This is a genomic window from Streptomyces sp. S.PNR 29 (genome assembly GCF_030386795.1).
Classification (GTDB): domain Bacteria; phylum Actinomycetota; class Actinomycetes; order Streptomycetales; family Streptomycetaceae; genus Streptomyces.
This window is the reverse complement of record NZ_JANUQM010000013.1, coordinates 1-57,671: the sequence shown is the minus strand read 5'-3', so window position 1 is coordinate 57,671 and position 57,671 is coordinate 1. Positions and strand designations below refer to the sequence as shown.

53 protein-coding genes, 2 tRNA genes and 1 pseudogene (1 of these 56 running past the window's edge) are annotated in these 57,671 nt (G+C 68.5%); 30 read left to right on the top strand and 26 right to left on the bottom strand.

Annotated elements, in window-relative coordinates; translation table 11 throughout:
• Together NW895_RS30530 and NW895_RS30525 are read left to right on the top strand one after the other, a co-directional pair.
• Positions 1-677: the 3' portion of an MFS transporter gene (locus tag NW895_RS30530; RefSeq protein WP_289939629.1), read on the top strand. 586 nt of this gene lie to the left of the window's left edge; only the last 677 of its 1,263 coding nucleotides appear in the window; the start codon falls outside the window, past its left edge; its stop codon occupies positions 675-677.
• A 149-nt stretch (positions 678-826) separates the two neighbouring features.
• Entirely contained in the window at positions 827-1,369 is a 543-nt protein-coding gene (locus NW895_RS30525) for a hypothetical protein (RefSeq protein WP_289939628.1), read from the top strand.
• A 99-nt stretch (positions 1,370-1,468) separates the two neighbouring features.
• Here the strand turns inward: NW895_RS30525 and NW895_RS30520 are convergent, their stop codons facing one another.
• Positions 1,469-2,938 (bottom strand): CCA tRNA nucleotidyltransferase, encoded by a 1,470-nt coding sequence (locus tag NW895_RS30520; protein WP_289939627.1) that lies wholly within the window; start codon positions 2,936-2,938, stop codon positions 1,469-1,471.
• A gap of 272 nt (positions 2,939-3,210) precedes the next feature.
• Between NW895_RS30520 and NW895_RS30515 the strand changes: the two genes are divergently transcribed.
• From NW895_RS30515 to NW895_RS30505, 3 genes are all read left to right on the top strand, one after another.
• Complete coding sequence (locus NW895_RS30515) at positions 3,211-5,595, top strand: DUF6049 family protein (protein ID WP_289939626.1); 2,385 nt, start codon at positions 3,211-3,213, stop codon at positions 5,593-5,595.
• A 44-nt stretch (positions 5,596-5,639) separates the two neighbouring features.
• Positions 5,640-7,865, top strand: a complete 2,226-nt coding sequence (gene murJ / locus NW895_RS30510) for a murein biosynthesis integral membrane protein MurJ (RefSeq protein WP_289939625.1) — start codon at positions 5,640-5,642, stop codon at positions 7,863-7,865.
• A gap of 139 nt (positions 7,866-8,004) precedes the next feature.
• Positions 8,005-9,699, top strand: a complete 1,695-nt coding sequence (locus NW895_RS30505) for a protein kinase family protein (protein ID WP_289939624.1) — start codon at positions 8,005-8,007, stop codon at positions 9,697-9,699.
• Positions 9,700-9,767: 68 nt separating this feature from the next.
• Here NW895_RS30505 and NW895_RS30500 read toward each other — a convergent pair whose 3' ends face one another.
• Positions 9,768-10,118 carry a hypothetical protein gene (locus tag NW895_RS30500; RefSeq protein ID WP_289939623.1) on the bottom strand — a complete coding sequence of 117 codons (351 nt, stop codon included), beginning with the start codon at positions 10,116-10,118 and terminating at the stop codon, positions 9,768-9,770.
• 201 nt (positions 10,119-10,319) lie between these two features.
• On the opposite strand from NW895_RS30500, the gene sigM reads away from it, so the two are divergent.
• From sigM to trxA, 4 genes are all read left to right on the top strand, one after another.
• A complete protein-coding gene (sigM, locus tag NW895_RS30495) occupies positions 10,320-11,030 on the top strand; it encodes an RNA polymerase sigma factor SigM (RefSeq protein ID WP_289939907.1) in 711 nt (236 codons plus the stop codon).
• Positions 11,027-12,013 (top strand): hypothetical protein, encoded by a 987-nt coding sequence (locus NW895_RS30490; RefSeq protein ID WP_289939622.1) that lies wholly within the window; start codon positions 11,027-11,029, stop codon positions 12,011-12,013. Before sigM ends, NW895_RS30490 begins: the two co-directional genes overlap by 4 nt.
• Positions 12,014-12,184: 171 nt before the next feature.
• Positions 12,185-13,156, top strand: coding sequence for a thioredoxin-disulfide reductase (gene trxB, locus NW895_RS30485; protein WP_289939621.1), 972 nt, complete (start codon positions 12,185-12,187; stop codon positions 13,154-13,156).
• A gap of 41 nt (positions 13,157-13,197) precedes the next feature.
• The gene (gene trxA, locus NW895_RS30480; RefSeq protein ID WP_003991504.1) at positions 13,198-13,530 is read left to right on the top strand and encodes a thioredoxin; all 333 of its coding nucleotides are present in this window, start codon (positions 13,198-13,200) and stop codon (positions 13,528-13,530) included.
• A 57-nt stretch (positions 13,531-13,587) separates the two neighbouring features.
• On the opposite strand, the gene NW895_RS30475 is transcribed toward trxA, so the two are convergent.
• From NW895_RS30475 to rpmH, 9 genes are all read right to left on the bottom strand, one after another.
• Complete coding sequence (locus NW895_RS30475; protein ID WP_289939619.1) at positions 13,588-14,205, bottom strand: GNAT family N-acetyltransferase; 618 nt, start codon at positions 14,203-14,205, stop codon at positions 13,588-13,590.
• A gap of 327 nt (positions 14,206-14,532) precedes the next feature.
• Positions 14,533-15,633 carry a ParB/RepB/Spo0J family partition protein gene (locus NW895_RS30470; RefSeq protein ID WP_289939617.1) on the bottom strand — a complete coding sequence of 367 codons (1,101 nt, stop codon included), beginning with the start codon at positions 15,631-15,633 and terminating at the stop codon, positions 14,533-14,535.
• On the bottom strand, positions 15,630-16,703 hold the full coding sequence (locus tag NW895_RS30465) for a ParA family protein (RefSeq protein ID WP_289939905.1): 1,074 nt from the start codon (positions 16,701-16,703) through the stop codon (positions 15,630-15,632). The genes NW895_RS30470 and NW895_RS30465 overlap by 4 nt, the downstream gene beginning before the upstream one ends.
• Positions 16,704-17,004: 301 nt before the next feature.
• Entirely contained in the window at positions 17,005-17,721 is a 717-nt protein-coding gene (rsmG, locus tag NW895_RS30460) for a 16S rRNA (guanine(527)-N(7))-methyltransferase RsmG (RefSeq protein ID WP_289939615.1), read from the bottom strand.
• Positions 17,722-17,847: 126 nt separating this feature from the next.
• On the bottom strand, positions 17,848-18,360 hold the full coding sequence (locus tag NW895_RS30455) for a R3H domain-containing nucleic acid-binding protein (protein WP_289939614.1): 513 nt from the start codon (positions 18,358-18,360) through the stop codon (positions 17,848-17,850).
• Between the two features lie 15 nt (positions 18,361-18,375).
• Positions 18,376-19,644, bottom strand: coding sequence for a membrane protein insertase YidC (gene yidC, locus NW895_RS30450; protein WP_289939613.1), 1,269 nt, complete (start codon positions 19,642-19,644; stop codon positions 18,376-18,378).
• A gap of 3 nt (positions 19,645-19,647) precedes the next feature.
• Entirely contained in the window at positions 19,648-20,001 is a 354-nt protein-coding gene (gene yidD, locus NW895_RS30445; RefSeq protein WP_289939610.1) for a membrane protein insertion efficiency factor YidD, read from the bottom strand.
• Positions 19,998-20,369: a ribonuclease P protein component gene (gene rnpA / locus NW895_RS30440; protein ID WP_190199250.1), complete on the bottom strand. Its 372-nt coding sequence runs from the start codon at positions 20,367-20,369 to the stop codon at positions 19,998-20,000. The genes yidD and rnpA overlap by 4 nt, the downstream gene beginning before the upstream one ends.
• A gap of 21 nt (positions 20,370-20,390) precedes the next feature.
• Complete coding sequence (gene rpmH, locus NW895_RS30435; RefSeq protein ID WP_003956500.1) at positions 20,391-20,528, bottom strand: 50S ribosomal protein L34; 138 nt, start codon at positions 20,526-20,528, stop codon at positions 20,391-20,393.
• Positions 20,529-20,928: 400 nt separating this feature from the next.
• Between rpmH and dnaA the strand changes: the two genes are divergently transcribed.
• The 9 genes from dnaA (at position 20,929) to NW895_RS30390 (ending at position 33,929) form a co-directional block, all read left to right on the top strand.
• Positions 20,929-22,860 carry a chromosomal replication initiator protein DnaA gene (gene dnaA, locus NW895_RS30430; RefSeq protein ID WP_289939604.1) on the top strand — a complete coding sequence of 644 codons (1,932 nt, stop codon included), beginning with the start codon at positions 20,929-20,931 and terminating at the stop codon, positions 22,858-22,860.
• A 1,080-nt stretch (positions 22,861-23,940) separates the two neighbouring features.
• The gene (dnaN, locus tag NW895_RS30425; RefSeq protein WP_289939603.1) at positions 23,941-25,071 is read left to right on the top strand and encodes a DNA polymerase III subunit beta; all 1,131 of its coding nucleotides are present in this window, start codon (positions 23,941-23,943) and stop codon (positions 25,069-25,071) included.
• Between the two features lie 177 nt (positions 25,072-25,248).
• Positions 25,249-26,124, top strand: a complete 876-nt coding sequence (gene gnd / locus NW895_RS30420) for a phosphogluconate dehydrogenase (NAD(+)-dependent, decarboxylating) (protein WP_289939602.1) — start codon at positions 25,249-25,251, stop codon at positions 26,122-26,124.
• Between the two features lie 67 nt (positions 26,125-26,191).
• On the top strand, positions 26,192-27,313 hold the full coding sequence (gene recF, locus NW895_RS30415) for a DNA replication/repair protein RecF (protein ID WP_289939601.1): 1,122 nt from the start codon (positions 26,192-26,194) through the stop codon (positions 27,311-27,313).
• Positions 27,310-27,837, top strand: a complete 528-nt coding sequence (locus NW895_RS30410; protein ID WP_289939600.1) for a DciA family protein — start codon at positions 27,310-27,312, stop codon at positions 27,835-27,837. The genes recF and NW895_RS30410 overlap by 4 nt, the downstream gene beginning before the upstream one ends.
• Before the next feature lie 454 nt (positions 27,838-28,291).
• On the top strand, positions 28,292-30,352 hold the full coding sequence (gene gyrB / locus NW895_RS30405; RefSeq protein WP_289939599.1) for a DNA topoisomerase (ATP-hydrolyzing) subunit B: 2,061 nt from the start codon (positions 28,292-28,294) through the stop codon (positions 30,350-30,352).
• A gap of 42 nt (positions 30,353-30,394) precedes the next feature.
• On the top strand, positions 30,395-32,989 hold the full coding sequence (gyrA, locus tag NW895_RS30400) for a DNA gyrase subunit A (protein WP_289939597.1): 2,595 nt from the start codon (positions 30,395-30,397) through the stop codon (positions 32,987-32,989).
• 18 nt (positions 32,990-33,007) lie between these two features.
• On the top strand, positions 33,008-33,763 hold the full coding sequence (locus tag NW895_RS30395) for a DUF3566 domain-containing protein (RefSeq protein ID WP_289939596.1): 756 nt from the start codon (positions 33,008-33,010) through the stop codon (positions 33,761-33,763).
• 89 nt (positions 33,764-33,852) lie between these two features.
• Positions 33,853-33,929: transfer RNA gene (locus tag NW895_RS30390), tRNA-Ile, on the top strand.
• A gap of 73 nt (positions 33,930-34,002) precedes the next feature.
• Here the strand turns inward: NW895_RS30390 and NW895_RS30385 are convergent.
• Together NW895_RS30385 and NW895_RS41300 are read right to left on the bottom strand one after the other, a co-directional pair.
• A complete protein-coding gene (locus NW895_RS30385; RefSeq protein ID WP_289939595.1) occupies positions 34,003-34,137 on the bottom strand; it encodes a hypothetical protein in 135 nt (44 codons plus the stop codon).
• Positions 34,138-34,202: 65 nt separating this feature from the next.
• Positions 34,203-34,508 carry a helix-turn-helix domain-containing protein gene (locus tag NW895_RS41300; protein ID WP_354670128.1) on the bottom strand — a complete coding sequence of 102 codons (306 nt, stop codon included), beginning with the start codon at positions 34,506-34,508 and terminating at the stop codon, positions 34,203-34,205.
• A gap of 685 nt (positions 34,509-35,193) precedes the next feature.
• Here NW895_RS41300 and NW895_RS30380 point away from each other — a divergent pair.
• Positions 35,194-35,544, top strand: coding sequence for a hypothetical protein (locus tag NW895_RS30380; RefSeq protein WP_289939594.1), 351 nt, complete (start codon positions 35,194-35,196; stop codon positions 35,542-35,544).
• 285 nt (positions 35,545-35,829) lie between these two features.
• On the opposite strand, the gene NW895_RS30375 is transcribed toward NW895_RS30380, so the two are convergent.
• Together NW895_RS30375 and NW895_RS30370 are read right to left on the bottom strand one after the other, a co-directional pair.
• Positions 35,830-35,982 carry a hypothetical protein gene (locus NW895_RS30375; protein WP_289939593.1) on the bottom strand — a complete coding sequence of 51 codons (153 nt, stop codon included), beginning with the start codon at positions 35,980-35,982 and terminating at the stop codon, positions 35,830-35,832.
• A 147-nt stretch (positions 35,983-36,129) separates the two neighbouring features.
• Positions 36,130-36,462, bottom strand: a complete 333-nt coding sequence (locus NW895_RS30370; RefSeq protein ID WP_289939591.1) for a DUF6344 domain-containing protein — start codon at positions 36,460-36,462, stop codon at positions 36,130-36,132.
• Between the two features lie 337 nt (positions 36,463-36,799).
• On the opposite strand from NW895_RS30370, the gene NW895_RS30365 reads away from it, so the two are divergent.
• Together NW895_RS30365 and NW895_RS30360 are read left to right on the top strand one after the other, a co-directional pair.
• A complete protein-coding gene (locus NW895_RS30365; protein WP_003999697.1) occupies positions 36,800-36,928 on the top strand; it encodes a DLW-39 family protein in 129 nt (42 codons plus the stop codon).
• A gap of 221 nt (positions 36,929-37,149) precedes the next feature.
• Complete coding sequence (locus tag NW895_RS30360) at positions 37,150-38,475, top strand: hypothetical protein (protein WP_289939589.1); 1,326 nt, start codon at positions 37,150-37,152, stop codon at positions 38,473-38,475.
• Positions 38,476-38,527: 52 nt separating this feature from the next.
• Here NW895_RS30360 and NW895_RS30355 read toward each other — a convergent pair whose 3' ends face one another.
• Positions 38,528-40,135 carry a serine/threonine-protein kinase gene (locus tag NW895_RS30355; protein WP_289939588.1) on the bottom strand — a complete coding sequence of 536 codons (1,608 nt, stop codon included), beginning with the start codon at positions 40,133-40,135 and terminating at the stop codon, positions 38,528-38,530.
• 167 nt (positions 40,136-40,302) lie between these two features.
• A complete protein-coding gene (locus NW895_RS30350) occupies positions 40,303-40,851 on the bottom strand; it encodes a DNA-binding protein (RefSeq protein ID WP_289939586.1) in 549 nt (182 codons plus the stop codon).
• A gap of 183 nt (positions 40,852-41,034) precedes the next feature.
• Between NW895_RS30350 and NW895_RS30345 the strand changes: the two genes are divergently transcribed.
• A tRNA-Ala gene (locus NW895_RS30345) sits at positions 41,035-41,107 on the top strand.
• 188 nt (positions 41,108-41,295) lie between these two features.
• Here the strand turns inward: NW895_RS30345 and NW895_RS30340 are convergent.
• On the bottom strand, positions 41,296-42,003 hold the full coding sequence (locus NW895_RS30340; RefSeq protein ID WP_289939585.1) for a DUF5324 family protein: 708 nt from the start codon (positions 42,001-42,003) through the stop codon (positions 41,296-41,298).
• Between the two features lie 383 nt (positions 42,004-42,386).
• Here NW895_RS30340 and NW895_RS30335 point away from each other — a divergent pair, with 383 nt between their 5' ends.
• Both NW895_RS30335 and NW895_RS30330 read left to right on the top strand, forming a co-directional pair.
• Positions 42,387-42,920, top strand: a complete 534-nt coding sequence (locus NW895_RS30335) for a peptidylprolyl isomerase (protein WP_289939584.1) — start codon at positions 42,387-42,389, stop codon at positions 42,918-42,920.
• A 131-nt stretch (positions 42,921-43,051) separates the two neighbouring features.
• Positions 43,052-43,945: a rhomboid family intramembrane serine protease gene (locus NW895_RS30330; protein ID WP_289939583.1), complete on the top strand. Its 894-nt coding sequence runs from the start codon at positions 43,052-43,054 to the stop codon at positions 43,943-43,945.
• 259 nt (positions 43,946-44,204) lie between these two features.
• Here the strand turns inward: NW895_RS30330 and crgA are convergent, their stop codons facing one another.
• On the bottom strand, positions 44,205-44,459 hold the full coding sequence (crgA, locus tag NW895_RS30325) for a cell division protein CrgA (protein WP_289939581.1): 255 nt from the start codon (positions 44,457-44,459) through the stop codon (positions 44,205-44,207).
• A gap of 151 nt (positions 44,460-44,610) precedes the next feature.
• Between crgA and NW895_RS30320 the strand changes: the two genes are divergently transcribed.
• The 6 genes and pseudogenes from NW895_RS30320 to NW895_RS30295 all read left to right on the top strand — a co-directional run bounded on the left by NW895_RS30320 (position 44,611) and on the right by NW895_RS30295 (position 48,821).
• Positions 44,611-45,390, top strand: coding sequence for a DUF881 domain-containing protein (locus NW895_RS30320; protein WP_289939579.1), 780 nt, complete (start codon positions 44,611-44,613; stop codon positions 45,388-45,390).
• 26 nt (positions 45,391-45,416) lie between these two features.
• Positions 45,417-46,085, top strand: coding sequence for a class E sortase (locus tag NW895_RS30315; RefSeq protein WP_289939578.1), 669 nt, complete (start codon positions 45,417-45,419; stop codon positions 46,083-46,085).
• 4 nt (positions 46,086-46,089) lie between these two features.
• Positions 46,090-46,309 (top strand): annotated as a pseudogene (locus NW895_RS30310) (hypothetical protein).
• Positions 46,306-46,944, top strand: a complete 639-nt coding sequence (locus NW895_RS30305; RefSeq protein WP_289939577.1) for an aminodeoxychorismate/anthranilate synthase component II — start codon at positions 46,306-46,308, stop codon at positions 46,942-46,944. The pseudogene NW895_RS30310 and the gene NW895_RS30305 overlap by 4 nt, the downstream one beginning before the upstream one ends.
• Positions 46,941-48,056 carry a class E sortase gene (locus NW895_RS30300; RefSeq protein ID WP_289939576.1) on the top strand — a complete coding sequence of 372 codons (1,116 nt, stop codon included), beginning with the start codon at positions 46,941-46,943 and terminating at the stop codon, positions 48,054-48,056. The genes NW895_RS30305 and NW895_RS30300 overlap by 4 nt, the downstream gene beginning before the upstream one ends.
• Positions 48,057-48,068: 12 nt before the next feature.
• Positions 48,069-48,821: a class E sortase gene (locus NW895_RS30295; RefSeq protein WP_289939575.1), complete on the top strand. Its 753-nt coding sequence runs from the start codon at positions 48,069-48,071 to the stop codon at positions 48,819-48,821.
• Here the strand turns inward: NW895_RS30295 and NW895_RS30290 are convergent.
• The 7 genes from NW895_RS30290 to NW895_RS30260 form a co-directional block, all read right to left on the bottom strand.
• Positions 48,813-49,778: a restriction endonuclease gene (locus NW895_RS30290; RefSeq protein ID WP_289939573.1), complete on the bottom strand. Its 966-nt coding sequence runs from the start codon at positions 49,776-49,778 to the stop codon at positions 48,813-48,815. The two genes, NW895_RS30295 and NW895_RS30290, sit on opposite strands and share 9 nt — an antisense overlap.
• A 203-nt stretch (positions 49,779-49,981) precedes the next feature.
• Positions 49,982-51,979, bottom strand: coding sequence for a Stk1 family PASTA domain-containing Ser/Thr kinase (gene pknB / locus NW895_RS30285; RefSeq protein ID WP_289939571.1), 1,998 nt, complete (start codon positions 51,977-51,979; stop codon positions 49,982-49,984).
• Between the two features lie 187 nt (positions 51,980-52,166).
• Positions 52,167-53,636 carry a penicillin-binding protein 2 gene (locus NW895_RS30280; RefSeq protein ID WP_289939569.1) on the bottom strand — a complete coding sequence of 490 codons (1,470 nt, stop codon included), beginning with the start codon at positions 53,634-53,636 and terminating at the stop codon, positions 52,167-52,169.
• Positions 53,633-55,069, bottom strand: a complete 1,437-nt coding sequence (locus tag NW895_RS30275) for an FtsW/RodA/SpoVE family cell cycle protein (RefSeq protein WP_289939567.1) — start codon at positions 55,067-55,069, stop codon at positions 53,633-53,635. The genes NW895_RS30280 and NW895_RS30275 overlap by 4 nt, the downstream gene beginning before the upstream one ends.
• Positions 55,070-55,096: 27 nt before the next feature.
• The gene (locus tag NW895_RS30270) at positions 55,097-56,635 is read right to left on the bottom strand and encodes a Stp1/IreP family PP2C-type Ser/Thr phosphatase (protein WP_289939566.1); all 1,539 of its coding nucleotides are present in this window, start codon (positions 56,633-56,635) and stop codon (positions 55,097-55,099) included.
• Between the two features lie 120 nt (positions 56,636-56,755).
• Positions 56,756-57,265, bottom strand: coding sequence for an FHA domain-containing protein (locus NW895_RS30265; protein ID WP_289939565.1), 510 nt, complete (start codon positions 57,263-57,265; stop codon positions 56,756-56,758).
• 10 nt (positions 57,266-57,275) lie between these two features.
• Positions 57,276-57,671: FHA domain-containing protein (locus NW895_RS30260; RefSeq protein ID WP_289939564.1), on the bottom strand; the 396-nt coding region annotated here is incomplete at its 5' end.

Sequence of the window (57,671 nt, the reverse complement as noted above, 5' to 3'; positions counted from 1 at the left end):
GCATGGCGGCGGACCTGCTGGGACCCGACCGCGCGCGCACGCAGCCGGGGCTGGGCACAGCGCTCAGCAGCACGGCCCGCGACCTGGCCGCAGCGGTACGTCACCTGGCGGCGCCGCCGCGCCGGGAGGCGGCCTGGGCGCTGGCCGCCATGTCGCTGATGCGGTTCTGCTACGGCGCCCTGCTGGTCATGCTGCTGATGCTGTGCCGGTACTCCCTGACCTCGGACACGGACGAGGGTCTCGCCCTGCTGGGGCTTGCGCTGGGGGCTTCCGGTGCCGGTTTCTTCGCGGCGGCGGTCGTGACCCCGTGGGCGGCGGGACGTCTGGGCCCCGGCCGCTGGATCGTCGTGTGCGCCGCGGCAGCCGCGGTGCTGGAGCCGGCCCTCGGCCTTCCGTTCGCCACCGTTCCCCTGCTGGTCGCGGCGTTCGTCCTGGGGCTGACGACCCAGGGCTCGAAGATCGCGACGGACACGGTCGTGCAGGCGTCGGTCGACGACGCCTTCCGTGGCCGGATCTTCTCCGTCTACGACGTGCTGTTCAATGTCGCCTTCGTCGGAGCTGCCGCCGTGGCCGCCCTGATGCTGCCGCCGGACGGCCGCTCGATACCGCTGGTGGTCACGATCGCCGTTATCTACGGAGGAGTAGCGGCCGCTATGGCCCGGTTTGAGCACCAGTAAGTGTCACATCAATGACACAGAGCCATCCTGGGCTACTGAGTTGTCAGTGGGGACCGATAACTTACGTGCGTCTTATATCGCGCCATGTTCGCGTCATTTCTGCGTGCCGTGGTCGCGTCACGCATCTATGTTTCTAGGGGGACCCCCAAGTGACGACTCCGCCGCCCCAGGGCCAGAACCCGTTTGCCCAGGGCCAGCAGCCCTACGGCCAGGCCCCGGGCGCCCCGGGTGCCCCGGGTCAGGCTCCGTACCCGCCCCAGGACGGCTTCCCGCAGCAGCCCGGCCAGCCCGGCTTCCCCCAGCAGGGCGCCGCTCCGTACGCTCCGGTCCCGCCGCAGCCGACCGGCCGCAAGCTGAGCTTCAAGACGATCAAGAACATCGTCATCGCGGTGGCCGTCGTCGGCATCGCCATCGGCGGCTTCATAGCAAGCCGGGACGACGCGAACACGGCAGCGGTCGGTGACTGCATGCACCGCGGCAGCACCAACGACAACGACCCGGACCTTGAGGTCGTCGACTGCAAGGACACGAAGGCCCAGTACGTGGTGCTGGCCAAGATCGAAGGCTCGTACCTCACGGAGACCATGGCCTCCAGCAAGTGCGAGGCCGAGGCCAAGGACTTCCAGTACACGTACACCGAGAGCGGTGACAGCAAGGACTTCCTGCTCTGCCTGAAGGACTACAAGAAGTAAGGCACACACGCAGAGGGGCGATGTTTCACGTGAAACATCGCCCCTCTGCGTTCCCGGCGGAGGTCATGTTTCACGTGAAACATGACCTCCGCCGGCGCCTCAGCCCTCCTGCGCGGCCCACCACTCCTTGAGGGCCGTCACCGCCGCGTCATGTTCCATGGGCCCGTTCTCCAGACGGACCTCCAGCATGTACTGGTAGGCGCGACCGACCACCGGACCCGGTCGGACGCCGAGAATCTCCATGATCTGGTTGCCGTCGAGGTCCGGGCGGATCGCGTCCAGCTCCTCCTGCTCCTGCAGCTTCGCGATGCGCTCCTCAAGACCGTCGTACGCACGCGACAGCGCGGCCGCCTTGCGCTTGTTGCGCGTGGTGCAGTCCGAGCGGGTCAGCTTGTGCAGACGGTCGAGCAGTGGCCCGGCGTCCCGGACATAGCGGCGGACCGCGGAGTCCGTCCACTCACCGGTGCCGTAGCCATGGAAGCGCAGATGGAGCTCGACCAGGCGCGAGACATCCTTCACCAGGTCGTTGGAGTACTTGAGCGCGGTCATGCGCTTCTTCGTCATCTTCGCCCCGACCACTTCGTGGTGGTGGAACGAAACCCGGCCGTCCTTCTCGAAGCGGCGCGTGCGCGGCTTGCCGATGTCGTGCAACAGCGCGGCCAGGCGGAGGGTCAGGTCGGGGCCCTCGTGCTCCAGCGCCATCGCCTGCTCCAGGACGATCAGCGTGTGCTCGTACACATCCTTGTGCCGGTGGTGCTCGTCACTCTCCAGCCGCAGGGCCGGCAGTTCGGGCAGGACATGGTCGGCGAGGCCGGTGTCGACGAGCAAGGTCAGTCCCTTGCGCGGGTGCGCGGAGAGGATCAGCTTGTTCAGCTCGTCCCGCACCCGCTCCGCCGAGACGATCTCGATGCGCCCGGCCATCTCCTTCATGGCCGTGACGACCTCGGGGGCCACCTCGAAGTCGAGCTGTGCCGCGAAGCGCGCGGCCCGCATCATCCGCAGCGGATCGTCCGAGAAGGACTCCTCGGGCGTCCCCGGGGTGCGCAGCACGCGCGCCGCGAGGTCGTCTAGCCCGCCGTGCGGGTCGATGAACTCCTTCTCCGGGAGCGCGACAGCCATCGCGTTCACGGTGAAGTCACGCCGGACGAGGTCCTCCTCGATGGAGTCGCCGTACGACACCTCGGGCTTGCGTGAGGTGCGGTCGTAGGCCTCCGACCGATAAGTGGTCACCTCGATCTGAAAGCGCCGATCAGCGTCTCCGACGCGGGCATCCTTCTGGGCGCCCACCGTGCCGAAGGCGATCCCGACCTCCCAGACGGCGTCCGCCCACGGCCGCACGATCTTGAGGACGTCCTGAGGGCGGGCGTCGGTCGTGAAGTCCAGGTCATTGCCGAGCCGGCCGAGCAACGCATCCCGGACCGAACCGCCGACCAGGGCGAGCGTGAACCCGGCCTCCCGGAAGCGGCGGGCGAGGTCGTCGGCGACAGGGGCGACCCGCAGCAGTTCACTCACCGCGCGGTGCTGCGCCTGGCTCAGGGCACTGGGGTTGTCTTCGTTGGCGTTCGGCACAACAGAAGAGGGTACGTGGCCCGGGCGTCCGCGAGCTCCCCCATTGACCTCGCGCAGACAGCTCAGTCAATACGTGCACAAGGGCAGCCCTTGAGACGTACGTCGGTGCTCCCCTTTATACGGGTACATAGAGGGCAGCCCGGCGTCGTCTCCCGATCTTGTGGAGCAGACCGCGGCACTTCCCCTCAGCGGGCATCGTTACCATGCGTGGACGCACATTCCGACGACCACTTTCCGACGACCACTGACGACGACGAGGGACGGGCGAGCGCGTGGCCGAGGCGGCAGACTTCCAGGGGACCAGTGCCTCACCTGCCCGCCGGTGGCTACGGCGCACCGCAGCACTGCTCGCGGGAGCGCCGCTGCTGGCCGCCCTGGTCCAGGTGCCCACCGGTTCCGCACACGCCGACGCTCAGGCCTCCACGCAGGCCGACGCCGGTTCGGGCCCGGTGTCCGTCGCCGTCGACTCGCTCAGCCCCAGTGCCCCGACGGACGGGGACACACTGACCGTGTCGGGCACGGTGACGAACAATGGCAAGCAGGCGGTCACCGACGCCCACGTCGGGCTGCGCGTGGGCCCACAGGTGACCACCCGCTCGCGCATCGACTCCGTCGCCCAGGACAGTGACGACGTCCGGACCCCCGCCGGCCCGGAGGTCGGCGGCAAGTACGTCGAGAAGTTCGCCAAGCTCACTCCGGGCGTCGCCGAGCCCTTCACCATCTCCGTGCCGGTCGACCAGCTGGACCTCGGGCGGGACGGCGTCTACCAGCTCGCCGTCTCGCTCTCCGGCCAGACCTCCGCGCAGCCATGGGAACAGATCCTCGGTATCCAGCGGACGTTCCTGCCCTGGCAGCCCGGCGAGGCCGGTACCAAGACCAGGACGACGTACCTGTGGCCGCTCGTCTCCACCGTCCACATGACGGCCGAGACGGGAGCGAACGACCAGCAGACGCCGGTCTTCCTCAACGACGACCTGGCCGAGGAGATCTCCCCGGGCGGCCGCCTCGACCAGATGGTGTCACTGGGCAAGGACCTCGACGTCACCTGGGTCATCGACCCGGGTCTGCTGGCCGCCGTCGACGCGATGACGCGCAGCTACAAGGTCCGCAGCGGGAGCAGCACCACCTCCGGCACGCACCAGGCGCTCGCCAAGCAGTGGCTCGCCGAGCTGCAGCAGGCCGTGGCGGGCAAGGAGGTCGTCGCCCTCCCGTTCGCCGACCCGGACCTGGCCTCACTCGCTCACAACGGCACGAACGTCACCGGCTCACTGAGCCAGCTCAAGACCGCCACCGACGTCGTCGCCAACACCGTGGAGCCGATCCTCCACGTGAGGCCGGTCACCGACTTCGCCTGGCCCGTGGACGGCGCGATCGACCCGTCCATCGTGAAGGTCGCCACGTCCGCGGGCGCCGACAAGGTCATCGCCCGCAGCGACAGCCTGCAGGAGACCGGCGGCCTGCCGTACACGCCCTCCGCACCCCGCCCCATCGGCGGTGGCACGACGGCGGTCGTCGCGGACGCCAGGCTGTCCACGGCGTTCGAAGGCGACCTGACGAAGGCCTCCGCGTCCACGCTCGCGACGCAGCGGTTCCTCGCCCAGAGCCTGACGCTCGGCCTCCAGACCGGCAAGCAGCGCAGCATCGTCGTCGCCCCGCAGCGCATGCCGTCCGCCAGCCAGGCACAGGCGATGGCGCAAGCGGTGACGGCCCTGCAGAGCGGGACCTGGTCACAGGCCCAGGACCTCACGGCGGCCGCCGCGGCCAAGCCGGACCCGGCCGCCACCACGAAGGTGCCGTCGGCCTCCTCGTACCCGTCCTCGCTGCGCAAGCAGGAGCTGCCCCGGTCGGCGTTCCAGCAGATCGCGAGGACGCAGGACAAGCTCGACAACTTCAAGGTGATCCTGGCCGACCAGTCCCGGGTGGTGACCCCCTTCGGGCGGGCCATGAACCGCGAGATGTCCACGTCGTGGCGCGGCCGGGCCATGGAGGCGAGCAGCTTCCGCAGCGGGGTGGAGTCCTACCTCGACGACCTGACCGATCAGGTGAAGCTGATCGACAAGTCGGAGACCAAGCTCTCCGGCCGCAGCGCCACCATCCCCGTGACCGTGCAGAACAACCTGGTGCAGCCCGTCGACCACCTGGTGCTGCGACTCAGCTCGACCAACCCGACCCGCCTCAAGATCGGCGACTCCGCCTACGAGGAACAGCGCGTCTCGGTCTCCGGCGGCCACAGCCAGTCCGTGAAGTTCACCACGTCGGCCAACGCCAACGGCCGCGCTACGGTGGTCGCCCAGCTGTACACCGAGGACGGCCAGAAGTACGGCGAGGCCGTCACCTTCGACGTGAAGGTCACCGAGATCACGGCCACGGTGATGCTGGTCATCGGCGGCGGCGTCCTGCTGCTCGTCCTCGCCGGCTTCCGGATGTACACGCAACGCAAGCGTGCGGCCGCCCGTGAGGCGGACGAGGACGGTCCCGACGAGGCCGACGGCCCCGACGACGGCACGGAGAACCAGGAGGGCTCCGAAGACCGTCCCAAGGGGGAGTCCGAGGCCGCGTCGGGGGCAGACGCCCCGGAGCAGCCGAGTGACCCGGCACCGGACACCGCAGCGGAAAACGCCGACCCGTCCGGCACGGGTGAGAGAGTGGACCGTTGAGGATGTCGTGGCCGGTGGGCCCGGGACGATGAGGTGGGGTAACCATGAACGCGCCGTACGACGGTGACCGCGGCCAGGCCGCGGGCAGCTCGGGCTACCCCGAGGGCCCGCCGCCCGAGCACGGCCAGGTGCCGCCGCAGCCGCCCGCGGACATGTACCTCCAGGACGCCTACGCCCAGGATCCGTACCGGGCGCAGGACCTCTCCGCGCAGGATCCCGTCGCCGAGGCGCTCTACGACCGCGCCGCGCACCCCCCGCCGCCGCCCGGCACCTACCAGCCGCAGCAACCCCTGTACGCCCAGCCGCCGCAGTCGCCCCACGCCCCGGACCCGCACGTATGGGCCCAGCCCCCGGCGCCCGAGCCTGAGGGCCCGACGCAGTACCTGCCGTACGGCGACGACCCCCGGACGACCCAGTTCGTGGGCGTGGACGACCTGGTCACCCAGGCCGGCGAGGAGCGCCACGAGCCGGACGCCTTCGCCCATCTGTTCAGAGACCAGCAGCAGAGCAGCGGCCACCCCGCGTACGAGGCCTCGCCCTCGGTCCCCGGCCCCTCCCCGGCCCCCGGCCACGGGCAGGGACAGCAAGGCCCCGCCGCCGAGGGCCCCACGCCCGCTCCGGCCCCGGCCCCGAAGAAGAGCGGCAAGGCCGGTGGCCTGCTGAAGTCCAGCGCCGTGATGGCGGCGGGCACGATGGTCTCCCGCCTCACCGGCTTCATCCGGTCAGCGCTGATCGTCTCGGCACTGGGCGTCGGCCTCCTCGGCGACACCTTCCAGGTCGCCTACCAGCTGCCCACGATGATCTACATCCTCACCGTCGGCGGCGGACTCAACTCCGTCTTCGTGCCGCAGCTGGTCCGCGCCATGAAGGAGGACGAGGACGGCGGTGAGGCCTACGCCAACCGCCTGCTGACCCTGGTGATGGTGGCCCTGGCCGCCCTCACCGCGCTCGCGTGGTTCGGCGCGCCGCTTCTGGTCCGCGCGCTGTCGAACCCCGTCGCCAGCGACCCTGCGGCCAACGAGGTCGCCATCACCTTCACCCGCTACTTCCTGCCCTCGATCTTCTTCATGGGCATCCACGTGGTGATGGGTCAGATCCTCAACGCTCGCGGCCGTTTCGGCGCGATGATGTGGACCCCGGTCCTGAACAACATCGTCATCATCGTGACGCTGGGGATGTTCATCTGGGTCTACGGCACGTCGGCGGACTCCGGCATGCAGGTCACGAACATCCCGCCGGCGGGCCAGCGGCTCCTCGGCGTCGGTGTCCTGCTCGGCCTGGTCGTCCAAGCTCTGGCGATGATCCCCTACCTGCGCGAGACCGGGTTCCGGCTGCGGCTGCGCTTCGACTGGAAGGGGCACGGCCTCGGCAAGGCCGCCAAGCTCGCCAAGTGGACGATCCTGTTCGTCCTGGCCAACCAGGCGGGCGCCCTCGTGGTCACCCAGCTGTCCACCGCCGCCGGCATCGACTCCGACGTCGAGGGCACGGGCTTCGCCGCCTACGCCAACGCCCAGCTCATCTGGGGACTGCCGCAGGCCATCATCACGGTCTCCCTGATGGCCGCGCTGCTGCCGCGTATCTCCCGCTCGGCGGCCGAGGACGACGCCGGAGCCGTCCGCGACGACATCTCGCAGGGCCTGCGCACCACCGCCGTCGCGATCGTGCCCATCGCCTTCGGCTTCGTCTCGCTCGGCATCCCGATGTGCACGCTCATCTTCGGTTCCTCGGGCACCAGCGAAGCCACCAACATGGGCTACATGCTGATGGCCTTCGGCCTCGGTCTGATCCCGTACTCCGTGCAGTACGTCGTCCTGCGCGCCTTCTACGCCTACGAGGACACCCGCACGCCCTTCTACAACACGGTCATCGTGGCCGCGGTCAACGCGGGCGCCTCGGGGCTCTGCTACCTCCTGATCCCGTCCCGCTGGGCCGTGGTCGGCATGGCCGCCTCCTACGGCCTGGCCTACGCGATCGGCGTCGGCGTCGCCTGGCGCCGGCTGCGCAAGCGGCTGAGCGGGGACCTGGACGGCGCCCGCGTGCTGCGGACGTACGCCCGGCTGGCCATCGCCTCGGTCCCGGCCGCCCTGCTCAGCGGCGCGGCCTGCTACGGGATCGGTCACACGCTCGGCCAGGGAGTCCTGGGCTCCTTCGCCGCGCTGCTGGCGGGCGGGGCCGTCCTGCTCGCGATCTTCTTCGTCGCCGCCCGTCGCATGCGCATCGAGGAACTCAACTCGCTGGTCGGCATGGTCCGCGGGCGCCTGGGACGCTGAGACGGGGGGTAGGCGCACAACCATCGTCCGCCACCGCGTGTCGTGCATAGCGGCGGACTGTGGGCACAATTGGTTTCGGCGTCGGACGGCGCGCACAGGTGTCGGCCGGCGCGCAACGGATGGGGAGGCAGGAACGACGGTGGCGGAACGGAGCACAGCTGCCGTCGACGTGGCAGACAACAGCGGCGAGGAGTCGCTGACCGCACAGGCGGACCAGTCCACGGCCGACGGGGTGGCCAAGAACCGGGAGCGGGACACGGACAGCGACGAGGCACAGGGGAGCGCCGGGACGGAGGGTTCCGGGAAGGCCTCAACTCCCGAACTGCACAGCGGCCACAAACTCGCCAGACGCTACCGCCTCGAAGAGTGCGTCACCCGTCTGGACGGATTCAGCAGTTGGCGAGCCGTGGACGAGAAGCTCCGGCGCGCCGTCGGCGTCCACATCCTGCCCGCAGACCACGCCCGGGCCCGCTCCGTGCTGGCTGCGGCCCGCTCCTCCGCGCTGCTCGGCGACCCCCGCTTCGTCCAGGTGCTGGACGCCGTCGACGAGAACGACCTCGTCTACGTCGTCCACGAGTGGCTCCCCGACGCCACCGAACTGACCACGCTCCTCGCCTCCGGCCCGCTGGAGCCGTACGACGCCTACCAGATGGTCAGCCAGATCTCCTCCGCCATGGCGGCCGCCCACCGCGAGGGCCTCGCGCATCTGCGCCTGAACCCCAACGCCGTCCTGCGCACCTCCACGGGCCAGTGGCGCATCCGCGGCCTCGCTGTGAACGCCGCGCTGCGCGGCATCAGCTCCGACACTCCGCAGCGCACGGACACCGAGGCCATCGGCGCTCTGCTGTACGCGGCGCTCACGCAGCGCTGGCCGTACGAGAGCGACGCCTACGGCCTGTCCGGCCTGCCGAAGGACGTCGGCCTGATCGCGCCCGACCAGGTGCGCGCCGGCGTCCACCGCGGACTGTCGGAGCTGGCCATGCGGGCCCTCGTCAACGACGGCGCCACCGCCTCCCGCCACGAGTCCCCCTGCACCACGCCGGAGGAGCTGGTGAAGGCGATCGGCGAGATGCCCCGCATCCGCCCGCCGGAGCCGGCGTTCACCGCACCGCCCGAGTACCAGCGCACGACGTACCAGCAGGGCACGTACGGCCGCCCGGCGCCGCGCCCTGGCGCCACCCAGCCGGTGCCGGCCCCTCCGCCCCCGCTGCAGAGCCGCACCGGCAAGGCACTGAAGTGGGCCGTGTCGGCGCTGCTGATCGCCGCGCTGGGTCTGGGCAGCTGGCAGCTCGCGGACGCGCTCATGGAGCAGGGCGGCAAGGCCGAGGATCCGAACCCGACGCAGACGACGGACGGGAGCAACAAGCCCCCGAAGAAGCCGGCGTCCGGCAAGCCGATCGCCATCAGCAGTGCCCGCGACTTCGATCCCTTCGGCGACCAGTCCGAAAAGCCGTCCGCCATAGGGAAGGTCTACGACAACAGCACAGCCACGTATTGGCAGACGGATTACTACCTGAGCGCGGACTTCGGCCGCCTGAAGCAGGGCGTCGGCATCATCCTCGACCTCGGCAAGGTTCAGCAGGTCGGGGAGGTGACCGTCAGCTTCATGGGGGACACCTCGGTCGAACTCCGCAGCGCGAGCGCGGACGCGAATTCGGAGCCGACGTCCTTCGACGCCTACAGCAAGGTTGCCGAAGGTTCTGGGACGACCGTGAACCTCAAACCCGGCAAGTCCCTGAAAACGCGGTACGTCCTGGTGTGGCTGACCGAGCTCCCGTTGCAGAACGACGGAAAATGGCGCGGCCGAGTGGCGGACATCAAAGTAGTCAGCTGAGCAAGCGATGAGGGTGGGACTCCTTACCGAAAGGAGTCCCACCCTCATCTTCGTGCATGTACGCCTGATCAGGCTGTTGTGCATCCTGTGTTGCCGGAGCCGTCCTTGATTACTCCGTCCTTGTAAAGCGACACGTCAAGACAGACAGCCCGACCTTCGGCCAGATCGAAGTCGTAATTCTCGCACTTGCCTTTTCCGCCTGCTTTGCCCTTGCCGAGCAGCGCACCGCTCACGCGGTCCGTAAGGAAAAAGTTCACACCGTAGCCATCGGCACGCGTATCACAAACAGCGACCGTTTCCCCGTTGGATGTGAAAGTACCGTAGCCGGCCGCGGTCGGATTGGTAAAAACGATAGAGTCTGCTGCCGCCGATCCAGCGCTGCCCAATACAGCAGCGGCCCCGAGCGCGAACACAGCCATGACCCGACGCGAAAACTTCACGCCAAACCCCCTGAAGAAGGAAATAAATCACTCAGTGACTTACCAAATCTGCACCCTAGGCAGAAACTGTCCTTCAGTCAAACGAAATTGACGCCGTTACGATTGCACACACTTGACTGTCAGTGCGCTGGGCCAAAAACTAATGTTCTCACGGCAGGAGCGGACGCGAGAGGTGATCACATCGACACCGAGGCAACAGATGCGGACCTGCTCTCCCGCCATGTCGCCGGCGACCCCGACGCCTTCGGCGAGCTCGTCCGCCGTCACCGCGACCGGCTCTGGGCAGTGGCCCTGCGGACGCTGGGAGACCGCGAGGAGGCCGCTGACGCGGTGCAGGACGCCCTCGTGTCCGCCTACCGGGCAGCTCACACCTTCCGCGGCCAGTCGGCCGTCACGACCTGGCTCCACCGCATCACGGTCAACGCCTGCCTTGACCGGGCCCGCAAGGCGGCCTCCCGCAAGACCGCCCCGGTCGACGACACCGAGCGTCTGGAGCAACTGCTGGAGCCGCACGAGTCGGCCTCGGCCCCCGCGGAACGCAATGATCTGCACCGCCAGCTGCTGGAGGCCCTGGGCACCCTGCCGCCCGACCAGCGGGCGGCCCTGGTCCTGGTGGACATGCAGGGCTACCCCGTCGCCGAGGCCGCCCGCATCCTCGACGTGCCGACCGGCACGGTGAAGAGCCGGTGCGCCCGCGGCAGAGCCAGACTCCTGCCGCTGCTGACCCATCTACGGCCGGCAAACACCGGGACGGCCAAGAAGCCGGGCGGGGAACGGAACCGGACGCAGGGGACATCCGTCCCACCGGCAGCGGGACCGCGTCCAGCGGAGCCGCCGAACACAGGGCCAAGCGACTCAGCCGCAGTGAAGGGCGGAGGTGGACGAGCGTGACGTCGACGACAGACATGGCCGGGCATCCGGACGTCGCGGAGATCTCCGACCTCACCGAGGGCCTGCTCCCCCCATCACGGACCGCGGACGTACGACGTCACCTGGACGAGTGCGAGCTCTGCGCGGATGTCCATGCGTCGCTGGAGGAGATCCGGGGGCTGCTCGGCACCCTGCCGGGCCCGCCGCGCATGCCCGCCGATGTCGCGGGCCGTATCGACGCCGCCCTCGCCGCCGAGGCTCTGCTCGACGCCACCACACCGGAGCCCACGACACCGGAGCTCACGAGCCACGAGCCCACGAGCCACGAGCTCACGAGCCACGAGCCCACGGAGACCGCGTCGACCGCCTCGGTCGGCGCGCCGCGCTCCGTCCCGGAGGGGGACGACAGCGCGCGTGTTTCACGTGAAACATCGGCACCCGCGGACCGTCCTGGCGGACACGCCCGCGCATCGACCACGGGCCCGGGCCGCAAGGACCGCAAGCGGATCGGGCGACGCAGGATCGCCGCGCTGGGCGCTGTCTTCACGGCAGCCGCCCTGGGATTCGGCTCCCTGCTCGTGTCCTCCCTCAATGACGGCAAGCCGTCCCACGACACGGCGGGCGAGCACCAGTCCGCGTCCGCGGACACCTTCTCCGCAGGAAAGCTGGAGGGGCAGGTCGCCGATCTCCTCGCCAAGAGCCAGAAGTCGGACAAGAGCTCCCGCGCCCCGCACAGTTTCGGCGTCGAATCCACACCTGACACCAACAAGCCCAACCTCTTCGCAGACACGGTCCCCGACTGTGTCCGCCAAGGCATCGGCCGCAGCGACACGGCACTCGCCACTGAGGAAGGCACCTACAAGGGAACGAAGGCGCTCCTGGTGGTGCTGCCCGACACCTCTGACGCCACTCGCGTCACGGTGTACATCGTGGACTCGACCTGTGTGAAGCACCCGTCCGCCACGGCCAAGGTCCTGCTGCAGCAGTCCTACGCGCGTCCCTGAGCGCCTGACGCTTCGTCTTCGCTCTGCGTGGTATCCCGTACGGTGTCCGCTCGCCGTGTGCCCGGACACAGCGGGAATGCGCGCCCCTTAGGATCCGTTGGGTGGGGTGAGAGTTCTAAGAGAGGCTCCCACCGATCCTGACGACGCAGTCCAGAGACGAGGAATCAAGCCGTGAGCGACGTCCGTAACGTGATCATCATCGGCTCCGGGCCCGCCGGCTACACGGCGGCGCTCTACACCGCGCGCGCGTCGCTGAAGCCACTGGTGTTCGAGGGTGCCGTCACCGCCGGCGGTGCGCTGATGAACACCACCGACGTGGAGAACTTCCCGGGCTTCCAGGACGGCATCATGGGCCCTGAGCTCATGGACAACATGCGCGCTCAGGCAGAGCGCTTCGGGGCCGAGCTTGTCGCGGACGATGTCGTCGCAGCCGACCTGAGCGGTGAGATCAAGACCGTCACGGACACCTCGGGCACGGTCCATCAGGCGAAGGCCGTCATCGTCGCCACCGGATCGCAGCACCGCAAGCTCGGGCTGCCGAACGAGGACGCCCTCTCCGGCCGCGGCGTCTCCTGGTGCGCCACCTGTGACGGCTTCTTCTTCAAGGACCAGGACATCGCCGTGATCGGTGGCGGCGACACCGCGATGGAGGAGGCCACCTTCCTCTCCCGGTTCGCCAAGTCCGTGACGGTCGTCCACCGCCGCGACACCCTGCGCGCCTCCAAGGCGATGCAGGAGCGCGCCTTCGGCGACCCGAAGATCACGTTCGTCTGGGACAGCGAGGTCGCCGAGATCCAGGGCGACCAGAAGCTCTCGGGCCTGAAGCTGCGCAACGTCAAGACCGGCGAGCTCTCGGACCTGCCGGTGACCGGCCTGTTCATCGCGATCGGCCACGACCCGCGCACCGAACTCTTCAAGGGCCAGCTGGAGCTGGACGAGGAGGGCTACCTGAAGGTCGACGCCCCGTCCACCCGGACGAACCTGACTGGTGTCTTCGGCGCCGGTGATGTGGTCGACCACACCTACCGCCAGGCGATCACCGCGGCCGGCACCGGCTGTGCTGCCGCCCTCGACGCCGAGCGCTTCCTCGCCGCTCTCGCGGACAACGAGCAGAAGGCTGAGCCCGAGAAGTCCACTGTCTGACCCCCATCCGCCCCACGCACCAACCAGTTAAGGAGCCCGCCGTGGCCGGCACCCTGAAGAATGTGACCGACGACTCCTTCGAGCAGGACGTCCTCAAGAGCGACAAGCCCGTCCTGGTGGACTTCTGGGCCGCCTGGTGCGGTCCGTGCCGCCAGATCGCTCCGTCCCTCGAAGCGATCGCCGCCGAGTACGGCGACAAGATCGAGGTCGTCAAGCTGAACATCGACGAGAACCCGGGTACGGCCGCCAAGTACGGCGTCATGTCCATCCCGACCCTGAACGTCTACCAGGGTGGCGAGGTCGCCAAGACCATCGTCGGCGCCAAGCCGAAGGCCGCGATCGTTCGCGACCTTGAGGACTTCATCGCCGAGTGACGCTTCGTTTCACGTGAAACACGGATGGGCCGGCCCGCACGGGCTGGCCCATCCGCATTACAGGGGTCTGAGCGCCGGTTCCTTCTGTACGGCCCCCAACAGCCGGTCGAGCGCCATCTCCACGTCTTCCTTCCAGGACAGCGTCGACCGCAGCTCCAGCCTCAGCCGTGGATAGGCCGGATGAGACCGGACCGTCTTGAAACCCACGGCCAGCAGATGGTCTGCGGGCAGGACGCAGGCGGGCTCCTTCCAGCGAGCGTCGCCGAACGCCTCGATCGCCTTGAAGCCTCGCCGCAGCAGATCCTTGGCAACCGTCTGGACCATCACCCGGCCGAGCCCCTGCCCCTGGTAGCCGGGCACGATGAAGCTGGTGATCAACTGCACGGCATCCGGTGACACAGGGCTCGTAGGGAACGCCATGGAGCGCGGAACGTAGGCGGGCGGGGCGTAGAGCACGAAGCCCACCGGTACGTCGTCGACGTAGACGACCCGGCCGCAGGACCCCCAGTCCAGCAGGACAGCGGAAATCCAGGCTTCCTTCTCCAGTTCGGTCGTGCCCGCCTTTACCGCGGCCTCGCCGCTGACTGGGTCCAGCTCCCAGAAGACACACGATCGACAGCGCTGGGGAAGGTCCTGAAGGTTGTCCAGCGTGAGCGGTACAAGCCGACGCCCCATGAAGGCTGTTCCTCGCTTCCTTCGCCCGCTGCGTCGCGAGCGGCTGTCAGAGCGCTCCGTTCCCTGAGCAGACTGCCGATGAACCCACCGACGGCGCCCAGCCCCAAACCCGCGCCCACCAGTCCGGTGCGGCTCAACGTTCGCAATGGCCCCTGCCTCCCCGAGAGGTACTGCCAGGTGATTGCGCCATACCCGAACGCATCGTATCCACGATGCGATTCCATCGATACCGACTGAAAGCAAAGAACGAGCCGTGTTCCGGTACACACCGGACACGGCCCGCTCTTCCGGCCGACGGGGCTCTCAGAGCGTCCGCCTGCCCGCGGCTCAGGCGTCCGTCTCCTCGGAGTCACCCTCCATGAGGCTCTGCTGGAGCACAGGTCCTTCGCCGGGGGCGAGAGTGCTGAGGATCCGTTCGAGGTCCTCGACGGAGGCGAACTCGACGGTGATCTTGCCCTTCTTCTGCCCCAGGTCGACCTTCACCCGCGTCTCGAAGCGGTCCGAGAGTCGGGTCGCGAGGTCGTTCAGCGCCGGCGAAACCAGAGAACCGGCACGCGGTCCCTTCGAGCGCTGAGTCTTCCGAGGCCGCGAACCCATCAGGGTCACGATCTCCTCGACGGAGCGCACCGAGAGTCCCTCAGCCACGATTCGATGGGCCAGCCGGTCCTGCTCCTCCGGGTCCTCGACGGACAGCAGAGCCCGTGCATGCCCGGCGGAGAGCACCCCCGCAGCCACCCGCTTCTGGACTACCGGGGAAAGCTTCAGCAGACGGAGGGTGTTGGAAACCTGCGGCCGGGAACGGCCGATGCGGTCCGCCAACTGGTCGTGCGTGCAGTTGAAGTCCTTCAGAAGCTGGTCGTAAGCGGCCGCCTCTTCGATCGGGTTCAGCTGGGCACGATGCAGGTTCTCCAGGAGGGCGTCCAGGAGAAGCTTCTCGTCCTCCGTGGCCCGCACGATCGCCGGGATAGCCTCCAGCCCCGCCTCCCGACAGGCCCTCCAACGCCGCTCGCCCATAATGAGCTCGTAGTGGGCGGGGCCCACCTGCCGTACGACGACCGGCTGGAGGAGACCGACCTCCTTGATGGAGGTGACGAGTTCGGCCAGCGCGTCCTCGTCGAAGACCTCACGCGGCTGACGCGGGTTCGGCGTGATGGCGGCCAGGGGAATCTCGGCGAAGTGGGCGCCCACAGGAGACGCGGGCATCTCCACGGCACCGTTCGCCGACGGCTCCTCTGTTTCACGTGAAACAGGGGGAAGCGTGGCCACCTTCGCCGCAGCCACCCCGCGGTCGGTCGTCAGCACGGGAACCGGCGCCGGGGACGCGGGGCCACTGCCCCCCGCCGCAGGCGGCGGGACTGTCTTCTCCGTCGGTGCAGCAGGGATCAGTGCGCCGAGACCACGTCCCAGCCCCCTCCGTCGCTCGCTCACTGAATCCCCTCCACCATGCTCGGGTCGTTCTGGGCGCCGATATGGGCGTGCGTCGGGTCGTAACTGACACCGACACCCTTCAGCGCGATTTCTCGTGCCGCCTCAAGATAAGACAGGGCACCGCTCGATCCTGGATCGTAGGTCAGCACCGTCTGCCCATAGCTCGGCGCCTCGGAGATACGGACCGAGCGGGGAATGCTCGTCCGCAGCACCTCGTCACCGAAGTGGTTGCGCACCTCGTCCGCGACCTGGGACGCGAGCCGCGTCCGGCCGTCGTACATGGTGAGCAGGATGGTCGACACGTGCAGGGCGGGGTTGAGGTGCCCCCGGACCAGGTCGACGTTGCGCAGCAGCTGGCCCAGACCCTCCAGCGCGTAGTACTCGCACTGGATCGGGATCAGGACCTCCTGGCCCGCGACCAGCGCGTTGACCGTCAGCAGGCCGAGCGAGGGCGGGCAGTCGATGAGGATGTAGTCCAGCGGCTGCTCATAGGCCTGGATCGCCCGCTGCAGTCGGCTCTCCCGCGCCACCAGGGACACCAGCTCGATCTCCGCACCGGCGAGATCGATCGTGGCAGGCGCGCAGAACAGGCCCTCCACATCGGGGACCGGCTGAACGACCTCCGACAGCGGCTTGCTCTCGACCAAGACGTCGTAGATGGACGGCACTTCGGCGTGATGGTCGATACCCAGCGCCGTGGACGCATTGCCCTGCGGATCAAGGTCGACCACCAGGACACGGGCACCGTGCAGGGCCAGCGACGCGGCAAGGTTGACGGTCGTCGTCGTCTTACCCACGCCCCCCTTTTGGTTGGCGACCACGATGACGCGGGTCTGCTCGGGCCGTGGCAGGCCCTCACCGGCGCGGCCTAGAGCCTCCACCGCCAGTTGGGCAGCACGACCGATCGGAGTGTCGTCCATTGGAGGCGGTGTTTCACGTGAAACATCCGCCCCCATCGACTCGGTACGGGGACCGGGGACCGGATCGGTCATCGGTCCCGCGATGTTGGCGTCGGACCGCAAGGATTCACTCTCCTCGACTTCAGGCTCGCAATGAACAGAGCCTCCCATGTCTTCGGGGTCGTGAACCAGTGAGGCCTGGCGTTCTGTGGAGAAATCCACCTCTGTGGAAAACTCCGTGCCCCCCGAGGGGGACGGAGCGTCATCGGAAGCGGGTCCCTCTCCGAGTGAACCGAGAGGCTTACGGTCGCGGGGTTCGGCCGCAGCGCGGCCACGACTGATGATGCCGTGCAGCAGTGAGCGACGTTTCACGTGAAACACGATGCACAGCAGCTGCGGCCCAACTGTCGCGACACTCCGACGTGCGTAGGTTTGGCAGCTTGTGTGGAGTACGTCTCGTCGTCAGGACGGATCAGCGTCGTCGGCGTGCACGGCCGACCCGGGCAGCCTTCGCCCGCTTGGCCGCAAAACGCACACCTCCGGGGCTCTCCCCGACCTCGACCCGCACGACCGTCGACGGGGGATCCACAATCCCTGCACCGACATGCAGAATCGACGTCTCCACGGCACCCAGCTTGCTCAGCGCGGTCGCCGCGCTCTTGAGCTCCTCCTCGGCCGCATCACCCTTGAGAGCCAGCATCTCTCCGTACGGGCGCAGCAGCGGGATGCCCCAGGTGGCCAGGCGGTCCAGCGGGGCCACAGCCCGCGCCGTGACCACATGGACCGGCGGGAGCTTGCCCATGACCTCCTCGGCCCGGCCGCGCACCACCGTCACGTGGTCCAGGCCCAGCAGCTCCACCACCTCGGTCAGAAAATTCGTGCGCCGCAGCAGCGGCTCAAGGAGGGTGATCTTCAGGTCCTCCCGGACCAGGGCCAGCGGAATACCGGGCAGGCCGGCACCCGAGCCGACGTCGCAGACCGTCACGCCCTCGGGCACGACCTCCGAGAGCACCGCGCAGTTCAGCAGATGCCGCTCCCACAGGCGGGGCACCTCACGCGGGCCGATCAGACCGCGCTGCACACCCGCCTCAGCAAGCAGCTCCGCGTAGCGGACCGCGTCCGCGAAGCGATCACCGAACACCTCGCGCGCCTGCTCGGGAGCAGGAGGAAGCTCCGCTGCCTCCGTCACGGGGGACCGTCCTTCCGTACCGCGTCAGCGCACCGGGCGCCGACACCAGAACCACCAGAACTATCAGGCTGACAAAGTTCGGCCCCGCCTGCGCAACAGACGGGGCCGGAGGAACGTATGAACCGATCAGGCGGGAAGCACGACGACGAAGCGCTGCGGCTCCTCGCCCTCGGACTCGCTCCGCAGACCCGCGGCCTTCACCGCGTCGTGTACGACCTTGCGCTCGAACGGCGTCATCGGCTTCAGCCGTACGGGCGCGCCACTGCTCTTGACCTCGGCGGCGGCCTTCGCGCCCAGCTCCGACAGCTCGGCGCGCTTCCTGGCGCGGAAGCCCGCGATGTCGAGCATCAGCCGGCTGCGGTCTCCGGTCTCCCGGTGCACGGCGAGGCGCGTGAGCTCCTGCAGCGCCTCCAGCACCTCACCGTCACGGCCGACCAGCTTCTGCAGATCGCGGCTGCCCGTGTCGCTGATGATCGAGACGGAGGCACGGTCGGCCTCGACGTCCATGTCGATGTCGCCGTCGAGGTCGGCGATGTCGAGCAGACCCTCCAGGTAGTCCGCCGCGATCTCGCCCTCCTGCTCCAGGCGAGTCAGGGTGTCTGCACCCTCGGCAGCGGCGGAGGTGGTGCCTTCCGTCACGGGATGGACTCCTTCTTACTTCTTCGACGGGGACTTGGGCCGCTGCGGCCCCTTGCGCTGGCCGGACTGGGCCTTGCTGCGGGTACCGCCGCCAGGCTTCTGAGCGGCCTTCTTGGCGGCGGGCTTGGCGTCCCCAGGCTGGTCGGACTTGCTCAGCGACGTCTTCGGCTCGGACTCGGCGGCCTTGGTGGCACCGGACTGGCGCTGGGCCTTGGTCTGCCGCTTGGGCTGCTGACGCTTCGGGGCCGCTGTCGTGGTCGGCGTACCGTCCTCGGTCTGGGCGGCGACCTCGCTCTCGCTCCTGACCACGGTGCCGTCGGTCTGGGCCGCGAGGCCCGCCTTGTTCAGGCCGTTGATGAACTTGCGCTCGTACTCGTTGCGGTCACGGCCCTTGGCGACGATGGCCTTGACGATGACCTTGTCCCGGCGCCGGCTGACCTTGCCGCGGTGCGTGACGTGCTTGTACAGGCGGTCGAGGTAGGCGGCCTGGGCCTTGGAACCCGGGGTCGGGTTGTTGTGGATGACGTACATCTGCTGGCCCATGGTCCACACGTTGGTGGTCAGCCAGTAGACGAGGACACCGACCGGGAAGTTGATACCGAAGACGGCGAAGATCACGGGGAAGACGTACATCAGCATCTTCTGCTGCTGCATGAACGGCGTCTTCACCGTGGTGTCGACGTTCTTCGTCATCAGCTGGCGCTGCGTGTAGAACTGCGACAGCGACATCAGGACGATCATGATCGCCGTGACGATCCGCACATCCGTCAGCGAGGCGTTGAGCGCCTCCACCTTCGACGCGCTGTCAGTGAACTTCGCCGCCAGCGGGGCACCGAAGATGTGCGCCTTCTGCGCGCTCTCCAGCAGGCTCTTGTTGATCACGCCGATGGTGTCGTTCGACGCGATGCTGTTGAGCACGTGGTACAGGGCGAAGAAGAACGGGGACTGCGCCAGGATGGGAAGGCACGAGGAGAGCGGGTTGGTGCCCGTCTCCTTGTACAGCTTCATCATCTCTTCGGACTGACGCTGCTTGTCGTTCTTGTAGCGCTCCTGGATCTTCTTCATCTCGGGCTGGAGCGTCTGCATGGCCCGGGTCGCCTTGATCTGCTTCACGAAGAGCGGGATCAGGCAGATGCGGATCAGGATCACCAGGGACACGATGGACAGGCCCCAGGCCCACCCGGTGTCAGGGCCGAAGATGGCGCCGTACACCTTGTGGAACTGGACGATGACCCAGGAGACAGGTGTCGTGATGAAGCTGAAGAGGCTGGCAATCGTGTCCACTAATCATGCTCCTTGGGCATGGGACGAGGTCTCTGCGGCCGGGCTCGAAGCAAGATTCTCTTCGGTGGCCGGTTCGGCGGCGGAGGGCCCGCCCTTGCGTGCACGCCAGGCGCCACGCAGCATTTCGTGCCACCGCGGACGTTTGCGCGGCGGGACATGGTCCACTCCGCCCAGCGACCACGGATTGCACCGCAGGATGCGCCAGGCGGTGAGCGCCGTTCCCTTGATCGCACCGTGCCGGTCGATGGCCGTGTAGCCGTAGTGGGAACACGACGGGTAGTACTTGCAGACCGGCCCCAGCAGCGGACTGATCGTCCACTGGTACAGCTTGATCAGGGCCAGCAGTGGGTACTTCATCGCGCGCCCCCTCCCAGCAGCCGCTGAAGGGCGGCATCCAGGTCTCGGGCCAGCTGTGCATGGTCGGCGTCACCCGCACCGGGCAGCGCTCGTACGACTACCAGGCTACCGGGGGGCAACAGGGCGACTCGCTCCCGCATCAGGTGACGCAGTCTGCGCTTCACCTTGTTGCGGACGACCGCGCCGCCCACGGCCTTGCTCACGACGAAACCCGCACGCGTCGGGGGAGCGCTCTCCCCAGGCGCGTGCGGGTCCGTGGCACCGCTACGAAGGTGGACGACGAGATGCGGGCGGCCTGCCCGACGACCCCGTCGCACCGCGGTCGCGAAGTCCTCGCGCCGCCTCAGCCGGTTCTCGGTGGGCAGCACGACGTCATGACCTGATCGGAATCAGGCGGACAGACGGGCGCGACCCTTGCTGCGGCGGGACGCGAGAATCGCGCGGCCGGCACGGGTGCGCATACGCAGCCGGAAGCCGTGGGTCTTCGCGCGACGACGGTTGTTCGGCTGGAAGGTGCGCTTGCTCACTCGGGGGCTCCAGAAAGAATCGGTAGTGGCGGGGTGCCGTCCTGGCTGTCACCGTGCGCCCACGAGTAGCTCGCGTTAACGCCCGAGTGCACCGCTTACCGATCACCTTGACGCGATCTGTGCCCATCGGAGGCAGGCGGCAGCAGCCATCGACAACTCGACCTGGTTACGGTACGCGGGGCCGCGCCATCCGGTCAAACCAGGGGGTCCCGGCACCCCTTTGTCCACAGGCTGGGGACAACAACTTGAACCGCACCGGCCGCCCTGACTACCGTGACTGGACTCCGATTCGTTCCCTTCTCCCCGCCCGAACTGTTTCGTTCCCGACCCGCCCACCCGATTCACATCCCGACCCGTCCCCGAACCACACGTTCGAGGGACCCGTGAGAGAGCGTGCCCTGTGGCTGACGTACCTGCCGATCTTGCCGCAGTGTGGCCACGAGTACTGGAGCAGCTCCTCGGAGAGGGCCGAGGGCAGGGAGTCGAAGCGAAGGACGAGCACTGGATCAGGCGCTGCCAACCCCTCGCACTGGTCGCCGACACCGCCCTCCTCGCCGTACCGAACGAGTTTGCGAAGGGCGTGCTCGAAGGCCGTCTCGCCCCCATCGTCAGCGAGACACTGAGCCGTGAGTGCGGCCGCCCGATCCGCATCGCGATCACCGTGGACGACTCCGCGGGCGAGCCCCCCGCCCCGCCGACGCCCCCCGCCCGCCCCCAGCCGCGCTACGAGGAGCCCGAGCTCCCGCCCGCCGGCCAGGGCCGCGACGACTACGAGGGATACGGCCGCCATCGCGCCGACCAGCTCCCCACGCCCCGCCCCGCCTACCCGTCCGAGTACCAGCGCCCCGAGCCCGGCTCCTGGCCGCGCCCGCCCCAGGACGACTACGGCTGGCAGCAGCAACGGCTCGGCTTCCCGGAGCGGGACCCGTACGCATCGCCCTCCTCGGACTCGTACGGCACGCCGCCGCAGGACTCGTACACCCCGTCCTCCCAGGACGCCTACGGCTCGCCTGCCCAGGACGCGTACCAGGACACGTACTCCCAGGACTCCTACGGTTCACCGTCCCAGGACTACCGCCCGCAGCCGCTGGAACGCCCGTCGTACGACGCCCAGCGCTCCGACTACGACACGTCGCGCGGCGACTACGACCAGCGCGACACCCGGCGCGACCTGCCCGAGCCGCCCCCCGGATCCGGGCACGTCCACCGCGGCGGCCCCGTCGGCCCCAACCTGCCCACCACCGGCGCGCCCGGCCCACTGGCCGCGCAGCCCGCGCCGGCGACCGGTCCGGGCGAGCCGACCGCGCGGCTGAACCCGAAGTACCTCTTCGACACCTTCGTCATCGGCGCCTCCAACCGCTTCGCGCACGCCGCCGCGGTCGCCGTCGCCGAGGCACCCGCGAAGGCGTACAACCCCCTCTTCATCTACGGGGAGTCCGGGCTCGGCAAGACGCACCTGCTGCACGCGATCGGGCACTACGCGCGCAGCCTCTACCCCGGCACGCGCGTGCGGTACGTGAGCTCGGAGGAGTTCACCAACGAGTTCATCAACTCCATCCGCGACGGCAAGGGCGACAGCTTCCGCAAGCGGTACCGCGAGATGGACATCCTGCTCGTCGACGACATCCAGTTCCTGGCGGACAAGGAGTCGACACAGGAGGAGTTCTTCCACACCTTCAACACGCTCCACAACGCCAACAAGCAGATCGTGCTGTCCAGCGACCGGCCGCCCAAACAGCTGGTGACGCTGGAGGACCGGCTGCGGAACCGTTTCGAGTGGGGGCTGATCACCGACGTCCAGCCGCCCGAGCTCGAAACACGCATCGCGATCCTGCGCAAGAAGGCGGTGCAGGAGCAGCTGAACGCCCCGCCGGAGGTCCTGGAGTTCATCGCCTCCCGCATCTCGCGCAACATCCGTGAGCTGGAGGGCGCGCTGATCCGGGTGACGGCGTTCGCCTCGCTCAACCGGCAGCCGGTGGACCTGGGCCTGACGGAGATCGTCCTCAAGGACCTGATCCCCGGTGGCGAGGACTCGACCCCAGAGATCACCTCGACGGCCATCATGAGCGCGACCGCCGACTACTTCGGCCTCACGGTCGAGGATCTGTGCGGCAGCTCGCGCGGCCGTCAGCTCGTCACGGCCCGCCAGATCGCCATGTACCTGTGCCGCGAGCTGACGGACCTCTCCCTGCCGAAGATCGGGGCGCTGTTCGGCGGCCGCGATCACACGACGGTCATGCACGCCGACCGCAAGATCCGCAATCTGATGGCCGAGCGGCGCTCCATCTACAACCAGGTCACGGAGCTCACGAACCGCATCAAGAACGGCTGACGCCCGCCGCGACCGCCCCGGGCCCGGCCCGAGGGCCGGCAAGTCTCAGGCGTTCCTCATGGCCGGCGGTGACCTTGTTCCGGCTGCCGGCTCTCCTCGTCCCACCGGGTCCATACGGCGGGCCGGCAGCTCACCTCCGGTGACCGGCTCCTTCCGCACGCTCCACGCCGAGTGGTCCTCGTCGCTGCGCGGCCTCTCGGCCATGACCGCCGACAGGGCCTGGGGCACTGAGGGCGCCTGCGGGACGAGTTCCCGGGGGCGCCCTTGCGCGTACCAGGGGGGAAGCCGAGGACATCCTCTGTTCGATTCCGCGCCAGGTTACGGCCACTCTCCACAGATTCGGCGACTTTTTCGCGTCCACACCCTGGGGACCGGGAAGTTGTCCCGATCCTGTCCACAGGCTTGTGTGGTGACACGGCATCACGCCAGCTCAGCAGCTTGTGGATTGGTGGACAAATGATCTCCACAGGCTGTGGACGAAGAGGCGGTCCACAAGCCGTGCACGAAGTTGTCCACGGGCCACCCACAGGCTGAGGCCAGTTGTCCCCAGCGATCCCCAGCTTCTCCACAAGGCTGTCCACTGTTCGGCAACGCGGCGCGCCTCCTCACCGCGTCGAGTGAAAGGCGTCACACAAAGGTGCCGGGTTGGGCTGTGGGAAAGGTGGGTAAAGCTGGGGACAGCGCTGGGGAGAACTCGCCTCACCCTGTGCACGGCGTGTGCAGAACTTTCTGTTCTCCACAGCGACCCCTGGTTGTCCACTGCTGTCACCCACAGGCCCCGTGGACAAAATCACCGCGCTGAGCTGGGAAAACGGGGTTATCCACGGTTTCCACAGGCCCTACTACTACTCCCAACCAGAGAGAGCGCGGAATTCGTTTCGAAGCGGGCCCTGTGCACAACTCGTGCTCTCCGGCCCGGCCGCCCCTCGTCACGACTTGACCCCGAGAGGCACCTACTGTCAGTGCGGTGCGTCAGACTGGTCCCCGGTGTCCTCCCCTTCGCAGGGGGCGGCGACACCGAGTCAGACGACGAAGGCGAAGCAGGGCGAGAACGCCGGCAACAGCAGGAGGCGGCTTACGGTGAAGATCCGGGTGGAACGCGACGTACTCGCGGAGGCAGTGGCCTGGGCGGCGCGCAGCCTCCCGGCCCGTCCGCCGGCGCCTGTCCTCGCCGGCCTGCTGCTGAAGGCCGAGGACGGCCAGCTGAGCCTGTCCAGCTTCGACTACGAGGTCTCCGCGCGGGTGTCGGTGGAGGCGGAGATCGAGGAGGAGGGCACGGTCCTCGTCTCCGGCCGCCTCCTCGCGGACATCTCCCGCGCCCTCCCCAACCGGCCGGTGGAAATCTCCACAGACGGTGTACGGGCGACGGTGGTCTGCGGCTCCTCCCGGTTCACACTCCACACCTTGCCTGTGGAGGAGTACCCGGCGCTGCCGCAGATGCCGAACGCCACGGGCACGGTCCCCGGCGAGGTCTTCGCCTCCGCCGTGCAGCAGGTCGCCATCGCCGCCGGCCGTGACGACACGCTGCCCGTCCTGACCGGTGTGCGCATCGAGATCGAGGGCGACACCGTGACGCTGGCCTCCACCGACCGCTACCGCTTCGCGGTCCGCGAGTTCCTGTGGAAGCCGGAGAACCCGGAGGCCTCCGCGGTGGCCCTGGTGCCGGCCAAGACGCTCCTGGACACCGCCAAGGCGCTGACCAGCGGCGACCAGGTGACTCTGGCGCTGTCGGGCTCGGGTTCGGGCGAGGGCCTGATCGGTTTCGAGGGCGCCGGCCGCCGCACGACCACCCGCCTGCTGGAGGGCGACCTCCCGAAGTACCGCACGCTGTTCCCGACGGAGTTCAACAGCATCGCCGTGATCGAGACCGCCCCCTTCGTGGAGGCCGTCAAGCGTGTGGCCCTGGTCGCCGAGCGCAACACCCCGGTGCGGCTGAGCTTCGAGCAGGGCGTACTGATCCTGGAGGCCGGTTCCAGCGACGACGCACAGGCTGTGGAAAGGGTTGACGCCCAGCTGGACGGCGACGACATCTCGATCGCCTTCAACCCGACGTTCCTGCTGGACGGCCTGAGCGCCATCGACTCCCCGGTGGCCCAGCTCTCCTTCACGACGTCCACGAAGCCGGCACTGCTCAGCGGCAAGCCCGCGGTGGACGCCGAGGCGGACGAGGCCTACAAGTACCTGATCATGCCCGTGCGGCTGAGCGGCTGAGCGGTTCGGCGTCACCGGGTGTTGTCCACAGGCTGAGGACAAAGCCGCAGGTGAGGGCCTACGACTGAGCGCGTATGCCCACAGATGTGCGCGAGCGTCCGGGTTTAGGCTCGGACGCGGGTACGAAAAGTGCCGCAACGCCACGTCGCACACCTGCAAACCTAAGGAACACAACTGATGGAGCTCGGTCTCGTCGGCCTCGGCAAGATGGGCGGCAACATGCGCGAGCGGATCCGCCGCGCAGGCCACACCGTCATCGGATACGACCGCAACCCGGACCTCGCCGATGTCCACAGCCTGGAAGAGCTTGTGGGCAAGCTTTCCGGCCCGCGTGTGGTGTGGGTGATGGTCCCGGCCGGCGAGCCCACCCAGGCCACCATCGACGAGCTCGCCGAGCTGCTGGAGCCCGGCGACGTCGTCGTGGACGGCGGCAACTCCCGCTGGACGGACGACGAGAAGCACGCCGAGGAGCTGGCGGCCAAGGGCATCGGTTTCGTCGACTGCGGTGTCTCCGGTGGCGTGTGGGGCCTGGAGAACGGCTACGCGCTGATGTACGGCGGCGACAAGGAGAACGTCGCCAAGGTGCAGCCGATCTTCGACGCCCTCAAGCCGGAGGGCGAGTTCGGTTCGGTGCACGCCGGCAAGGTCGGCGCGGGCCACTTCGCGAAGATGGTCCACAACGGCATCGAGTACGCGATGATGCAGGCCTACGCCGAGGGCTGGGAGCTGCTGGAGAAGGTCGACTCCGTGACCGACGTCCGGGAGGTCTTCCGCTCCTGGCAGGAGGGCACGGTCATCCGTTCCTGGCTCCTCGACCTCGCTGTCAACGCCCTCGACGAGGACGAGCACCTGGACGGGCTCCGGGGTTATGCGCAGGACTCCGGTGAGGGACGCTGGACTGTGGAAGCCGCGATAGACAACGCGGTGCCGCTGCCGGCGATCACCGCGTCGCTGTTCGCGCGGTTCGCCTCCCGCCAGGAGGACTCGCCGCAGATGAAGATGATCGCCGCGCTGCGCAACCAGTTCGGCGGCCACGCGGTCGAGAAGAAGTAGCACACGGCCGAGAAGCCGAGAAGAAGCAAGCAGTACGAAGGACATGGGTGGAGGCCGGCGAACGACCATGCACGTCACGCATCTGTCGCTGGCCGACTTCCGCTCGTACTCCCGGGTCGAGGTCCCGCTCGACCCGGGCGTGACCGCCTTCGTCGGCCCCAACGGACAGGGCAAGACCAACCTCGTCGAGGCGGTCGGCTATCTCGCCACCCTCGGCAGCCACCGCGTCTCCTCCGACGCGCCCCTGGTCCGCGTGGGCGCCGACCGTGCGATCATCCGGGCGCAGGTGCGGCAGGGCGACCGGCAGCAGCTGGTCGAGCTGGAGCTGAACCCGGGCCGCGCCAACCGTGCCCGCATCAACAGGTCATCGCAGGTCAGGCCGCGTGACGTGCTCGGCATCGTCCGGACCGTGCTGTTCGCCCCGGAGGACCTCGCCCTGGTCAAGGGCGACCCCGGCGAGCGTCGCCGCTTCCTCGATGAGCTGATCACCGCTCGCTCCCCGCGTATGGCCGGTGTCCGCTCCGACTACGACCGCGTCCTCAAGCAGCGCAACACCCTGCTGAAGTCGGCGGCGCTCGCCCGCCGCCACGGCGGCCGCACGATGGACCTGTCCACCCTGGATGTCTGGGACCAGCACCTCGCGCGCGCGGGCGCCGAACTGCTCGCCCAGCGCCTGGATCTGATCGCCGCGATCCAGCCGCTGGCCGACAAGGCGTACGAGCAGCTGGCCCCCGGCGGAGGTCCGGTGGCCCTGGAGTACAAGCCGTCCGCGCCGGGCGAGGCGCACAGGCGCGAGGAGCTCTTCGAGCAGCTGATGGCCGCGCTCGCCGAGGCCCGCAAGCAGGAGATCGAGCGGGGTGTCACGCTCGTGGGGCCCCATCGGGACGATCTGCTGCTCAAGCTCGGTCAGATGCCGGCCAAGGGGTACGCCTCGCACGGCGAGTCCTGGTCCTATGCCCTGGCGCTGCGTCTGGCCTCGTACGACCTGTTGCGTGCCGAGGGCAACGAGCCGGTGCTGGTCCTCGACGATGTCTTCGCCGAGTTGGACAGCCGGCGCCGTGAGCGGCTGGCCGAGCTGGTCGCGCCCGGCGAGCAGGTGCTGGTGACCGCCGCGGTCGACGACGACGTACCGCATGTGCTGTCGGGGGTGCGGTTCGCCGTGGCCGAGGGGACGGTGGAGCGCGTATGAGCGCGGACGACGCCAAGAAGAACCCCGAACCCTCCGGTGTCGATCTCGCCCGCGTGGCGCTCCGGGCGGCGAAGGAGGCCGCACGCGCGCGTGGGGACGCGGCGCGGCAGAAGAAGCAGGCGCGGCGTGGCGGCCTGCGCTCGGGTGCGCGTGCCGACGGGCGCGACCCCATGGCGCTGGGCTCGGCGATCAACCGGCTGATCACCGAGCGTGGATGGGAGACCCCGGCCGCGGTGGGCGGTGTGATGGGCCGCTGGCCGCAGATCGTCGGCGAGGACGTGGCCAAGCACTGTGAGCCGGAGAAGTACGACGAGGACGAGCGGGTCCTGACCGTGCGCTGCGACTCCACGGCCTGGGCGACGAACCTGCGTCTGCTCGCCCCGACGCTGGTGGCCCGTCTCAACGAGGACCTCGGCCACGGCTCGGTCCGGATGATCAAGGTGAACGGCCCTGGCGGCCCCGCCCGCCGCTACGGCCCGCTCCGCGCCCCCGGCAGCACGGGCCCGGGCGACACCTACGGCTGATCCGGCAGTCGTCCGGCATCTGAGCGGAGCTGTATCCACAGCTGTGGACAGCAGGTGACCGACTTCACATCGGCGGGCGTCGGCGGCCTTGTCGCGCCGTCGTTGCCGCCCTCGTCGTGCGACCGCACATGGTTGCGATTCGCGACCTGACTCCGAAGTAGCCAAGGGTTGACGGCCGGAAGCGCTGAGTGGCTCCGTGAGCCTCTTGGAGCCCCCATCCGCATATCGGGAGTCGGCCGAGACCGGTTGAGGGCGGCACATGCGGACTCAGGTACCGGCAAACCCCCATCCCTGTCGGCGCTACCGGTAGACTGGAAGACAATCCCGCCCCAGTCGTGGGGACGTCCGGGAAAAGCTGAGCAACGCTGATCAAGGCTTACCAACGCAACATGCCGCAGCCGCTCCGGCAACCCGCCGACGAGCCCGGCTCGTGCTGTGCCAGAAAGGGCGCTTCGTGGCCGATTCCGGCAACCCCAACGAGAACATCCAGTCCACCGACACCGGCGTGAACAGCGAGGCGATCACCTCCAACGGCGAGGTCACCGCCTCGTACGACGCCAGTGCCATCACCGTCCTCGAGGGTCTGGACGCGGTCCGCAAGCGACCCGGTATGTACATCGGCTCGACCGGTGAGCGCGGCCTGCACCACCTCGTGCAGGAGGTCGTCGACAACTCGGTCGACGAGGCGCTGGCGGGCTACGCGGACACCATCGACGTGACGATCCTCGCCGACGGCGGGGTCCGGGTCGTCGACAACGGTCGCGGCATCCCGGTCGGCATCGTCCCCTCCGAGGGCAAGCCGGCCGTCGAGGTCGTGCTCACGGTGCTGCACGCGGGCGGCAAGTTCGGCGGGGGCGGCTACGCCGTCTCCGGCGGTCTGCACGGTGTGGGCGTCTCCGTCGTGAACGCCCTGTCGACCAAGGTGTCCGTCGAGATCAAAACGGACGGCTACCGCTGGACGCAGGACTACAAGTTGGGCATCCCCACGGCCCCCCTCGCCCGGCACGAGGAGACCGAGGAGACCGGCACGACGGTCACCTTCTGGGCCGACCCGGACATCTTCGAGACCACGGAGTACTCCTTCGAGACGCTCTCGCGGCGCTTTCAGGAGATGGCGTTCCTCAACAAGGGTTTGAGGATCAAACTCACTGACGAGCGGGAGTCGGCCAAGGCGACGTCCGGCGCGGACGAGGCCGGCGCGGACGAGAGCGCCGAGGTCAAGTCGGTCGACTACCACTACGAGGGCGGCATCGTCGACTTCGTGAAGTACCTCAACTCCCGCAAGGGGGACGTGGTGCACCCGACCATCGTCGATCTTGAGGCCGAGGACAAGGACAAGAACCTGTCCGTCGAGATCGCGATGCAGTGGAACAGCAGTTACAGCGAGGGTGTGTACTCCTTCGCCAACATCATCCACACCCACGAGGGCGGTACGCACGAAGAGGGCTTCCGCGCCGCGCTGACCTCGCTGATCAACAAGTACGCGCGTGACAAGAAGCTGCTGCGCGAGAAGGACGACAACCTCACGGGTGACGACATCCGCGAGGGCCTGACCGCGATCATCTCGGTCAAGCTGAGCGAGCCGCAGTTCGAGGGCCAGACCAAGACCAAGCTGGGCAACACCGAGGTGAAGACCTTCGTCCAGAAGGTCGTCTACGAGCACCTCGCCGACTGGCTGGACCGCAACCCGAACGAGGCGGCGGACATCGTCCGCAAGGGCATCGCGGCGGCCACCGCGCGCGTGGCGGCCCGCAAGGCGCGCGACCTGACCCGCCGTAAGGGCCTGCTGGAGACGGCGTCCCTGCCGGGCAAGCTCTCCGACTGCCAGTCGAACGACCCCGAGAAGTGCGAGATCTTCATCGTCGAGGGTGACTCCGCCGGCGGCTCCGCCAAGTCCGGCCGTAACCCGCAGTACCAGGCGATCCTCCCGATCCGCGGCAAGATCCTCAACGTCGAGAAGGCGCGCATCGACCGCATCCTGCAGAACCAGGAGATCCAGGCGATGATCTCCGCGTTCGGTACGGGCGTGCACGAGGACTTCGACATCGAGAAGCTCCGCTACCACAAGATCATCTTGATGGCGGACGCCGACGTCGACGGCCAGCACATCAACACCCTGCTGCTGACCTTCCTGTTCCGCTTCATGCGGCCGCTGGTCGAGGCCGGGCACGTCTACCTGTCCCGTCCGCCGCTCTACAAGATCAAGTGGGGCAAGGACGACTTCGAGTACGCCTACTCCGACCGTGAGCGCGACGCCCTGATCGAGATGGGCCGCAACGCCGGCAAGCGCATCCGGGAGGACTCGGTCCAGCGCTTCAAGGGTCTCGGCGAGATGAACGCCGAGGAGCTGCGCATCACGACCATGGACCAGGAGCACCGCGTCCTCGGCCAGGTCACCCTCGACGACGCCGCCCAGGCCGACGACCTGTTCTCGGTCCTCATGGGCGAGGACGTCGAGGCCCGCCGCGCGTTCATCCAGCGCAACGCCAAGGACGTCCGCTTCCTCGACATCTGAGTCGGTCTCAGCTGACCGCACCAGGAAGGACCTTCACCAGCAATGACCGACGAGAACACTCCCGTCACGCCGGACGAGGACGGCCAGATCGGCCTGCGCGTCGAGCCCGTCGGGCTCGAGACGGAGATGCAGCGCTCGTACCTCGACTACGCGATGTCCGTCATCGTCTCGCGTGCGCTGCCGGACGTCCGGGACGGCCTCAAGCCCGTCCACCGCCGCGTCCTGTACGCCATGTACGACGGCGGTTACCGCCCCGAACGCGGCTTCTACAAGTGCGCCCGTGTCGTCGGCGACGTCATGGGCAACTACCACCCGCACGGCGACTCCTCGATCTACGACGCGCTGGTCCGCCTCGCGCAGCCGTGGGCGATGCGGATGCCGCTGGTCGACTCCAACGGCAACTTCGGCTCTCCGGGCAACGACCCGGCGGCGGCGATGCGCTACACCGAGTGCAAGATGGCGCCGCTGTCGATGGAGATGGTCCGTGACATCGACGAGGAGACCGTCGACTTCACGGACAACTACGACGGCCGCTCGCAGGAGCCGACCGTCCTGCCCTCCCGGTTCCCGAACCTGCTGATCAACGGCTCGGCCGGTATCGCCGTCGGCATGGCGACCAACATCCCGCCGCACAACCTGCGCGAGGTCGCGGCCGGCGCCCAGTGGTACCTGGAGAACCCCGAGGCGTCCCACGAGGAGCTGCTGGACGCCCTGATCGAGCGCATCAAGGGCCCCGACTTCCCGACCGGCGCCCTGGTGGTGGGCCGTAAGGGCATCGAGGAGGCCTACCGCACCGGCCGCGGTTCCATCACCATGCGCGCGGTCGTCGAGGTCGAGGAGATCCAGAACCGCCAGTGCCTGGTGGTGACGGAGCTGCCGTACCAGGTGAACCCGGACAACCTGGCGCAGAAGATCGCCGACCTGGTGAAGGACGGCAAGATCGGCGGCATCGCGGACGTCCGTGACGAGACCTCGTCGCGCACCGGCCAGCGCCTGGTCATCGTGCTGAAGCGGGACGCGGTCGCCAAGGTCGTCCTGAACAACCTCTACAAGCACACCGACCTGCAGACGAACTTCGGCGCCAACATGCTGGCGCTGGTGGACGGCGTCCCGAGGACGCTGTCGCTGGACGCGTTCATCCGCCACTGGGTGACGCACCAGATCGAGGTCATCGTCCGCCGTACGCGCTTCCGCCTGCGCAAGGCGGAGGAACGGGCGCACATCCTGCGCGGTCTGCTGAAGGCCCTGGACGCGATCGACGAGGTCATCGCGCTGATCCGGCGCAGTGAGACCGTCGAGATCGCGCGCCACGGCCTGATGGACCTCCTGGAGATCGACGAGATCCAGGCCAACGCGATCCTTGAGATGCAGCTGCGGCGACTGGCCGCCCTGGAGCGCCAGAAGATCGTCCAGGAGCACGACGAGCTCCAGGCGAAGATCAACGAGTACAACCAGATCCTCGCCTCGCCCGTCCGCCAGCGCGGCATCGTCAGCGAGGAACTCGCCGCGCTCGTCGAGAAGTACGGCGACGACCGCAAGACGAAGCTGATCCCCTACGAGGGCGACATGTCCATCGAGGACCTGATCGCCGAGGAGGACATCGTCGTCACGGTCACCCGCGGCGGCTACATCAAGCGAACCAAGACCGACGACTACCGGGCCCAGAAGCGCGGCGGCAAGGGCGTACGGGGCACGAAGCTGAAGGAAGACGACATCGTCGACCACTTCTTCGTCTCCACCACGCACCACTGGCTGCTGTTCTTCACGAACAAGGGCCGCGTGTACCGGGCGAAGGCGTACGAACTCCCGGACGCCGGCCGGGACGCGCGCGGCCAGCACGTGGCGAACCTGCTGGCGTTCCAGCCGGACGAGGCGATCGCCGAGATCCTCGCGATCCGTGACTACGAGGCGGTGCCGTACCTCGTCCTGGCGACGAAGGCGGGTCTGGTGAAGAAGACGCCTCTGAAGGATTACGATTCGCCACGCTCGGGTGGTGTGATCGCGATCAACCTCCGTGAAATGGCGGACGGTTCCGACGACGAACTGATCGGAGCCGAACTCGTGTCGGCCGACGACGACATCCTTCTGATCAGCAAGAAGGCACAGTCGATCCGGTTCACGGCCACCGACGAGGCACTGCGCCCCATGGGCCGTGCCACCTCGGGCGTCAAGGGCATGAGCTTCCGCGAGGGCGACGAGCTGCTCTCGATGAATGTTGTTCGACCCGGTACGTTCGTGTTCACTGCCACCGACGGCGGGTATGCGAAGCGCACAGCAGTCGACGAGTACCGCGTCCAGGGTCGCGGCGGCCTCGGTATCAAGGCCGCCAAGATCGTGGAGGACCGCGGATCGCTCGTGGGCGCGCTGGTGGTCGAGGAGACCGACGAGATCCTCGCCATCACGCTGTCGGGCGGTGTGATTCGTACGCGAGTCAACGAGATCAGGGAGACGGGCCGTGACACCATGGGCGTCCAACTGATCAATCTGGGCAAGCGCGATGCCGTGGTCGGCATCGCACGCAACGCCGAGGCGGGACGCGAGGCGGAGGAGGTCGACGGCGACGTGGCCGTTGACGAGACCGCCGAGGCCGTCGAGCCCACCGGCACGGACGAGGGTGAGGCGCCCTCGGCCGAGTAGCACGAGGAGTGAGTCAGCGTGAGCGGAGCCACGGGCGCCGGATCGTCCGGTACCTCAACCGGTACGGAGTCGGACGGCGGCGGCCGTGGCTCCGCCACGCAGGCAACGGACTCGGCCGCGAACTCGTCCTCATCCTCGTATGAGACTCATGGATCCCAGGGGGGAACTGTGACGGACACCCGAGGCCCGCAGACCCAGCAGCACCAGGCTGGGGCGGGCCCGGCCGCTTCCGGTGCCCAGCCGCAGCCGCCGGCTCCGGACCAGCCGGCGGCCTCTCCGCTGCCCGGGGAGCGGCAGGCACAGCAGCCCGCCGGGCCCTACCACCCGCCGCAGGCGTACCAGAACGACGCCGGCCAAGGCGGTGCCGTGCGGCGCCCGCGCACGGGGGCGCGCACCACACCCCGGGTCCGCAAGGCACGCCTGCGCGTGGCCAAGGCCGACCCGTGGTCGGTGATGAAGGTCAGCTTCCTGCTCTCCATCGCCCTGGGCATCTGCACGATCGTCGCGGCCGCCGTGCTGTGGATGGTCATGGACGCCATGGGCGTCTTCTCGACGGTCGGCGGCACGATCTCCGAGGCGACCGGCTCCAACGAGTCGAACGGCTTCGACCTGCAGGCCTTCCTGTCGCTGCCCAACGTCCTGCTGTTCACGACGGTCATCGCGGTCATCGACGTCGTCCTGGCGACGGCTCTCGCGACGCTCGGCGCGTTCATCTACAACCTGTCGGCGGGCTTCGTGGGCGGTGTGGAGCTGACGCTCGCCGAGGACGAGTGACGGTCCACGAACAACGGATTTTGGGACTGCCCACGTCGTGCGCTAATCTTCAGGAGTCAGCGCGCGGGACACACACCGCAAAGCGCGGCGGGGCTATAGCTCAGTTGGTTAGAGCGCATCCCTGATAAGGATGAGGCCACAGGTTCAAATCCTGTTAGCCCCACCAGCCAAAAGACCCCCGGATCATCGGTCCGGGGGTCTTTTGACACCAACGGTTGACACCAACCGCCAGGGCCGCGTCAGGTGGCGTGGAGCGGACACCGCTCGTCGGCCGCCAGGTGAACGTCTCCCTCCCAGACGTAGAAGCCGCCGTCCAGCCAGCCTGAGCCTCCACAGGCGCAGTCGGCAGGGTCGTAGGAGAGCCGCAGACTCACGGTGTAGTGGGCTCCCTCAGGCGCCTCGCTGATCGCGCCCGGTGCCGACGGGTGCGGCCTAACTTTCACTGCTCCGCGTTCTTGCCCCAACGGGCCACGGTCGCACGGGAGATCCCAGTGAGTTCGGCGACGCGGCGGGTGGGGACGCCAGCCCTGATGGCTTCGAGGACCAAGGGGCGGAGATGGGCGTCCAGCCGCTCCAACTCGGCTGCGAGGCGTACACGCTCTTTGCCCGGGTCTACGAGCTGCCGTACGGCCTTGGCCCGAGCGTCTTCAGGCGTAGCCGCGGAGGCGTCTGATGCAGGGGCTTGGACAGTACGGGGCGGTCGCTGCACGGCCTTGGACCGTTGTCGATTTCGGCGGGTGGACATGTCTCCATGCTGCCGTCGCGTCTCACGTGAGACAAGCCGTCGCGGACAAGACGCATATGCCAACTTGGGACACCGCTAAAGCCCCAGGTCGGAGGCTTCTCGTGATCCTGAGCAGGCCATGGGGCATGAGAGCTGTTACAGGTTTCTCTACCTCATCAAGCCCCGGCTGCGCTCCGCTCCGCCGGGCGCGCTCCCGGCTCCGCTGCGGGCGCCGCTCCTGCCTCCGGCCCGCTCCGCCCGCGCTGCGCCGACGCGCGCCCACTGGTGGATAGGGCCGATGGCCATGAGTCGATCACCGCATAGCGGGCCACGGTCAAGGCAATGCCTCCGGCGGGGGATCGGCCGGCACCGGGATGGAGGGGGCGCCGTTCCCGCCCGCGGGTCCGTAGTGGCGTGCGCGGGGAGCTCCCATCCCGTCCACCGTCGACCCAGGCGAAGCCGAGCAGACGCGGCCCATGGCGTCCAGGTCGTTCGTACAGTGGCGCGCTCCACCTGGACGCCATGAACCACGCCCGCTCCACGGTGTGTGGGTCGACGGCGGACGGGATGGGAGCTGGGGATGGTGTGGGTTGAGAAGGAGCGAGAGGTGCAGGCAGGAGAAGGATTCAGCCTCTCTTCCAGCCACGATGGCAGCCAGAGCCTGTCTGGTGGATCATGCGGAGGCAGACGTTAGTAGGTTGGCCGCATGTCTTCCGTACTTGTTGTTGGTTACGACCCTCAGGCAATACCAGGCGTCGACGCGGAGGCCCTTCGCGCGGCTCTCGACAAGGAGCTGAGCCGGTTCGGTGAGCGTGGCATCGAAGCAGCCATGACGTTGGTCGTGTTTGACGAGTCGGCCGAGTCCACAATCGTCTCGTCGTTGGCCGAACGTCCGTGGGACGTGGTTGTCGTCGGAGGCGGGATCCGCAAGACCGAGCAGTTGCTCCCCCTCTTCGAACAGATCGTGAATCTGGTCCACCGCCATGCACCTCAGGCCGCCATCGCCTTCAACACCAGTGGCGGGGATAGTGTCGAGGCAGCGGAACGCTGGCTTTAGTACGCTGAGTGCGACTTGTCAAGATGGCCCTCTTTTCCTGACACCAGCGTCTGACACCAACAAGTGCGAACTGCGGCGACCGACGCCGAACCTCAGCGGACAGCCAGTCGGGGCACAGGGCGGGTTGGCCGTCGTCGAAAGGTCCCCTTCATCGACCTGATAAGGATGAGGCCACAGGTTCAAATCCTGTTAGCCCCACAGACAAAGATCGCGAGAGTGGGCGTCTCCCCAGGTGGGAGGCGCCCCTTCTGCGTTTCGAGGATGTTGTGCGGCTCGGGGACGGGTTCACGTGCCGCGTGGGCGGCGCTGACGTACGGGCAGCGGCACATACCCCCGGCTCCGGGTGACCCAGGCGAGCAGCGCGAGCGCGTCCGGCAGCCCGTCGCCCGCGTACGCCGCCAGCACCCCGAAGGCCCCGCGCACGTCACCGGCGTGCACCCACTCGCCCAGCGCGACGCCGTCCAGCGGAGGAATGACGCGAAGGCCCGGCGGCTCCTTCGAGCGGCCGGGCCTTTGTCGGGGTGCTGTACGCAGATCGCTGATGACAGGTGACGTAAGACAGACGGTCGCGAGGCTGCGGGGCTGTCAGCTCCGCAGTGACGTGAGCTCCGTCGTGGGCGGCGGGCAGAAGGCGGCGTCGGCCGCTCTCACCGAGACGTGGTGACGGCAGTTGGGGGACTTGCCGTGGGCCTCGGCCCTGATGCGCTGTTTCATCGTGGGGGGCAGGGCCGTGGCGCGGGACCTGGACAAGGGAGACATCGCCGGGGCTGCCATGCGTGGGGCGCTGGTGTTGCGCGCCGTCTCGGTCTGCGGTACGGCCGCGGCGGTGGTCGCGGTGACGAGTCCGAGCGCCGTGCACAGCGCGAGGAAGGCGGTGACGATGGCGGTCCACAGATGCATGACCTTGTTCCGGGCCATGACCCCTCACTTTCGGGTTGGGCGATTTGCGTACTTTCCTCATGATGTGTATGGGGGCCGCGAAGTGGTGGACCGACGCCCGTGGCGCGTCGATCTTCAGGTGGACACCACTCGTATGGGTGCCAGGCAGGGCAAAATATGAAGAATCGGGAGAAAGGTGGGCTAAGTCACCGGCTGTGGGGGTGTGATCACCCTCCGATCGCAGCGGTGACATCCGCTTCTATCGCTGTGCGGCGGCCTGGAGTTGGAGGCCGACGCAGGTCACCGATCGATATCGATCGGTGTGTATAGTCGGGCGCCAGAGGTCCCCTACGTCAAGGAAAGACGAGGTCGCGCGGTGAAGAAGCTTCTCCTGGTCGCACTGGCCGCCATCGGCGGGCTCCTCGTGTACCGCCAGATCCAGGCGGATCGCGCCGAGCAGGATCTGTGGACGGAGGCGACTGACTCCGTGCCCACGGGTTCGTGAGTACCGACATCCGGTTCTGAAGCAGACCCCGGCCGTCATCGCGGTCGGGGTTTTGTGTTGCCGGAAGCTGTCCCGCTCTGTTGCCGGAAGCTGTCCCATAGTGTCCGCCGTCTCCGAGTCGGGCGTTTCGGACGCTCGCCCGGATTGCGGGGATGCCGGGTCCGCAGGCAGGGCAGGATGGGCCACGGTTCTGCGGTCCGGGCTACGGCGAGGGGTGCGTGATGGGGCTGCGTACGGCGTGGTGGTGCGCGAACGTGTGGCGCGGTCGTCCCCGTGTACCGGTGCCCGTACGGCTCGGTGTGGTGACCGCCGTACTGTGCACCACGGCCCTCCTGCCGGGACAGGCCGCACTCGCGGCCGGGACACCGGGCGGCTACGCCTTCGCCGAGGGCGCCCGCCGGATCGAGGCGGCCAGTAACACCGGGGACGCCGTCGGGCTGGAACCCGGCGCGACCTACCGGAGCTCCCTGCCGAGGAGCGGCAAGGTCTACTACCGCCTCGAACTCGACACCGCCACCAACGCGTACGTCTCCGTCACCGCCGTCCCCCGCCCCGGCAGCACCCTCTCCGCCGTCGACGGCCTCAGGGTGTCCGTGCAGGACGACCACGGCCAGTCCTGCTCGAACGACACCGCGACCTTCGGTGCCGCCCGCAGTCCACATCCGATCGCGGCCTGGGGCTGGCGTGAGATCTCCCCCGCCAAAGCCCTGTGCCAGGACGCCGGCACGTACTACGTGGCCGTCGAACGCGTCGATCCGGACAACTCCCCGCCGGAGGCCTGGGACCTGGAGCTCACCGACGTGTCCGAGCCGCGCCTGGACAACACCGGCACCACGAGCGCGCCCGAAGCCTGGAACTCCGCCTCGCCGGAACCCCTCACGGGCGACCCCGTACGCCGTCGGGGCGGCGCGAGCTTCGCCCAGGCCACCCCCGTCGGCCAAGGGGTCTGGCGCGACGACATCGAGCCCGGCCGGACGCTCTTCTACCAGGTGCCGGTCGACTGGGGCCAGCAGCTCTACGCCACCGCAGAACTGAGCAGCTCGAACGACGGCTCCGGCTACGCGGCCGGCGCCCTGGACCTGGCGCTGTACAACCCCGTGCGCGGACAGGCGCAGGACGTCAGCGCCGGCTACGACGGCAGCCAGCAGTCCGTCAGCCTCGCTCCCGCGCCGCCGGTCGAGTACGCCAACCGCTTTGCCCCGACCGAACAGGTCGGCGCGCTGCGGTTCGCCGGCAGGTACTACCTCGTGGTGCATCTCGCGGAGGAGGTCGCCGACGGCTTCGGCGACGGCCCGTTCGGGCTGACACTGCGCGTACGGGTTAGCGGGGCGGCTCAGGACGGCCCCGGGTACGCGGGGGAGTCCGTGCCGCGCGGCGTCTTCGAGGTCACGGAAGCGGACCGGGAGGCGGCGGCGGAGGGCGGCACCGCGGGCGGCGGCCTCGCGATGAAGGCGGTCGCCGTGGGCGGGATCGGCACCGGCAGCGCGCTGCTGCTGGGGCTCGGCCTGTGGACGGTGATGGCCCGGCGGAGGGGCGCGGGCCTGTAGGGCTCGGGCGCCGACGGCCGATCGATGCCGGTCGAGCGGCCGGGGCGTGCGCTCAGATGCGGCTCAGCGCCCAGAAGCCGACCGCGTAGCAGGCCAGAGCGAGGAGCAGGAGCGGGATCGTCACCTTCGCCGGGGGACCGGGGCGGCGGGGCCGCGTCGCCCGGTGTCGTGACACTGCCCGGGCGGGCGGTGGAACCTGTGGGACCTCAGCGGTGTAAGAGGCGGTAGAGGCGTCTGTGGGTCGATACGGCTCCGGTGTCAGGGTTTGCGCAGGGTAGGGGTGCCGTGCGGGCGGCTGGGGAGCGGACAGCACATGGGTGGGGTCGTGAGGGGAGACGGCTGCCTGACGCTGACCCTGGGGCGCCGGTGGGGCGGGCGCAGGAGAGCCGGTGACGTCGGCCTGCGGCGGCGGCAGATGGAAGCTGCCGGTGTCCGACATGGAAGCCGGTGAGGAGGGTGTGGAGGGCTCCGGCGGAGCGGAGGGCCGGAGAGGCGCGGGTACGGGTCTGGACGGTGTGGCGTCCGGGCCCGCCATCGGACCGGCGCCCTGCCGGGGGTCGGCCGGTACGACGCCTGCGCCCGCACCCGACGGTGCGGAGCCCGTGCCCTGCGACGAGGCGGTCCCTCCGGCACCCGAGCGGGACGGCCTGTTCTCCGCGTCCCCCTCACCGGACGAGGGCGGCACGCTCCCCTGGTCCACCCGGGGGGTCGCCCCACTGCTCCCCGTCCGGGAGCCACCCGCCCCCACCCCGGGCCCCGCGCCCACCCCCGGGGCCGGCTTGAGCGGCCCGTCGGGGCCGAACCCCGGCGGGAGCGGGCCCACTTGGTCGAAGATCTCGATCAGCTCGTCGTCGGGTCCGGGCTCCGGCAGGAGCTCGGCCGCCGCGGCGAGCGCCTTACGCGCCCCGGTGGCCGTGCGGAACCTCGCCGCCGGGTCAGGCTGCAGCAACGTCGCCACCACCTGCCACAGGGGCTCGGGAATCCCCTTGGGCGCCCCCGGAGTGCCGTGTTCGGCGAAGTACTGGATGAGCGCCTTGGTGTCCGGCTTGGCGCCCTCCAGCAGATACAGCGCGACCAGGCCCACGGCGAACAGGTCCGCGGGGAAGTCGGGTTCCGCACCCATCATCTGCTCGGGCGCGAGATAACCGGGCGTCCCCACCACGAGGTTGGTCTCCGTCAGGCGCGGCTCGCCCAGCCGCATCGCGATACCGAAGTCGGACAGACGCAGCCGCGGCCGACTGGTTCCCGTGGCCTCCAGCAGCACGTTGGCGGGCTTGATGTCGCGGTGCACGACGCCTTCCGCGTGCACCGCGGCCAGCCCGGCCAGGAGCTGGTCGAGCAGGGTGCAGACGAAGACCGGCGGCAAAGGGCCGTAGTCACCGACCAGATGGACCAGCGAACCACCGGCGACCAGGTCCATGGTGAACAGGACCTTGTCGTCGTCGGCGGCCCAGCTGGCCGGCGCGAGCACATGAGGGTGATCGATCCGCAGCGCCTGTTCACGGACGAAGCGCAGCAGCGAGTGCGCGTCGCTCTGCTGCAGCACCTTGGCGGCGACATAGCGCCGACGGCGGTGGTCCCAGGCACGCCAGACGGCGCCGACCCCTCCGCGTCCGATCGGGTCGACCAGTTCGTAGCGGCCGGCGAAGACCTCACCCATGGTTGTGCGTCGCTCCTCCCCCTGTGGCTTCCCCCTCGTCCCCCCCTTGCTTCCCCCTCGATGAGCGATACGACTCCCCCTCGCGCCCGGTGAGTGACACGACCCCCTCGCGTCATTCACCGGTCCGGGCCCGGCCGCCGAACCCCCTTCGGCGGCCGGGCCGCGGATCAGCTCTGGTGGGACTGGTAGTGCGTGACGGCGTCGGAGGTGCGGCCGGCGCCGTAGACCCGGAGGAACTCTGCCAGTTCCGGGTGGGTCGGGGCGAGGGTGTCCGCCGCGTCGATGATGTCGCCGGCGGCCGCCACCGAGCGCAGCAGCGACTGGATCTCGCGGACCACCCGCTTGACCGTGGGCGCTCCGGAACTGCTCGTCGTGGTCGTGGTGTTGTTGAGCACCGAGCCCCCCTGCGACTTCTTGATCTCTTCCATGCGCTCGGTGGCCTCGGCCGCGCTCACGCTGCCGTCCGCGACCTGCCCCGCCAGGTCCTGCAGCAGCTGCACCCGCTGGACCACCGCGGGATTGCCGATCTTCGCCCGCTGCCCGCTCATCAGCTGCGACAGCATCGGCGCGGACAGTCCCAGTACCCCCGCCAGACGAGCCTGGTTGAGACCAAGATCGTCGATAAGCCTACGGAAGAGCGCCCCCAACGGCTCCCCGTACCAGTTCCGCTGCAGCTCCCGCGCTCTTGCGGTGGCTTCCTGCTGTGCGGCGTCCATTGCGTCTCCCCATCGCTTCCCCAGATACCGCGGTTCGCTGTAGCGAACCACGTCCGAGCATCTTACGGAGAGTGGTTGGTCACGGGGACCCCCAATCTTTTTGCGAGATCCCGGGGGAGACCCGGTACTCTGGTCTGCGGCACCCGCCGGGACGTGGTTCTTCCGGCCGGGCGCTTGTCTTCAGGGGCCTTAGCTCAGTTGGTAGAGCGCTGTCTTTGCATGGCAGATGTCAGGGGTTCGACTCCCCTAGGCTCCACAACGAACGCCCTCCGACCTGCGCAGACGCAGGTCGGAGGGCGTTGTCGTGCTGTGGTCACCCCCAGTGAGGGGGCCGCTCACGACGGGCCCGACCGTGCATGTTCCACGTGAAACATCGCCGCGGGGCGGGAGACCCTCAAGTCTCCCGCCCCGCGGCGCAGTTCGGGCCGCCCGAACGTCAGTGGATCAGCGACCCTCGTCGCGGCCGCCGGCCTCGTCCTCGGCCTGCTTCGCCTGGACCTCGGGATCCAGCTGCCCGCTGCCGTCCACCGAGGTCAGCCGACCCGACTCGGGGACCTCGGTCGCCGCCGGCGGTTCCACCAGCCAGTCCGGGTTGGCCTGCTTGTCCCACCACTTCCAGGCGGCGAAAGCACCGCCCGTCACGGCACCCACCACGGCCAGGGTCTTCGCGACACGTCCGGCCCTGGCCCGCCGCTCGTGCTTGCGGACCAGTTTCTGGACCTCCGCGGCCGTGACCTGACCGCGCAGTGCGGCCAGCGCGGCCACCCCACGCGAAGCAGCCTCGCTCTTGACGGGCCCGGCCGCGGCCACCGCCTGCTCGATCCTCGGCCGGGAGTACTGAGCCGCCTGCCGGGCGGCCTGGCGCGTACGGAGCGCAGCCTCATGTGCGGCATAGTCGAGCTTCGGTGGCACATGCGCCATGGCCTGTGTACGGGCCTGCTCCAGACGTGGCGCGACATGGGCGCCGTACTGCACGCGGGCCTGTCCAGCGGCCTGCGACACCTTGGGCGCCAGCCGTACGCGCGCCTCGTGTGCGTAGTGCGCGGCCCTGTCCTTGGCCGTGTCGGCGTAGGGCGCCACCACTTCCGCGGCGTGCAGCACGCTGTCCTTCGCCGAACCGGTCGCGGCGCGCACGCTGTCGATGCGGGTCACGGGTTCCTCCTCCTCGGTGGCGTACGGTAATTCGACTTTCCACCCTTTTACGGATCATGCCTGGCGACGCACGGCCAGGCATGCGAGGGCGGGCATCCGGGTCATGGACGCCGGCTCCGGACCATCCCGATCAAGATCGGAAGAAGAACGGTTCAAGAGACGATCAAGCCCAATAACGGATCAATAGAGGATCAATGCGGGCAACAGCAGCTTGTCGTCGACAATGCCACGGATCGCCGCTCCGCGCTTCCGAACCGGGTCTGCTGAACCGGATTTCCGCAAGCGATACGCCTTAACACCGTCCCGGAAACGGCTGACGGGCGACGCGGGGCGCGGACCGTGCGAGGATCGGGGGGTCACAGGAAGACAACGGAAGGCAGATCGTGGCTGAGCAGCTTTACGCCACCCTGAAGACCAATCACGGCGACATCGAAGTCCGGCTCCTGCCGAACCACGCCCCCAAGACGGTCCGGAACTTTGTCGAGCTCGCCAAGGGCGAGCGTGAGTGGACGCACCCCGCCACGGGCGAGAAGTCCACGGCGAAGCTCTACGACGGCACGGTCTTCCACCGGGTGATCAGCGGATTCATGATTCAGGGCGGTGACCCGCTGGGCAACGGCACCGGTGGTCCCGGCTACCAGTTCGAGGACGAGTTCCACCCGGACCTCTCCTTCGACAAGCCCTACCTGCTGGCGATGGCCAACGCCGGCCCGGGCACCAACGGCTCGCAGTTCTTCGTCACGGTCGCCCCGACGACCTGGCTGAACCGCAAGCACACCATCTTCGGTGAGGTCATCGACGGCGCCAGCCAGAAGGTCGTCGACTCCATCGCCACCACCCAGACCAACCCGCGCACCGACCGCCCGCTCAACGACGTCGTCATCGAGACGGTCGTCGTCGAGACCCGCGAGGGCTGACAACGGCAACCGGCCGGAAACGGGATCCCACCGGGAACCGGAACCAACCGGGATCCAAGGGAACCTATCGCCCCGCTCGTCCGTAAGGATGAGCGGGGCGGCCCATTGCCCACGACGATTTGGGGGACCTCATGGACCAGGCAGCAGGGGGCAGCCCGCAGGGAGGCGCCCAGAGCCTGCCCGTCTGCTACCGCCACGCGGACCGCGAGACCGGCATCCGCTGCACCCGCTGCGAACGCCCGATCTGCCCCGAGTGCATGGTCAGCGCCTCCGTCGGCTTCCAGTGCCCCGACTGCGTCCGGGGAGGTTCCGGCACCGGACACGCCCCCGACGCCTCCCGGCCCCGCACCCTCGCGGGCGGCACCGTCACCGCCGACCCCCGCCTCCTCACCAAGATCCTCATCGGGATCAACGTCGCGGTGTTCATCGCCGTGCACGCCTGGCCGTCCCTGCTGGACGACCTGTTCCTCCTCGGCGTGTGGCCGCCGGCTCCGTACACGCCCACCGAAGGCGTCGCGGAGGGCGAGTGGTACCGCCTGGTGACCTCGATGTTCACGCACAACGAGATCTGGCACATCGGGTTCAACATGCTGAGCCTCTGGTGGCTCGGCGGCCCCCTCGAAGAAGCCCTCGGCCGCGCCCGCTACCTCGCCGTCTACTTCGTCTCGGGCCTGGCAGGCAGTGCCCTGGCGTATCTGCTGGCCTCCCCGACCACGGCCACGCTCGGCGCCTCCGGCGCCATCTTCGGCCTGTTCGGTGCCACCGCCGTCCTCATGCGCCGGCTCAACTACGACATGCGGCCGATCATCGCGCTTCTGGTGATCAACCTGATCTTCACCTTCAGCCCCGGCTTCAACATCTCCTGGCAGGCCCACATCGGCGGCCTGGTCGCCGGCGTCGTCACCGGCTACGCCATGGTCCACGCCCCGCGCCGGCGGCGCGCACTCGTCCAGTACGGGACCTGTGCGCTGGTCCTCGCCGTGGTCGTCGCCTTGACCCTGTTGAGGACGGCCCAGCTCACCTGAGCGCCCGCGTTGTCCACAGCCTGTGGCGGATCTTGTGCACAGGGTGCGGGAACAAGTGTGCCCCCTGTCACCGACCCATGTTTGCGCAGGTCAGGCAGGGGGCGAACGCTCATTCGATGAGTAGTACTTCGGTCATACCGGCGTCAACACCCAGGGAGTTATCCACAGATCGTCTTTTCTTTCCCCAGCGTGTGGACAGCGGCTGTGGATAACTCACCGGATAGCCCTGGGCAGAGCTGTGTTCACCGGAAAGCGGCCGCTACTTCCACTGCGTGGAGACGCCGAATCCCGCGGCGATAAAGCCGAATCCCACCACGATATTCCAGTTGTCCAGCTTGTCGATGGGCAGCGAACCGTCGGTGACGTAGAAGACGACGATCCAGGCCAGACCGATCAGGAACATCGCCAGCATGACGGGCGCGACCCAAGCCCGGCTGTCCAGCTTGATCGCGGTCGTCTGCTTCGACGGCGGCGGCGTGTAGTCGGCCTTCTTGCGGATACGTGACTTCGGCACGAGGGTCTCTCCTGTCGATGCGCTGCGTGGCCGCGCAGGTAACTGGGTCGGGCTCGGGCGGCGCCCAAGGACGTCTGACGGGGACTCTGAGCGCTCCCCCGGGCGTCCGTTAGCGTAGTGCTTCCGTGGCGCCGAAGGAGATAAGGGTACGTTGAGCAATTCTGCCGACTCCCCCGGGACGGGAGCCAGCCCCGCCCGTGGACGCCGTTTCCGGGCCGTGCGGGTGCTCACGGCGGGTGTCTTCGCTCTCGCGGGGCTCCTCTTCTTCACCAGCTTCAACACGGCCAAGGGCACCAATATCCGCACGGACACGTCGCTGCTCAAGCTCTCCGACCTCATCCATGAGCGCAGCCGCAAGAACGGCGAGCTGGACGAGTCCAACGGGGCCCTGCGCGACGACATCGAGTCCCTCGCCGAGCGTGACGACGGCAGTACCAAGGCGGAGGACGACAAGCTCGCGGCGCTGGAGAGGAACGCGGGCACGCAGAAACTGAGGGGCGAGGCCGTCACGGTCACCCTCAACGACGCCCCGCCGGACGCCACCGCCAAGCTCCCCGGCTATCCGGAGCCGCAGCCCGACTACCTGGTGATCCACCAGCAGGACCTGCAGGCCGTGGTGAACGCGCTGTGGCAGGGCGGGGCCAAGGGCATCAAGGTCATGGACCAGCGGCTGATCTCCACCAGCGCGGTGCGCTGTGTGGGCAACACACTGATCCTTCAGGGGCGTGTCTACTCACCGCCGTACAAGATCACGGCGGTCGGTGACCCGGAGAAGCTGAAGAAGGCGCTCGCCGCGTCCCCGGCGATCCAGAACTACATGGTGTACGTCAACGTCTACGGACTCGGCTGGAAAGTCGAGGACGACGGCACGGTGACTCTGCCCGGCTACTCGGGCACAGTGGATCTGCACTACGCACAGCCCGTGGAGTGAGCCCATAGCCCTTTCAGGAGCTGCCGGTGCGTGTCGTGGTCAGGGCCGTCAGCGAACTGTGCATCACCGTCGGCAGCGTCATCGTCCTGTTCGTGGTCTACGTGCTGTTCTGGACCGGCGTACGGGCGGACGACGCCATGGACCAGCAGATCGACGTCCTGCGGGACCAGTGGGCGCGGGGGGCCCCAGGCCCGACCGCCGATCCCGCAAGCCCGGCGCCGTACAAGAGCGGCAGGCCGTTCGCGATCATGTACATCCCGCGGCTTGGTTTCACGTGGAACAAGCCCGTGCTGGAGGGCACCGGCACCGGCACCCTGAAGAAGGGTCTCGGCCACTACGCGAGGACCGCCCAGCTGGGCCAGAAGGGCAACTTCGCGGTCGCCGGGCACCGGCGGACGTACGGCGATCCGTTCAAGGACTTCCCGGAACTGCGCCGCGGTGACGCGGTGGTGCTCAGCGACGGGGTGACGTGGTTCACGTATCGGATCGACAAAGGGCCCTACAAAACCGTTCCGACGGACATCGAGGTGATTGATCCTGTCCCACGTAAGTCGGGGTACACGCGTCCTGGCCGCTATCTGACGCTGACCACGTGCGATCCGGAATGGGGGCACAGTCACCGGCTGATCGTCTGGGCGCACCTGGACTCCACGCAGCCTGTGGAGGCCGGGAAACCGGAGGCTCTGCGCCGTTAGTCTGGTGACGTACGGCGTGAGTCTGGTGCCGTGGTACGACGAATGGGACCGGAAGGGACGGCATGTACGGCTGGATCTGGCGGCATCTGCCGGGCAACGTGTGGGTGAAGGCGCTGATCTCACTCGTCCTGGTCCTGGCCGTGGTCTACATCCTCTTCCAGTACGTCTTCCCGTGGGCCGAACCGCTGCTTCCCTTCAACGATGTGACGGTGGACAACCAGTGAGTGCGCGGATTCTCGTCGTCGACAACTACGACAGCTTCGTCTTCAACCTGGTGCAGTACCTGTATCAGCTGGGCGCCGAGTGCGAGGTGCTGCGCAACGACGAGGTGTCGACGGGGCACGCCCAGGACGGTTTCGACGGTGTGCTGCTGTCGCCGGGCCCCGGTACGCCGGAGGAGGCGGGTGTCTGCGTCGACATGGTGCGGCACTGTGCCTCGACCGGGGTGCCCGTCTTCGGTGTGTGCCTCGGGATGCAGTCGATGCAGGTGGCGTACGGCGGTGTGGTGGACCGTGCGCCGGAGCTGCTGCATGGCAAGACCTCGCTGGTCGAGCACGAGGGCAGGGGCGTTTTCGCCGGGCTGCCCTCGCCGTTCACGGCGACGCGCTATCACTCGCTGGCCGCCGAGCCGGGCACCGTGCCGTCCGATCTGGAGGTCACGGCCCGGACGCACGACGGCATCATCATGGGCCTGCGTCACCGTGAACTCCCCGTGGAGGGCGTGCAGTTCCACCCGGAGTCGGTGCTGACCGAGCACGGGCACCGGATGCTGGCCAACTGGCTGGTGGAGTGCGGCGACCAGGGGGCGGTGGCGAGGTCGGCGGGGCTGGCCCCGGTGGTGGGCAGGGCCACGGCGTGACCGCGCTGCGCCCCGAGCGCGAGTCCGGCGCCGCCTACGGAGAGGTGTACGGGGAGTCCTTCTCGGACGTCACGGGGGAGCCCTTCGCCGCGCAGCAGCCGTACGAGGGGTCCGGGGCGCTCGGGGAGTGGTACGGGCAGGAGGCCGCTGCCGAGGGCTACGAGCCGTATGTGCCGCCCGTCGACGAGGAGACGGTGGCGCTGCGGATCCCCGACCCGCCGGCGGGGACGGGCGACGACGGGTCTGTGACGCCGTCTGGCGCTTCCTCCGCCGCATCCACGGCATCGGCCGCGGCGGGCGGCCGCGCGGCCCGCAGAAAGGCCGCCAAGCGGCGTCACGGGCGTCATGGCGGCACCTCCCGTCCGGAGCCGACGCCCGCGCAGGAGCCCCGGGCGCCGTTGTCCCGTGTGGAGGCGCGGCGGCAGGCCCGGGCGCGCAAGCCGAGTGCGGGCGTCGTCGCGAGCCGGGTGATCGGCGAGGTGTTCATCACGACCGGCGTGCTGATGCTGCTGTTCGTCTCGTACCAGTTGTGGTGGACGAACGTCCGGGCGCACGCGCAGGCCGACAGGGAGACCAGCAGCCTGCAGGACGACTGGGCGAGCGGCAAGCGCGCCCCGGGTGTGTTCGAGCCGGGGCAGGGTTTTGCCATCCTGCACATCCCGAAGCTGGATGTGGTGGTGCCGATCGCCGAGGGCGTCAGCAACAAGGGTGTGCTGGACCGCGGCATGGTCGGGCATTACGGCGAGGGTCGGCTGAAGACGGCGATGCCGGATGCGAAGACCGGCAACTTCGGGCTGGCGGGGCACCGCAACACGCACGGTGAACCGTTCCGGTACATCAATCGGCTGAAGCCGGGCGATGCCATCGTCGTCGAGACGCAGAACAAGTACTTCGTCTACAAGATGGCCTCGATGCTGCCGGTGACACCGCCGGACAACACGAGCGTGCTGAACCCCGTCCCGCCGGGGTCCGGATTCACGAAGCCCGGCCGCTACATCACCCTCACGACGTGCACGCCGGAGTTCACCAGTAAGTACCGGTTGATCGTCTGGGGCAAGATGGTCGAGGAACGGCCGCGCAGCAAGGGCAAGCCGGATGCGCTCGTCAGTTAAGGGCAGATGAACGTGGCAGCGACCACCGACGACACCGATTACGAAGAGCACACGGACGCGCCCGAGTCCCCGCCGCGGGCACGCCGCCGTCCCGGCCGGATCGCCATGGCCGTCAGTGTCTTCGGTGAACTCCTCATCACCGGGGGCCTGGTCCTCGGCCTGTTCGTCGTCTACTCCCTGTGGTGGACGAACGTGGTCGCGGACCGCGCGGCGGACAAGCAGGGTGACAAGGTCCGTGACAGCTGGTCCCACGAGTCGACGGGGCCCGGTGCGCTGGACACCAAGAACGGCATCGGCTTCCTGCACGTCCCCGCGATGAGCAAGGACGAGATACTGGTGGAGAAGGGCACGTCAACGAAGATCCTCAACGACGGCGTGGCCGGCTACTACACCGATCCGGTCAAGGCGACGCTGCCGATGTCCGGCAAGAACGGCAACTTCTCACTGGCCGCCCACCGGGACGGGCACGGCGCCAAGTTCCACAACATCGACAAGATCGAGAAGGGTGAGCCGATCGTCTTCGAGACGAAGGACAAGTGGTACGTCTACAAGGTGTACGCGGTCCTTCCCGAGACCTCGAAGTTCAACGTGAAGGTGCTGTCGGCGATCCCGAAGGAATCCGGGAAGAAGAAGGCCGGCAAGTACATCACCCTGACGACCTGCACTCCTGTCTACACGAGCCGGTACCGGTACGTCGTGTGGGGCGAGCTGGAGCGGGTGGTGAAGGTGGACAGCGAGCGGACGCCGCCGGCGGAACTACGGTGACGTCTGTCGCAGCGCCTTGAGCGGAACTCCGGCGCTGCTGAAGTTGCAGGTGGCGACGAACAGTGCGATGTCGACGGGGCCGACGGCTCGGGCGGCGCCCGCGAATTTCTGCATGTCGGCACTGGGGACGGTCCGGCGACCCGCTCGGTTCTTGCACTGGACCGCCACGCTGCGCCCGTCGGCCGTGCGCCCGGTGATGTCGATGCCCCGGTCGCTGTGGGCCTGTCGCACGACGACGTTCGTACATCCGTCCCGGCGCAGTAGCTCGGCGACGTGACGTTCGAACGCCTGCCAGGTCATGGCCGCGATGGACGCCCTGACCTGGTCGGTCGGAGCGTCTCCTTCCAGGGTGCTGATCCGACGGTGGTGCCAGCACAGCTTGCGCTCGACGGTCTCGATCTCCTGGCGGAGTTCGATGAGCTCGCGGCGGTGTTCCCCGGCGGTGGCGATCAGGGTGTTGAACATCGGCACGACCGTCTTGCCGAGGATGTGGGTGATGCGCTGGTCGATGCGGTCGTCGAGCGAGACGAGATCAGTTGGGGCTGGGTTTTCCACAGGCTGTGCACGGGCCGCGTACTCCATGTCCAGGAGGTAGACACGCACCTGACGTGCGACTTCGCTGTCCCGGAGGAGCATGGCGATGTTGAGGACGGCGCGGCGGGAGAAGAGCGCAAGGGACCGTGTGCGCGACTGGATCCCACTGAGCTCCTTGAAGGAGCTCAGTTCTGTACCTGTCATGACGCGGTAGCCGTTGGCCTCCAGCTCCGTACGGTGGTCGAGTACGAGGGAGCGGATGGCCTTGATGCCCACCTGAAAATAGGAGGCCACCATCGCCGTCGTCACATGCATCCCGTCCGGCAGCAGCGACAGAACTTTGACCCTGTCGAGCACGTCCGTGCGGTCCAGGACGCTGTTGCGCAGGCTCTTCGACTCCAGCAGCGCCGATTCGTTGATCATGTTCTGCCCCTCCGTTCACGGTGTGGCCGTCTGGCCGGGGCAGAGCTCCGACACCCCACCCCACCCGCACAACGAGCTGGGGGATCCGAGGGTGCGGTCGACCTTCGTACGTGAGTCGGAGGATGTGCCGGATCGCAAAGGGGCGTTTCCCGGGTTGTCCCGGGAAACGCCCCTTGTGGGTCGGCGTCCGACAGCAGGACCCGTCAGCCGAACGGGCCGCCGAAGATTCCGCCGTTGTTGTTGCCGCCGTTGTTGTTGCCGCCCTGGTCCACCGTGATCAGGTCGACGCGTGAGTCCCGCTCCACGGTGCTGCCCTGGCCCGGGTTCGAGCTGACGACGACGGCATCGTCGTTCTGGGAGCCGGCGATGTTGCCGACCTGAAGGCCCGCGTCCTCGATCAGCTTCTTGGCGTCCTTGAGCTTCTGGCCTTGGATGTTCGGAACCTGCGTCTGCTGGTTCTCGGGTGCCTTGCCGATCTGGATGTTCACCGACGAGTTCTTGTCGACCTGGGTGTTGGCAGCCGGGTTGGTCCCGATGACCTTGCCGACGAGGTTCGGGTCGTCCGTCTCCACGTCGACGCAGGTGCCGACCAGCTCGTTGGCCGACATCTGGGCCTTGGCCTCGTCGCAGGACTTGCCGGAGACGTCGGGCACGGTGGACTTCTCCACGGCCTTGGCGATGGTGAGGGTGATCGTCGATCCCTTCTCCACCTCCTTGCCCTTGATCGGGTCCTGGTCGAGGACGGTGCCCGCCTCGTCCGTGGACTCCCGCTCCTCCGTCTTGATCTTGAACTGGTAGTCGTCGGCCGTCAGCTTGGTCGTGGCGTCGTCGAGGCTCAGGCCGATCACGCTGGGCACCGTCACCTTCGGCGCGCCCGCCGAGACCACCAGGTTGACCGTGGAGTTCTTCTTGACCTCGGTCTTGAAATCGGGGTCCTGGTCGCAGATGTTGCCCTTGCTCTGGGACTCGCAGGGCTTCTCCGTGACCGATCCGACCTTCAGGTCGCTGTTGGTCAGCAGTTTCTTGCCGTCCGCAAGCTTCTGGCCGACGAGGTTGGGAACAGTGACCGTGTCGTTCCCCACACCCCCGTTCCCGCTGAACGCCCACCTGCCGATCAGGATCGCGCCGACGAGGACCAGGATGCCCGCCACGACCAGCAGGATCGTGGAGGTGTTCGACTTCTTCTGCTGGCGCCGGCGGTCGGGCCGGTCGTCGTAGCCGTAGCCGCCGTCGTCCGGGTTCATCGGCGGCAGCATCGTCGTGGCGCCCGCGCCGGAGGTGGCGCGCAGGGCCGTCGTCGGCTGGTCGTCGGGGTGGTTGCCGTAGCCCACCGAGCCCATGGCGGCGGTGGCGGCGACGGGCTGGCCGTCGAGGCAGGCCTCGATGTCGGCGCGCATCTCGTCGGCCGACTGGTAGCGGTAGTCGGGGTCCTTGACCAGCGCCTTCATCACGATCGCGTCCATCTCGGGCGTGATCTCGGGGTCGAAGACGCTCGGCGGCTGTGGTTCCTCCCGCACGTGCTGGTAGGCGACCGCGACCGGGGAGTCACCGACGAAGGGCGGGCGGACGGTCAGGAGCTCGTACAGCAGGCAGCCGGTCGAGTACAGGTCGGAGCGTGCGTCGACCTGCTCGCCCTTGGCCTGCTCCGGGGAGAGGTACTGGGCGGTGCCGATGACGGCGGCGGTCTGCGTCATCGTCATGCCGGCGTCGCCCATGGCGCGGGCGATGCCGAAGTCCATCACCTTGACCTGGCCGTTGCGCGTCAGCATGACGTTGGCCGGCTTGATGTCGCGGTGGACGATGCCGTTGCGGTGGGCGTACTCCAGGCCCTGGAGGATGCCGATGGTCATCTCCATGGCTCGCTCCGGCAGCAGTTTGCGGCCGGAGTGGAGGAGCTCACGGAGCGTGGAGCCGTCGACGTACTCCATGACGATGTACGGGATCGAGACCCCGTCGATGTAGTCCTCGCCCGTGTCGTAGACCGCGACGATCGCGGGATGGTTGAGCGAGGCGGCCGACTGGGCCTCCCGGCGGAACCGGGCCTGGAAGGAAGGGTCGCGCGCGAGGTCGGCGCGCAGTGTCTTCACCGCCACGGTGCGGCCGAGGCGGGTGTCATGCGCGAGGTAGACCTCGGCCATGCCACCACGGCCGAGCACCTGGCCCAGCTCGTACCGGCCGCCGAGGCGACGCGGCTCTTCCATAGCTACCTACCAGCCCTCTCCGTCTGTCCCGACCGGCACACACTTGTACGGTCGGAGGCTGCCGTCCGGGCCTACCGTACCCGGCTCGTTTTGTGTGACCTGGCGAAGCCCGTCACCTGATACAGGACCGGTATCGCAACGTGCATCGATGTGAAGCAGACGTGAGCGGTGTCACTTCTCGCTGTTGTCACTTCTTGCTGTTGATGACTGCCTCCATCACTTTCTTCGCGATGGGGGCCGCGAGGCCGCCGCCCGAGATGTCGTCACGGACGGCGTTCTCGTCCTCGACGACCACGGCCACGGCGACGGGCGAGCTGCCGTCGCTGAGCTTGGCGTATGAGATGAACCACGCGTACGGGTTCTTGCTGTTGTTCTCGCCGTGCTGGGCGGTACCGGTCTTGCCGCCCACGGTGACGCCGGGGATCTGTGCGTTCGTGCCCGTGCCCTCCTTGACGACCGTCTCCATCATCGACTGCAGGATCTGGGCGTTCTCCGAGGACAGCGGCCGGCTCAGTTCCTGCGGGTCGGTCTTCTCGATGGGGTCGAGGTTCGGGGCCTGCAGTTCGTCGACCATGTACGGCTTCATCAGCTTGCCGTCGTTGGCGACGGCCGAGGCGACCATGGCCATCTGCAGCGGGGTGGCGGCGGTGTTGTACTGGCCGATGGACGACAGCGCGGTCTGCGAGGCGTTCATGTCGTCGGAGAAGACCGAGGCGCTGGAGCGGACCGGGGTGAACTGTTCCTCGGTGAAGCCGAACTTCTTGGCTTCGGCCAGCATCTCGTCGTTGCCGAGGTCGGCGCCGATCTTGCCGAAGACGGAGTTGCAGGACACCCGCAGTGCCTCCCGCAGGGTGGCGTTCTTGCAGGGGATGTTGCCCTCGTTCTTCAGCGGGGTGGTGGTGCCCGGCATGATCCACGGCAGCGGCGAGTTGGTCTTGGTGTCCGCGGACTTGTACAGGCCGTTCTCCAGGGCGGCGGCCGCCGTGACCACCTTGAAGGTGGAGCCGGGCGGGTACACCTCGCGCAGCGCCCGGTTCAGCATCGGGTCGTTGGGGTTGTTCTTCTTCTGCAGGTTCTTCCAGGCCTTCGCGTCCGAGTCGCTGCCGCCCGCGATCGTCGAGGGGTCGTACGACGGGTAGGAGGCCAGCGCCAGGATCTTGCCGGTGGACGGCTCCAGGGCGACCACGGCACCCTTGCCGCGCGCCTTCAGGCCGTCGTACGCGGCCTTCTGCGCGTCGGCGTTGAGGGTGGTGACGACGTTGCCGCCCTCCTTCTTCTGGCCCGTGATCATGTCGAGCGTGTTGCGGAAGAAGAGCCGGTCGTCGTTGCCGGTGAGGATGCCGTCCTCGATGGACTCCAGCTGGTTCGCACCGTAGGCCTGCGAGACGAAGCCGGTGACGGGCGCCCACATGGCGCCGTTCTTGTAGGTGCGCTTGTACTTGAAGTCGCCGGAGGTCGTGGTGTGGCCGGTGATGGCGCTGCCGTCGACGATGATGTCGCCGCGCGGGGTGGCGTACCGCTCGATGGCGACGCGGCGGTTGTTGTCGTCCGTCTTCAGGCTGTCGGCCTTGACGTACTGGAGCCAGTTGTCGCGGATGAGCAGGGTGAGGACGAGGAGGCCGCAGAAGATCGCGATCCGGCGCAGGGGTTTGTTCACGGTCGGACCACCTGGGTCATCTCGGCGTCGGGGTTGCCGGCGGGGGCGGGGGCCGGCCGGCGGGCGGTGTCGCTGATGCGCAGCAGGATGCCGATGAGGGCCCAGTTGGCGATGACCGAGGAACCGCCGTAGGCCAGGAACGGCATCGTCATACCGGTCAGCGGGATCAGGCCCATGACGCCGCCGGCGACGACGAAGACCTGGAGGGCGAAGGCGCCGGACAGGCCGATGGCGAGCAGCTTGCCGAACGGGTCGCGGGCGGCGAGGGCGGTGCGTACGCCGCGTTCCACGATCAGGGCGTACAGCAGCAGCAGCGCCATGATGCCGGCCAGGCCGAGTTCCTCGCCGAAGGTGGCGAGGATGAAGTCGGAGTTGGCGGCGAAGCGGATCAGGTCGGAGTGGCCCTGGCCCCATCCGGTGCCGAGGGTGCCGCCGGAGCCGAAGGCCCACAGTGCCTGCATGGCCTGTTCGGAGTGGCCGACCTGGCCGGCGCGGGAGAGCGTGTACTCGCGCATGGGGTTGAGCCAGGCGTCGACGCGCTGCTGGATGTGCGGTTCGAAGCTGGCCACGCCGACGGCGCCGACGGCGGACATCAGCAGACCGAAGACGATCCAGCTGGTCCGTTCGGTGGCGACGTACAGCATGATCACGAACATGCCGAAGAACAGCAGCGACGTACCGAGGTCGGTCTCGAAGACGAGGATCAGGATGGAGATCGCCCAGACGACGAGGATCGGGCCGAGGTCGCGGCCGCGCGGCAGGTACAGGCCCATGAAGCGGCGGCTGGCCAGTGCCAGGGCGTCGCGCTTCACCATCAGGTAGCCGGCGAAGAAGATCGCGAGCACGATCTTCGCGAACTCACCGGGCTGGATGGAGAACCCGGCGACCGAGATCCAGATCTTCGCGCCGTAGATGTTCTTGCCGAGGCCGGGTACGAGGGGCAGCAGCAGCAGGAACAGCGCGCCGACCATGGAGATGTAGGTGTAGCGCTGCAGGACGCGGTGGTCCTTGAGGAAGATCAGCACGACGATGAACAGGGCGATGCCCATCGCCGTGTACAGCAGCTGGCGGGGTGCGGCCGTGCCGGCTTGTTCGATCTGCTGCAGCAGCGGGGACTGGTCCAGTCGCCAGATGGCGACCAGCCCCAGGCCGTTGAGCAGGGTGGCCACCGGCAGCATCAGCGGGTCCGCGTACGGGGCGAACTTCCGTACGACGAGATGGCCGACGCCGGCCAGCAGGCCGAGGCCCAGGCCGTAGCTCAGCAGGCCGGAGGGCACCTCGTCGTTGATGGCCAGGCCCACGTTGGCGTAGGCGAAGACCGGGATGACGACGGCGAACACCAGCAGCGCGAGCTCGGTGTTGCGCCGGCTCGGCGCGCCGATCGCGCCGATGGTGGACGTGTGGTGCGTCGGCGAGTTCGTAGTACTGCTCATCGTGTGACAGGGCCTCTCACGGCTTGCCTACTGCTTACCGCACAGCGAGACGACCTTCTGCTCCTCCTCCGAGAGGCTGGGGCCGGGGCTGGGAGTGGGTGCGGTCGGGGTCGGGGACGGGGTCGCCTGCGTCGAACCGGAGGGGTTCGGCGACGGCGTGGCCTTGGACGTGAGGGAGGTGCGGGTGGTTCCCGTGGTGCCTCCGGCCTCGCCCTGGCCCGTCTCGGAGTTCTTCTCGCTCTCTGCGGCGCGCCGCTGCGCCTCCTTCTTGCACGCGGAGGCCTGCACCGACAGCTCTTCGATTTTCGCCTGGGCGTTCTTCAGGTCGCCCTCGGCGATGGTCGCCTCGACCAGCTTCTGCTGGTACGGGGGCAGGTACTTGAGTTCGATCTCGGGGTGGTCTTTCTCCACCTTCGACAGCGACACCCAGGCCAGGTCCTGGCTGATGCCCCGGTACAGCGCGACGTGCTCGTCGTTGGTGCCGACGTAGTACTGGGTCTGTGTCCAGCGCCAGCCGCCGTACAGGCCGCCGCCGATGACGGCGAGGGCGAGGGCGCTGTAGAGGGATCTCTTCAGCCACCTGCCCTTCCTGCGGGGTTTGACGAAGTCGTCGTCGTCGTAGCCGAAGCCGGCCGCGGGGATGTAGCCGGTGGTGTCGCCGCTGCCGGGCGGGCCGAACTCGCCTCCCCCGCCGCCCTGTCCGGGCACGTGACGGCCGAGGCCTGCGGCGCGGCCGGCCGGGGTCTGCATGATGCCGTTGTCGTGCAGCTGGTGCTGGTTCTCGGCGACGGCGCCGACCACGACCGGAGTGTCGGACAGCTGTCCGGCGAGGGTGTCGCCGGTGTCCAGGTCGAGGACGTCGGCGACGATGACGGTGATGTTGTCGGGGCCGCCGCCGCGCAGCGCGAGCTGGATCAGCTCCTGCACGGTCTCCTGGGGGCCCTGGTAGCTGGCGAGGGTGTCCTCCAGCGTCTGGTGGGAGACGACGCCGCTCAGTCCGTCGGAGCAGATGAGGTAGCGGTCGCCGGCCCGGACCTCGCGGATGGACAGGTCGGGTTCGACGTGGTCGCCGCTGCCGAGGGCGCGCATCAGCAGGGAGCGCTGCGGGTGGGTGCCCGCCTCCTCCTCGGTGATGCGGCCCTCGTCGACCAGGCGCTGCACCCAGGTGTGGTCCTGTGTGATCTGCGTCAGCACGCCGTCGCGCAGCAGGTAGGCGCGGGAGTCGCCGACGTGGACCAGGCCGAGTCGCTGGCCGGTCCACAGCAGCGCGGTCAGTGTGGTCCCCATGCCCTCCAGGCTGGGGTCGTCCTCGACCATCTGGCGCAGCTGGTCGTTGGCGCGCTGTACGGCCGTGCCGAGGGAGGTGAGGATGTCGGAGCCGGGCACGTCGTCGTCGAGGGCGACGATGGTGGAGATCACCTCGGAGGAGGCGACTTCGCCGGCCGCCTGGCCGCCCATGCCGTCGGCGATGGCGAGCAGGCGTGGGCCGGCGTAACCGGAGTCCTCGTTGCCTTCCCGGATCATGCCTTTGTGCGATCCGGCGGCGAAGCGCAGTGACAGACTCATGCGCACCTCGCCCGTCGGCTCCGGGTACATCCGCACGGTGCCCACCCTCCGGTCGGGAGCGCGCCGGGGCCCTGGGTTCGGACCGCCGCTGCGTGCTCGCTCCGCTCGCTCATTGTCGTACTACTTCCGCAGCTCGATGACGGTCTTGCCGATGCGGATCGGCGCGCCCAGCGGGATCGGTGTGGGGGTCGTCAGCCGGTTCCGGTCCAGGTACGTGCCGTTGGTGGAGCCCAGGTCCTCGACGATCCACTGGCCGTCGCGGTCCGGGTAGATCCGGGCATGGCGGCTGGAGGCGTAGTCGTCGTCCAGCACGATCGTCGAGTCGTGGGCACGGCCCAGGGTGATGGTCTGGCCCTGCAGCGCGACGGTGGTGCCGGTGAGCGTGCCCTCGGTCACGACCAGCTTGGTGGGGGCGTTGCGGCGCTGGCGGCCGCCGCCGGACTGCTGGCGCTGCTGCGGCGGCGCCTGGCGCGCGGTCTGCTGCGGACGGGCGGCCTCCCGGCGCGACCCGCGCTGGGTGACTCGCGTACCGAACAGGTCGCTGCGGATGACCTGCACGGCCACGATCACGAACAGCCACAGAACGGCCAGGAAACCCAGCCGCATGACCGTGAGGGTCAGTTCTGACATTGCCCCCGGATCACCCTTCGGCTTGCCTATAGATAACGGTGGTGCTGCCCACGACGATCCGCGAGCCGTCGCGGAGCGTAGCGCGGGTGGTGTGCTGCCCGTCCACCACGATGCCGTTGGTGGATCCGAGATCCTGGATCGTCGAGGGCGTTCCGGTCCGGATCTCGCAGTGCCGGCGGGAGACGCCGGGGTCGTCGATCCGCACGTCGGCTTCGGTGCTGCGGCCCAGCACCAGCGTCGGGCGGGAGATCTGATGGCGGGTGCCGTTGATCTCGATCCAGTGGCGGGTGCGTCCGCCGGTCGCGGCCGGGGGTGCGGCCGGGGGCCGCTGGCCGGCTGCGGGCTGCGGGTAGCCGTAGCCGCCGGGGCGGCTGCCGGGCGGCGGCGCGGGCGGCATGGGCGGGGC

What these genes read in the sequence shown, in the direction of transcription:
- NW895_RS30355 (WP_289939588.1), bottom strand. Translation starts at nt 40,135, where the DNA reads ATGGGTGAGGTCTTCGCCGGCCGCTACGAACTGGTCGACCCGATCGGA.
- NW895_RS30360 (WP_289939589.1), top strand. Translation starts at nt 37,150, where the DNA reads ATGGGGCTGCGTACGGCGTGGTGGTGCGCGAACGTGTGGCGCGGTCGT.
- NW895_RS30370 (WP_289939591.1), bottom strand. Translation starts at nt 36,462, where the DNA reads ATGGCCCGGAACAAGGTCATGCATCTGTGGACCGCCATCGTCACCGCC.
- NW895_RS30410 (WP_289939600.1), top strand. Translation starts at nt 27,310, where the DNA reads ATGAGCGCGGACGACGCCAAGAAGAACCCCGAACCCTCCGGTGTCGAT.
- NW895_RS30500 (WP_289939623.1), bottom strand. Translation starts at nt 10,118, where the DNA reads ATGGCTGTGTTCGCGCTCGGGGCCGCTGCTGTATTGGGCAGCGCTGGA.
- NW895_RS41300 (WP_354670128.1), bottom strand. Translation starts at nt 34,508, where the DNA reads ATGTCCACCCGCCGAAATCGACAACGGTCCAAGGCCGTGCAGCGACCG.
- gnd (WP_289939602.1), top strand. Translation starts at nt 25,249, where the DNA reads ATGGAGCTCGGTCTCGTCGGCCTCGGCAAGATGGGCGGCAACATGCGC.
- NW895_RS30330 (WP_289939583.1), top strand. Translation starts at nt 43,052, where the DNA reads ATGGACCAGGCAGCAGGGGGCAGCCCGCAGGGAGGCGCCCAGAGCCTG.
- NW895_RS30270 (WP_289939566.1), bottom strand. Translation starts at nt 56,635, where the DNA reads ATGAGTCTGTCACTGCGCTTCGCCGCCGGATCGCACAAAGGCATGATC.
- NW895_RS30265 (WP_289939565.1), bottom strand. Translation starts at nt 57,265, where the DNA reads ATGTCAGAACTGACCCTCACGGTCATGCGGCTGGGTTTCCTGGCCGTT.
- recF (WP_289939601.1), top strand. Translation starts at nt 26,192, where the DNA reads ATGCACGTCACGCATCTGTCGCTGGCCGACTTCCGCTCGTACTCCCGG.
- yidD (WP_289939610.1), bottom strand. Translation starts at nt 20,001, where the DNA reads ATGAAGTACCCACTGCTGGCCCTGATCAAGCTGTACCAGTGGACGATC.
- NW895_RS30380 (WP_289939594.1), top strand. Translation starts at nt 35,194, where the DNA reads ATGTCTTCCGTACTTGTTGTTGGTTACGACCCTCAGGCAATACCAGGC.
- NW895_RS30475 (WP_289939619.1), bottom strand. Translation starts at nt 14,205, where the DNA reads ATGGGGCGTCGGCTTGTACCGCTCACGCTGGACAACCTTCAGGACCTT.
- pknB (WP_289939571.1), bottom strand. Translation starts at nt 51,979, where the DNA reads ATGGAAGAGCCGCGTCGCCTCGGCGGCCGGTACGAGCTGGGCCAGGTG.
- NW895_RS30350 (WP_289939586.1), bottom strand. Translation starts at nt 40,851, where the DNA reads ATGGACGCCGCACAGCAGGAAGCCACCGCAAGAGCGCGGGAGCTGCAG.
- NW895_RS30290 (WP_289939573.1), bottom strand. Translation starts at nt 49,778, where the DNA reads ATGATCAACGAATCGGCGCTGCTGGAGTCGAAGAGCCTGCGCAACAGC.
- NW895_RS30465 (WP_289939905.1), bottom strand. Translation starts at nt 16,703, where the DNA reads ATGGGAGGCTCTGTTCATTGCGAGCCTGAAGTCGAGGAGAGTGAATCC.
- gyrA (WP_289939597.1), top strand. Translation starts at nt 30,395, where the DNA reads ATGACCGACGAGAACACTCCCGTCACGCCGGACGAGGACGGCCAGATC.
- NW895_RS30275 (WP_289939567.1), bottom strand. Translation starts at nt 55,069, where the DNA reads ATGAGCAGTACTACGAACTCGCCGACGCACCACACGTCCACCATCGGC.
- murJ (WP_289939625.1), top strand. Translation starts at nt 5,640, where the DNA reads ATGAACGCGCCGTACGACGGTGACCGCGGCCAGGCCGCGGGCAGCTCG.